This is a genomic window from Roseomonas sp. WA12, assembly GCF_054165765.1.
This window is the reverse complement of sequence record NZ_CM135108.1, coordinates 1,216,723-1,273,715: the sequence shown is the minus strand read 5'-3', so window position 1 is coordinate 1,273,715 and position 56,993 is coordinate 1,216,723. Positions and strand designations below refer to the sequence as shown.

Here is a 56,993-nt window from a genome sequence, read left to right as displayed (position 1 = left end):
TGCTGGCCGCGCTGGACGAGGACGGCGAGGCCGTGACCGAGGACGATGACGGTGGCCAGGAAAACCTCGCCTCGCGAATCGAAATCCAGCCCGGCGACGGCGCGCGTCTGGTCCGCGCCGGAACGCTGAGCGATGCCGGTGGCCGGTTCCAGGTGGTGCTCACCCGCCAGCAGCCGCTGCCCCCGCCCGATTTCGCCACCACCCCGGCCGAGGCCGCGGGACGCCCCCCTCTCGCCCTCGGGCAGCCCGTGCAGATCCGGCTGCGTCGCAGCCAGCAGGCCTTCTTCAACCTGCCGGAAGATCGTGCAGACATGATCGCGGTCACACGCGACCTGTCGCGCGGCACCGACACGGTCCTTGCGCTGATCGACTCCACTGGTCGTGTCCTGATGGAAAACGACGATGGTGGCGATGGCCTGGCCTCCGAACTGTCCATCGCTCAGGCGGCGCCCGGGCCGTTGCTGCTCCGCGCCGGCCTAGTGAGCGACAGCGCCGGCACCTTCACGGTGGTGGTCGAACGCGAAGCGCCCATGCCGCCGCCCAACTACCCCACAAGCCTGGAGCAGGCCCGCGTCCGCGACCCGCTGACGCCGGGACAGACCATCCGGGTCGAGTTGGGCCGCGGCAGCCAAGCCTTCTTCGCCCTGCCCGAGGGCCAGCCCCTGATGGTCACAACCCGCAACCTCGGCCGCAATGTCGACACGGTGCTGGCATTGCTGGACGCGCAGGGCGAGCAGGTTCTCGAGGATGATGACGGCGGTGAGGGCCTTGCCTCGCGCGTGATCACCACCAACGCGCCGTCACCGGCGGCCTTCGTCCGGGCATCATTGCTGAACGGCGCGCGTGGGGGCTTCGACATGGTCGTCCAAGCCGCGGTGCCCCCCGCCGCCCCAAGCGCGGGTGCGGTGGCTGCTGCGGCCGATAGCCTAGAAGCCGCAAAGACCCGCCCGACGCTTTCTCTCGGCGAGGCGGTGCGCGTGCGGGTCACGGCCGGCGGGGAGGCCTTCATTGCCCTTCCGCATGACGGCCGGGCGGCCATGGCCATGACCTTCGACCTCGGCTCGGAGGTGGACACGGTGTTGGCCTTGCTGGACGAGAGCGGGGCGGTGATCGAGGAGAATGACGACGCCGAGGGGCTGGCATCGCGCCTCGCGATCCCGCCCTCCCCGCGCCCTGCCTTCTTGCGGGTGAAGCTGCTGGAGGACAGGGCGGGCGAGTTCAGCCTCGTGCTGGTGCGGCCGGCTTCCTGAAACTGGTTGCTTGAGGCCGGCGACAAGGCCGGCCTAGACCCAAGGTCAGGCCGGGCCGTTGCCGACGGTGCTGTTCGGCGGTTCCGCCGGGTCAACGCCGGCCAGATTGGCAATGCGGTCGGCCAGCGCGTGGCGCGCCGCAGGAAGCGGACGGTGGCGCGCGCCGAAGGCGTCGCGCGCCAGAAAATGCCCGGTCAGGCGCAATCCATCCACCCAGTCCTTTGGGGTGCTGGGCAGTGTCGCGTTCCGCAGGAAGGCGGGAAGCGCCAGCATCCGATCGCCGTACGGGGCAGCAATATCGGCGCGGACTGCTCGGCCGGATTTCGGGGAGACATGGGTGAGGTCCACCGTGTCGCCCGTCATCGCGCAGCGGGCGAGGTCAAGTCCGTAGCCCAGCTCGGCTAGCAGCAGCGCCTCCCACAGGATGTAATCCGGAGTCACGTCCTCTGCGCCGCGCTGAAGATGGGCAAGGATGGGCAGCAAGGCGCGGAAGGCAGTGGGATGTGCCTCGCGCTCCGGCAAGGCCTCGGCCGCGACGGCGCATGCGGACGAAAGAAGCGCCAGCGCCACCGCATCCTCCATCGCAAGGGCTGCCGTGGGATGAACCAACTCGCCGCTGAGATGGCCGAGTTGATCCGACAGGCGGGCGACCCAGCGCGCCTCCACGAGGTTGCCGGGCAGCCAGGTGGCCGCCTGCCCGCGCGAGCCACCGCCCTTCACAAGCCCGGCGTGGCGCCCTTGCCGTTCGGTCAGCAGCGTGACGACGGCGCCGCCCTCGCCGAGGGGGCGCGACTCCAGCACGATTCCAGGGGCGGTCCATTCCATCGGAAGGAGATGGCCCTTTGGCGCTCGCGGCGCCAGTTGGAAGCGGCTAGTCCAGGTCCTCGAGGCCGAGGGCCCGCAACCGGCCGCGCTCCTCGTCCCAGCCCGGCCGGTCCTTCACGTTGAGGAACAGATGGACGGGCCGCTCCAGCAGCTTCGTCAGCTCCACCCGGGCCCGCTGACCGATTTCGCGGATGCGGGAACCCTTGTCGCCGATCAGGATCGCCTTTTGCGAGGCGCGGCCGACATAGATGGTGCAGTCGATCCGCACCGAGCCGTCCTTCCTCTCCTGCCAGGCCTCGGTCTCCACCGTCGCGTGGTGGGGAACCTCCTCATGGGTCTGTCGCAGGATCTGCTCGCGCACGATCTCGGCGGCCAGCATACGGTCCGTCACGTCGGACAGCTCGTCTTCCGGGAACAGCCAAGGGCCTGGTGGCATCGCCTCGCAGAGCCGGGTGCGGAGCGTGTCCACCCCATCCCCCGTCTCGGCCGAGATCATGAAGGTCTCGGCAAATTGCAGCAGCCCGTTCAGCTCGGCCGTCAGCGGCAGAAGGCGCTTGGTGTTGAACAGGTCGGTCTTGTTGAGCACCAGCCAGAGCGGCGGCGAGCCCTTGGCGAGCTTGCGGATGATGGCGCGCAGCGGCTCGGTCAGCCCGGCGCGGGCATCGACCACCAGCATCGCCAGGTCGGCATCCTGCGCCCCGCCCCAGGCGGCGGCGACCATCGCACGGTCCAGCCGTCGGCGGGGGGAGAAGATTCCCGGCGTATCCGTCAGCACCACCTGCGACCGGCCCTCGGAGAGGATGGCGCGGATGCGGAAGCGCGTGGTCTGCGGCTTGTTGGAAACGATGGAGACCTTGGCGCCCGCAAGCCGATTCACCAGCGTCGACTTGCCGGCGTTCGGTGCGCCGAGCACGGCAGCAAGGCCGGCGCGGGTCGGACCCTCAGGACCCGTTTCCTCCGGCGGGCCGTCGGGCGCCACGTTCTCGGGCATGTCGTCCTCAGCCACGGGCGAGCTCCGTCAGCAGGGCTTCCGCAGCTAGTTGTTCGGCGGCCCGCTTGCTGTCGCCGCAGGCCTCCGCCGCCTTGCCACCGGCGCGGACGGAAACGGTGAAGATGGGCGCGTGGGACGGGCCCTCAGTGCCCAGCAGCGTGTATTCCGGAAGGCCGAGGCCGCGGCCAAGGGACCATTCCTGCAGGCGGCTCTTGGCGGACATCGGCGGGGTGAGGTCCGCCTCCATCGAAACGGTCCACTCCCGCCGGATGAAGCCGCGCGCGGCCTCGATTCCCGCATCGAGATAGACGGCGCCGATCAGGGCTTCGGTCGCGTCCGCCACGACATTGGCGCGCTGACGCAGGCCGGTCCGGCCCTCGGCGGGCGGAATGCGCAGAGCGGCGGGCAGGCCGATCGCGTCGCCCACCTTGGCCAGCGTGTCGGCAGCCACGAGCACGGCCAGGCGCTTGCCCAACTCACCCTCCCTCTCGGTCGGGAAACGCTCGGCCAACCATTCGGCCATGCAGAGCGCCAGCACGCGGTCGCCGAGGAACTCCAGCCGCTCGTTCGAGTCGAGCTGGTTCCGCTTGGGGTCGGCGGCGGAGCGATGGGTGAGCGCCTGTTCAAGCAAGGCCGGGTTGCGGAAGTCATGGCCCAGCCGCCTGGACAAAGCCGCGACGGGCGGCTTCACCGCTGCCCTGCCCCGCGCCTGCCGGCGGTCCTCAACGCACACCCGAGAAGATGCGCGACCAGCGTACGGCGAAGGGCCAGGCCCAGACCTCCCACCAGTTCGCCGAACCGTCCCAGGAGAAGAAGAGGAACTCGGCCCGGCCAACGAGATTCTCCACCGGCACGAAGCCGACATAGTTGGTAGCGCGGCTGTCGAGCGAGTTGTCGCGGTTGTCGCCCATGGCGAAGACATGGTCGGCCGGGACCACGAATTCCTGGGTGTTGTCATAGGGGCCGTCATCCGAGGCCTCCAGGATCTCGTGCGTGCGCCCCGGCGCGTTGGCGCTGGGCGGCAGGGTCTCGCGGTAGAGGCGGACGGTGATGCTCTCGCCCTCCACGCGATAGGGGCCGACGGCTGTGCGGGTCACGGGCTGGCCGTTCACCCGCAGGATGCCCTGGCGCACCTGGATGCGGTCGCCGGGAAGGCCGACGATACGCTTGATATAGTCGGTGGTGCCGTCGCGCGGCAGCTTGAACACGGCCACGTCGCCGCGCGCCGGCAGGCTGCCGAAAATGCGGCCGCTGAACAAATTCGGGCTGAAGGGCAATGAGGCCCGAGAGTAGCCGTAGGAATATTTCGAGACGAACAGGTAGTCGCCCACCAGCAGGGTGGGGATCATGCTGCCCGAGGGGATGTTGAAGGGCTCGAAGGCGATGGTGCGGATGCCGATGGCGATCAGGCCCGCGTAGAGGATCGTCTTCAGGCTCTCCAGCCAGCCGCCGGAGGACTTCTTGCTCATCGTGTGATTCTTCGCGGCCTCAACCGGCCGGCCGAACGCCCCCGCAAGCCCGACAGGGGGGCACGGGTCGGGCCGCCGCCCGGGCGTGGGTGCGCCAGAAGGCGCGGGCTGTCAAGGAAGCGGAACCGCGGAGATGATCACCACCGCCTCTGCATAGGGGTACTCGTCGGTCATGGTGAGGGCCACCTGGGCCGCATGCCCGGGCGGGGTGAGTGCCGCCAGTCGCTCGCCCGCGCCGCCCGTCATCCGCAGGGTCGGCTGGCCGGAGGGCAGGTTCACCACACCAAGGTCCCGCCAGAACACGCCCGCCCGGAAGCCAGTGCCGAGAGCCTTGGAGGCCGCCTCCTTCGCTGCAAAGCGCTTGGCATAGGTCGCGATCCGGGTCCGCTCTCCGCGTCGCTCAGCCTTGGCGCGCTCCGCCTCGGTAAAGATGCGCTCGAGGAAGCGGTCGCCGTGGCGGGCGACCGTCCGCTCAATTCGGCGGATGTCCACCATGTCATTGCCGAGGCCGATGATCACGCCTTCGCTCGCTCCACCTGCTCGATTCCCGGCAGCGCCCGGAGCGCCGCGATAACGCTGGAGAGGTGCCGCAGGTCCTTCACCTCGATATCCACGTTCAGCTCCGCGAAGTCCGCCCCACGATGCATGAAGCGCAGCGACTGGATCTTGGCGTCCTGCTTCGCGATCGCCGTTGTCATGCCGGCGATCGCCGTTCCCTCGTTCGAGGTGACGAGAGAGAGGCGGGCGACATGCTCGCCCGCGGCGCCGGGTCCGGTATCCCAGTCTACGTCGATGAAGCGCTCGGGGCTGGCCGAGAAGGCTTCCAAGGTGTGGCAGCCCTGCTTGTGCACGGTCACGCCGCGGCCGGTGGACACGATGCCGAGGATGCGATCGCCCGGCACGGGATGGCAGCAGCCCGCGAAGTTCACCTCCATGCCGGAGACGAGGCCGGTGATGCCATGCGCCACCTCCCGCCCCTTGGTGCGGCTGGGCACGGTGGTGGCGCCGGGCTTGCCGCGGGCGCGGGTCAGGGCCAGCGCCTCGATGCCGGTCACGCCCGGGCGGGGCGGGCCGCGCAGTTCCGGCACGGCGGCGTGCAGCACGTCCCGTGCGGAGATGTGGCCGCCGCCGACTGCGATGCACAGTTCCTCGAAGCCCGGCTGCTTCAGCGCCTTCACCGCGGGTTCCGCGATCTTCTCCGAGAAATCCAGCCCTTCCTGGCGGAAGGCGCGGGCGATGGCCTGGCGGCCGTTCTCGCGGCTCTCCTCGCGCTGGCGGGCGAGCACGGTGCGGCGGATGCGCGCGCGCGCCTTGCCGGTGACAACGAAGCGTTCCCAGGCCGGGTTAGGCGTACCGCCGCGGGCGGTGATGATCTCGACCTGGTCGCCGTTCTCGAGGTGATGGCGCAGTGGCACGATGCGGCCGTTGATCTTCGCGCCGACGCAGCTGTCACCGATCTGGGAATGGACGTGATAGGCGAAATCGACGGGTGTCGCGCCACGCGGCATGGCGATCAGGTCGCCCTTCGGCGTGAAGCAGAAGACCTGGTCCTGGTGAAGGGCGAGCTTCGTGTTCTCCAGGAAGTCCTGCGCCTCGCCGGCGTTCTCCAGGATTTCCAGCAGGTCCTTCACCCACGGGTAGCGTTTGCGGTCCCGCGCGGCGTTCACGACGCCGTCCGGACCCTGCTTGTAGATCCAGTGGGCGGCGACGCCGAATTCGGCAACCTCGTGCATCTCCGGCGTGCGGATCTGCACCTCGATCTTGGCGTTGCGCCGCTCCGGCACCGTCACGCCCGTGTGGAGCGACTGGTAGCCGTTGGGCTTGGGGGTGGAGATGTAGTCCTTGAAGCGGCCGGGAACGACGCGATAGGCCGAGTGGACCGCGCCGAGTGCTGCGTAGCAGTTCGCCTTGTCGTCGGTGACGATGCGGAAGGCCATAATGTCCGAGAGCTGCTCGAACTCCACCTTCTTCGAATGCATCTTCAGCCAGATGCCATAGGCCGACTTCTCGCGCCCCTGGATCTCAATGACCGGCACGTCGGAATCGCGGAGCCGGCGGCGGAGATCAGTGGCGATGTCGGCGATCAGGTCTGCACCCTGTCCACGCAGGAAGGCCAGCCGGGCATTGATGGTCTGCGACGCGTCGGGCTGAAGCTCGCGGAACGCCCGATCCTCCAGCTCGTCCTTCACGGCCTGCATGCCGATGCGCTCGGCGAGCGGGGCGTAGATCTCCATCGTCTCGCGCGCGGTGCGCTGGCGGCGATGCTCCTGCGGGACGAAGTGCAGGGTCCGCATGTTGTGCGTGCGATCGGCCAGCTTGACGAGGAGGACGCGGATGTCCTCGCTCATCGCCAGGACGAGCTTGCGGATGTTCTCGGCCTGCTTGGTGCGCTCGGATTGCAGTTCCAGGCGGGTCAGCTTTGTCACGCCATCGACCAGCCGTGCGACATCCGGCCCGAACTCGCGGGACAGGTCGGCCAGGCTGATCCCGGTGTCCTCCACCGTGTCGTGCAGCAGGGCAGTCGCGATGGTGGCAGCGTCCAGCCGGTAGCCGGCCAGGATCTGGGCGACGGCGACGGGGTGGCCGATATAGGGGTCACCGTTGTCGCGCTTCTGGTCGCGATGGGCCCGCTCGGCGGTCCGGTAGGCCCGTTCGATCATCGCGCCATCGGCGCGCGGGTCATAGCCGGTGACCAGGGCGGCCAGGGCAGCGCCGGGATCAACGCCCAGCCCGGCATCGCCGCGCGCGTCGTTGGAAAGTTCCCCAGAGGGGTCTCCGGGTACGCCGGAAGTTGCCGCCCCAAGACGGTCGGGCGCGCCCGTGGCCACGCCCTCGTGCGCCCGGAGGGGCCCCGAGACGGCACCGGGGGATCTGGGTGTCCCGGCGCCGTCGCTCATCGGATGGCGGGTTTCGCGGTCAGCGGCGGCCGCCAAGCTCGGCCGCGATAGCTGCCTCGAGGTCGTCGCCGGACATGTCCTCGACCTGCATGCCGGCCTCGGCCGCCTGCTCCTCGCTGACATCCATCACGCCGAAGATGTTCTCGTCGGTGGCGATCAGGTCGATCACCTCCTCCTCCACGGGCTCCGGCTCCGGGGCGCGCAGGAGGGACTTCACGATGTCCTCGTTCAGGCTCTCGAGATCCAACGTTTGCTCGGCGATCTCACGCAGCGCGATGACGGGGTTCTTGTCGTTGTCGCGATCGATCGTCAGCTCTTCACCGCGCGAGATGGCGCGGGCGCGCTGGGCAGCGAGCAGGACGAGGTCGAAGCGGTTGGGAACCTGGAGGATGCAGTCCTCGACCGTGACGCGGGCCATGGCGGACTCCGGAATTGTGTGCTGGCGAAGGGTTGAGATAGACAGCCGGGCCGCCCAAGGCAACCCCGGAGCAACAGCTATCCCACCGGCCGCATGGCGGCAGCCGGGAGGCCGGAGAGCAGGGAGGTGACGCTAAGGCCGCTCGCGGGATGCGTCCAGCCCGGGCAAACCTCCCGCAGCGGCTCCAGCACGAAGCGGCGCAAATGGGCACGGGGATGCGGCAGCACCGGGTCCGGCGCGACGCGGATGAGCTGGCCGATGGCAACGATGTCGAGGTCCAGCGTTCGGGGCGCATTTGGATAGGGCCGCGCCCGCCCCGCTGCGTCCTCGATCGCCTGCAGCGCGGTGAGCAGCGCCGCCGGATCGGCCGGCCCGCGCAGCCGCACCACCCCGTTCACGTACCAGGGGCTGCGCTCATCGGGCGGGTCAGGCTCTGTCTCCCACCAGCCGGAGGTGGCCACGAGGTGAAGGCCGAGCAGCCCGTCCAGGGCGCGGGCCGCACGCCGGCAGGTCTCAAGCGGCGCCGCGCTGTCCGGCCCGGGCAGGTTGGCGCCGATGGCGACGAACGTGTCGTCGCCGGCGTCACCGTCCAGGGGCCTCTCAGGAATAGCGCTCCTCCATCCAGGGATCGCCGCGCTCGTGGTAGCCGCGCACCTCCCAGAAGCCGAGGCAGTCCTCCGGGATCAGCGTGATCCGCCGGATCCACTTCGGGCTTTTCCAGAAATAAAGGTGCGGCACGACGAGGCGCATCGGGCCGCCGTGCTGGCGGGTCAGCGGCTGGCCGTCCCAATGCGTGGCCAGCAGGTTCTCGGGGCGGTCCAGGTCGGCCAGCGGCAGGTTCGTCGTGTAGCCGTCATGGGATTCCATGCTGACGTACCGGGCTTCCGGCTTCGGCTGCGCGCTGGCCAGCAGGCCGGAAATGGCAATTCCCTGCCAGTCATTGTCGTAACGGGACCACTGGGTGACGCAGTGGATGTCGTTGTGCCGGGTCTCCTGTGGCAGGGCCATCAGCTCCGCCCAGGAGAGGGAGATCGGGGTCTCCACCAGCCCGTCGATGTCCAGCCGCGCCGCAGCTTCGGCGACCGCCGGCTGAATGCCCAGGTCGAGCACGGGCCAGTCGGTCACCAGCCGCTGGCCGGGCGGAAGCCGGTCGCGGGTCGGGTCGGCATGGGTACCGGTCAGCAGCCGGCCTTCCTCGGCCCAGCGCTGCTTGGTGCGGACGAGCTTGTCCTTGATCCCCTCGAGGAGGCCGGGCCTGGCGTCGCCGGAGGTGTTGGGGGGCGTGTCGGTCATCCCCCAGAGGTGCGCGAGAGGCGCGCAGGATGCAACGCCTGTTTGCTCACCGATGCGCATCGAGCCAAGCATCGACCGCCGCACCCCAGCGGGCCGCCCTGTTAGGCGGCAAGATCAGGTCGTGCCCCTCCCGCTGCCCGGGGAGCACCTCGGTCAGAATCGCCCGATTCCGAGGCGCCTGGCATCCTCCGCCAGCCGACCCGGGCGGCAGGTACCGTTCGGGAGGCCACCAGGGCGCCCATCGCGATCCAGAGCCCTCGCGATCAGCGCCGGGACACCGGTCGGCGGATCGGGCAAGGCCGAGCCCCCCACCAGCGGATTGCCCGATCACAGCGTTTTTGGCCCCAGGTCCTACCCGCTTACGCAGGCAGCTCGCAGCCCCGCAGCCGCCGAGAGAAGCAGTCGGCGCATCCAGTGGCGGTGGCGCAAGGCCCAGGAAGGGCCATCTTCTCGCCGCGCCAGGGAGCTATGGCTGTTCCCGACGGTGGATGGCGAAGGGTAACGGGGCATGGGGCGCAGGGACTATCGGCCCTACAATGATGCGGTGCCAGATGCGATTTCGATGATCCCGCCCCCTGCGACCACGCGGCGGGGCGCCAGCAAGCTCATGTTCGGCGCCCTGCTCGGGGCGATCCCGGCTGGCTGCGCGCTGCGCCCCGACGACGTCCCTCTCGTCCCGATCGGCCCGGACCGCCTGCGGGAGGCATCCGGCGCCCGGGCCTCCTGGCCGGACCCGCAGTGGTGGCGAGGCTTCGGTTCGCGGGAGCTCGATCTGCTGATGTCGCGCATGGCCTCAGGCAACCTCGACCTTGCGGCCGCGGCGGCGCGTGTGCGGCAGGCGGACGCGTCGGCACGCATCTCCGGCTCTGCCCTTCTTCCCCTGGTAACGGCCGGCGGTAGCGCGCAGCGGAACCAGACCGGGGCGGGCAACCGGGCGGTGACCCGCTACTCGGCCGACCTGGCTGCATCCTACGAGGTGGATTTCTGGGGCCTCAACCGAAACACCTACGAAGCGGCCCGGCTCTCCGCCCTCTCCAGCCGCTATGATCTCGGCACCGTGCTGCTCACCAGCGAGGCTTCGGTCGCCAATACCTATTTCACTATTCTCCAAGCCCGGGACGCGCTGCGTATCCAAGAGGCGAACCTGCAGGCCGCTCGGCGCGTGCTTGGCGTCATCCGGCAGCAGGTTGCGGCCGGGACTGCGACGGGGCTGGACCTTGCCCAGCAGGAGACGGTGGTGGCCCAGCAGGAGGCCGCGGTGCCGCCGCTACGCCAGTCGGTGGCCGAGAACGCCGCGGCGCTTGCGGTGCTGGTCGGCCTTGCCCCGGTCGAGCTCGACCTGCGCGGCGAGGGGTTCGAGGGGCTTGCCGTCCCCTCCCCCGCCGCCGGCCTGCCTTCAGAGCTGATGGGGCGCCGTCCGGACGTGCTCGCGGCAGAAGCGGCGCTGGCCTCGGCAAGCGCGAATGTCGCGGCGGCGCGGGCGGCACTGTTCCCGTCCCTCAACCTTTCGGCGCAGGGCGGCTTCCAGTCGCTCCTCCTCGGCACGCTGCTGCGGCCGGAGGCGCAGTTCTACTCCATCGCCGCGAGTCTGGCGCAGACGGTTTTCGACGGCGGCGCCCTGCGCGGCCGGGTGCAGTTGGCCCGCGCCCAGCAGGAGGAACTGCTCGTCAACTACCGCCAGGCGATCCTCAACGCCTTGCAGGATGTCGAGAGCGCCCTCGCGGCCCTCCGTGAAACGACCGAGCAGGAGGCGCTGCTGCGGGAGGCGGAGAGCCGTGCCGCGCGGGCCTACAACATCGCCGAGGGGCAGCTCCGCGGAGGAATTATCAACCTGATCACGCTGATCAATACCCAATCCGCGCTATTCAGCGCGCGCCGCAGCCTCTCGAATGGGCGACTGCAGCGTTTTCAGGCAGCGGTGGGGTTGTTCCGGGCCCTAGGAGGCGGATGGGGCCCCGGCGTTCCCGTGGGCATCGTCGGCAACGGGGGTCCGTCCCGGGAAGGCGTGATGGAGATCAGCCGATGAGGCGGGCGACCGGTTGGATCCTGGCCCTTGCGCTCCTCCTCGGCACGGGCGGCGCGGGCTGGTGGTGGTGGCAGGGCCGGCAAGGGGCGCAGGACCCCTCGGCCGCGCGCGACCAGATGCAGGCCCAGGGGCCGCAGGGCACCAGCGACGGCCAGGGACCGGGAGCGCGGCGCCAGGGCGGAGGTGCGGGCGCGGCGGGCGGCGCGGGCCGGCAGCGCCGCGCCGGGGCTGCTGGTGGCATCGCGGTGCCCGTGACGGCAGCTGAAGCCACGCGGCGCGACGTGGCGCTGACGGTGGACGCGCTCGGCACCGTGGTGCCGCTCGAGAGCGTCGTGGTCCGCACCCAGCTCGACGGTCAGTTGATGGAGATCAACTTCCGCGAGGGCCAGGAGGTGCAGAAGGGCGAGGTTCTGGCGCGCGTCGACGAGCGCACCGTTCAGGCAGCGCTGCAGCAGGCGGAAGGCAAGAAGGCTTTCGACCAGGCGCAGCTCGCCAATGCGCGCGTCGACCTGCAGCGCTATCAGGCCCTGGTGCGCGGCGCCGGCGCGACCCAGCAGCAGCTCGACACGCAGCGCGCTCAGGTGGCGATGCTGGAGGCGCAGGTGCGGCAGGACGAGGCCGCGATCGAGCAGGCGCGTGCCCAGCTGGCCTTCGCCACCATCCGCGCGCCGCTCGCCGGGCGCGTCGGCATTCGCCAGGTGGACCCGGGCAACATCGTGCGCGGATCGGATACCAATGGCATAGTCACAGTGACGCAGATGTCGCCCATCGCCGTCACCTTCACCCTGCCGCAGCAGGAGCTTCCGCGCCTGATGCGGGCGCTGGCCGCGGGGGCGGTGCCGGTAGAGACGCTGCCCGGTCCCGGCGCCTCCGGCGGCAATGCGCCGGTCGCACGCGGGACGCTGCTGACGGTCGACAACGCGGTGGACCCCACCACTGGCACGATCCGGGCGAAGGCGACCTTCGCCAACGAGGACCGCGCCCTCTGGCCCGGCGCCTTCGTCAATCTCCGCCTGCGGATCGAGGTGGTGCCGCAGGCCACCGTGGTCCCGCTCGTCTCCATTCAGCGCGGACCGGAGGGCACCTACGCCTTCGTCGTGCGCGAGGATCGCACGGTGGAGCAGCGGCCCGTGACAGTCGGACAGATGACCCAGGCGGATGCTGTGGTGCAATCGGGCCTCCAGCCCGGCGAACGCGTTGTCACCTCCGGCGGGCTGCGGCTGAGCGCGGGCACAACTGTCGCCATCGCCGATGAGACCGCGCCGGCGCGCCCGGCCGGCAACCGCCCGCGGAGAACGGCGGACGCGCGGGAGACGCCGAATTGAACATCTCCGCCCCCTTCATCGCGCGGCCGGTGGCGACCACGCTGCTCTCCATCGCCGTGCTGCTGGTGGGGCTGTGGGGCTACTGGAAGCTGCCCGTCTCCTCCCTGCCGGAGGTCGAGTTCCCGACCATCGAGGTCTCCACCCAGCTTCCCGGCGCGTCGCCGGACACGGTGGCGCTGCTCGTGACGGCGCCGCTGGAACGGCAGCTTGGCCAGATTGCCGGGGTGGCTGTCATGACATCCTCCTCCGGCCCGGGCACCAGCCGCATCGCGTTGCAATTCGCGCTGGACAAGGACATCGACGAGGCCGCGCAGGACGTGCAGTCGGCGCTCGATGCTGCGCGCGGCACCCTGCCGACCACCCTCCCCTACCCGCCGACCTATGCAAAGGTGAATCCGGCGGACCCGCCGATCATCACCCTGGCCCTGACCAGCGAGACGCTGCCCATCGCGCGGCTGTCCGACACGGCCGACACGCTGCTGGCACAGAAGCTGGCGCAATCCGCGGGCGTGGGCCGCGTGACCGTGCAGGGCAACATGCGCCCGGCCGTGCGGCTGCGGATCGACCCCTCGCGCCTGGCCGCCTATGGCCTTTCCATGGCCGACATCCGCACGGCGGTGACGGCGGCGAACGCCAACACGCCCAAGGGATCGCTGGACGGGGCGCGCCAGGCCTCGACCATCATGTCGAACGACCAGATCAGCGCGCCCTCCGAATTCGCAGACATCATCATCGCCTATCGCAGCGAGGCGCCGATCCGCCTGCGCGACCTCGGCCAGGCGGTGGAAGGGCTGGAGAACGACCGCAACGCCGCCTGGTTCGACGGCCGCCCGGCCGTCATCCTGGACGTGCAGCGCCAGCCCGGCGCCAACATCGTGGACACGGTCTCGCGCGTGCGCGCCCAGCTTCCCGTGCTGGAGCGCGGCCTGCCGGCCGGCATTCGCATGTCCATCGTCTCGGACCGCACGGAGACGATCCGCGCCTCGGTGCGGGAGGTGGAGCTGACGCTGGTGCTGTCCACCGTGCTGGTGGTGGCGGTGATCTGGCTGTTCCTGCATTCCGGCCGCGCCACCATCGTGCCCGCCGTGTCCCTGCCACTCTCGATCATCGGCACCTTTGCCGTGATGGATTGGATGGGATTCTCGCTCGACAACCTGTCCCTCATGGCGCTGGTGATCGCTACCGGCTTCGTGGTGGACGACGCGATCGTCATGATCGAGAACATCGTCCGCCATATCGAGGACGGGATGGAGCCGCTCGCAGCCGCCTATGAGGGCGCGCGGGGCATTGCCTTCACTATTATATCGCTCACCGTTTCCCTCATCGCCGTCTTCATTCCCCTCCTGTTCATGGAGGGCGTGGTCGGGCGGCTGTTCCGCGAGTTCGCGCAGACGCTGACGGCGACCGTGCTCGTCTCCATGGTCGTTTCCCTCACCCTCACCCCCATGATGTGCGCTCTGCTTCTCCGGCCCGCCAAGGCCGAGAAGGGTCGGGTCGCCCGCGCGACGGACCGGGTCTTCGATGCCCTGCTGCGCGGGTACCGACGCGCGCTGGAGGTGACGCTCCGGGCCCAGGCGCTGACGCTGCTTGTGGCGCTGGGCACCCTGATCGTGACCGCCTGGCTTTACATCATCATTCCCAAGGGCTTCCTGCCGCCCCAGGACACCGGCCTAATTCAGGTAGCGACCGAGGCACCGGGCGATGTCTCCTTCGCGCGAATGTCTGAGCTGCAGCGCCAGGTGGCCGAGGCCGTACGGGCCGATCCCGCTGTGGAGGCCGTCAGCTCCGTCGTTGGCGCCGGCACGGTGAACGCGACGCTGAATGGCGGCCGGGTCACGGCGGTGCTGCGGCCGAGAGAGGAGCGCTCGGAGACGGCGCAGGAGGTCATCGCGCGTCTCGCGCCGCGGCTGGCGGGGATCGCGGGTATCGTCAGCTATCCCCAGGCGGTGCAGGACATCCAGATCGGCGCCCGCGCCAGCACCACCCAGTACCAGTTCACTATCGTGGATGCCGACGCCGCGGAGCTGGCCGAGTGGTCGCCGCGCATTCTCGGCGCGCTGCGGAATATCCCCGGCCTGCTTGACCTCTCCTCCGACCAGCAGCAGGAGGGGCTGCGCGTCACGGTGGATGTGGATCGGGCACGCGCCGGGCGACTAGGCGTGACCATGCAGGCGATCGACGACGCGCTGTACGACGCCTTCGGCCAACGTCAGATCTCGACCATCTATGCCCAGAACAACCAGTATCGCGTGATCTTGGAGGCCAGCGAGGATTTCCTGGCCGATCCCACCCGCCTTGGCCTCTTGCGGGTTGCCGGCAGCACAGATGGCACCGCGTCGGTGGTGCCGCTCTCCGAGATCGCGCGGCTGGGTCGCGCCAGCGGCCCGCTGCAGGTAACGCGCGAGAACCAGTTCCCCGCCGTCACCTACTCCTTCAACCTCGCCGAGGATGTCTCGCTCGGCCAGGGCGTCACCGCGATCGAAGGCGCGATGCGGCAGCTGGGCGTCCCCTCCACCATCGCCGGCCGCTTCGCCGGCGACGCGGCGGAGTTCAACGCCTCGCTGCAGAGTCAGCCCTGGCTGATCCTCGCGGCGGTGGTGGTGATCTACATCACCCTGGGCGTCCTGTATGAGAGCCTGGTCCACCCGCTGACCATTCTCTCCACCCTGCCCTCCGCCGGCATCGGCGCGCTGCTGGCGCTCGAGCTGTTCGGGCTCGATCTCTCGGTGGTGGGGATCATCGGCATCCTTCTGCTGATGGGCATCGTGAAGAAGAACGCGATCATGATGATCGACTTCGCGCTCGAAGCGCAGCGGGACCATGGCATGGCACCGCGCGAAGCGATCATGGAGGCTGCGATGCTGCGCTTCCGCCCGATCACCATGACCACCCTTGCGGCTCTCCTCGGTGCGCTGCCCCTGGTTCTCGGCCATGGCGCGGGTTCGGAGCTGCGCCTGCCGCTTGGTGTGTCGATCGTGGGCGGGCTGATCCTCTCTCAGTTTGTCACGCTCTTCACCACGCCCTCGGTCTATCTCGCCCTGGAATGGGTGCGGATGCGGGTGGAGCGCTGGCGCCACCCGGCACCCGTGGCGGCCCCTGCGGAATGAACATCTCGGCCCCGTTCATCGCGCGGCCCATCGCCACATCCCTACTGGCGATCGGCCTGGCGCTGGTCGGGCTGGTGGCCCTGTTCCGCCTGCCGGTGGCCTCCATGCCGCGGGTGGACATCCCCACCATCGTCGTCTCCACCAGCCAGCCCGGCGCCAGCCCGGAAACCATGGCGAGCACCGTCGCCGCGCCGCTGGAACGCCGCCTTGGCACCATCCCCGGGGTGACGGAGATGACCTCCTTCTCCTCCCTCGGCAGCGCGACGATCATCCTGCAGTTCGACCTCGCCCGCACCCAGCGCGAAGCCGCACAGGACGTCCAGGCGGCGGTGAATGGCGCGCGGCAGGACCTGCCTTCGGGCCTGCCCAACCCGCCCAACATCCGCAAGATCAACCCGGCGGATGCGCCGATCATGATCCTGGCGATGTCGTCGGACACGATTTCCGGACCCGCTGTCTATGACGCCGCCGATAGTCTGGTCGCACAGCGCCTCGCGCAGGTGCCCGGTGTCGCGCAGGTGGAGGTGAGCGGCGGTGACCAGCCGGCCGTGCGCGTGGCGGTGGACCCGGCAGCTGCCGCCGCCGCGGCTATCTCGATGGAGCAGGTTCGGCTCGCCATTACCCGCGCGAATGTCACCCAGGCCACCGGCTTCATCGAGGGCCCCACCCAGTCCGCCGCCGTTCGCACCAATGACCGCATCGACAATGCGGACGCCTATCGCGACATCGTCGTGAAGGCGCAGGGTGGCGCCATCGTGCGGCTCGGCGACATCGCGCGGGTGGAGGACGGCGTGCGCAGCCGCCGCCAGGCCGGCTGGTTCAACGGCCGCCCGGCCATCCTGCTGATGGTCCGCAAGCAGGCCGAGGCCAACATCATCGACGTCCTGAACGGCGTGCAGGCCATGATCCCGCAGGTGGAATCCTGGGTGCCCGCCGGCGTGCGGCTGGAGGTGGTGAGCGATCGCTCCGTCACCATCCGCGCCTCGGTCGATGAGGTGAGGACCACGCTGGTGATCACCATCGCGCTCGTCGTGGCCGTTGTGGCGGTGTTCCTCCGCCGCTGGGCGCCGATCCTGGCCGCCAGCGCCGCCGTGCCGCTCTCCCTCCTCGGCACCGTCGCGGTGATGTGGTGGCTCGGCTACTCGCTGAACAACCTGTCCCTGATGGCGCTGACCATCTGCGTCGGCTTCGTCGTGGACGACGCTATCGTTATGATCGAGAACATGGCCCGCCACCGCGAGCGCGGGATGGCGCCCATTAAGGCGGCGCTGGCGGGCGCGCGGGAGATCGGCTTCACCGTCCTCTCCATCACCATCTCCCTCATCGCCGTCTTCATCCCGTTGCTCGCCATGGGCGGGATCATCGGGCGCATCTTCCGGGAATTCTCCGTCACCCTTGCCGTGGCGGTCGGCATCTCCGGCATCGTCTCGCTCACTCTCACCCCGATGATGGCGGCCTGGATGGAGCGCGGCGGGCCGGAAAAGCCGCCGGGCCGCCTTGCCCGTGCCTTCGAGGGCTCGCTGGGCGCGATCGCAGGTGGCTACATTCGGAGCCTCGCCTTCCTGCTACGGTTCCGCTGGCTGATGCTGCTGGCGACCATAGGGCTGATGGCGCTGACGGTGTGGCTCTACATCATCGTGCCCAAGGGCTTCCTGCCCACCCAGGACACCGGGCTGATCCAGGGCAGCACCCAGGCGGCCGCCGATACCTCCTTCGCCACGATGGAGCGGCTTCAGCGCCAGGCCGTGGAGATCATCGCGGCCGATCCGGCGGTGGAATCGGTCGGTGCCACGGTTGGCAGCGGCGGCGGCCAGGGCGCGTCCAACCGCGGCAGCATCTTCGTCACTCTCAAGCCACGCGAGGAGCGTGACCTGACGGCGGAGGGCGTGATTGCCCGCCTCCGCGTGCCGCTCGGCCGCATCGCGGGTGCCGGTGTTTTCCTTCGCGCCAACGAGGATATCCGCATTGGCGGTCGCTCCGACGCCGGCCGCTTCTCCTATGTCCTGCTCGGCAACAGCATCGAGGAGCTGCGGGAATGGACGCAGACCATGGTGCAGGCGCTGCGTGGGGTGCCGGGGATCAACGATGTCACCAGCGACCAGGATCGCGCCGGCCTTGTCACCCGGGTGGAGGTGGATCGAGCCGCGGCCGCCCGGCTCGGCGTGCAACAGACCGAGATCAACGCGACGCTGAACAACGCCTTCTCCCAGCGCCAGGTCTCGACCATCTACCGCTCCCGCAACCAGTACCGCGTGGTGCTGGAGATCGACCCCGCCCTGCAGCAGGGCCCCACGGACCTCTCGCGTATCTTCCTACCGGGCCAGGGGGATACGCAGGTGCCGCTCTCGGCAGTTGCGAGCGTGGTGCCCGCCGCGGCGCCGCTCTCGGTCACCCACCAGGGCGGCTTTCCCGCTGCGGCGATCTCATTCAACCCCGACGAAGGACTGCCGGTCGCGGAGATCCAGGCGCGCATCGAGGAGGTGCAGCGCCAGGTTCGGTTGCCCTCCAGTATCCGCCCCCAGTTTGGCGGCAACGCGGCCGCCGAGCAGTCCTTCGCGCGGGACATGCCGCTGCTGATCCTCGGCGCCTTCCTGGCCATCTACGTCGTGCTGGGCGTGCTCTACGAGAGCTTCATCCACCCCATCACCATTATCTCCACCCTGCCCACCGCCGGGCTTGGTGCGCTGCTGGCGATGCTGGCGACAAAGACGCCGTTGACGGTGATCGCGCTCGTCGGTGTCATCCTGCTGCTGGGCATTGTGAAGAAGAACGCCATCATGATGGTGGATTTCGCCCTCGAGCATGAGCGGAACGAGGGTGGCACGAGCGAGGAGGCCATCCTCGCCGCATGCCGCGAGCGCTTCCGGCCCATTCTGATGACGACGCTGGCCGCGCTGCTCGGTGCGGTGCCGCTCGCGCTCGGCGGCGGTACGGGATCGGAGCTGCGGGCGCCTCTTGGCATCACCATCATCGGCGGGCTGATCGTCTCGCAGGTGCTGACCCTCTACACCACGCCCGTCGTCTATCTCGCGCTGGACCGGCTACGCCGGCGTGACCGGCCTCTCGCCGCACCTCTTCCAGCCGAGTAGGGGCTTGCGGCCGCGGCGCTTCGCGGGCCTCCTCGCGCCAGACCATCTAGGGAGAATAGCGTGGACCCCATCCAGGAAGCGGGCACCCTCCTCGCTCGCGCGCGGACCGGAGACGCCATTGCCGGCCTGCCGGACACCTTGCGCCCGAAAACAATGGATGCGGCCGAGGCGATCCAGCACGCGACCCTCACCGCGCTCGGCGACCGCCCCGGCGGCTGGAAGGTTGGGCGGTTGGAGGGGCAGGTATTCACCGCGCCCATTCCCGCCGCTCACATCGTCGCCCAACCAGAGGGCAAGGAGGGCGTCTCCTTCCGACCCGAGCGGTTCATCGAGTTGGAACTGGCGCTTGTGTTCCGGCGAGGCTGCACCGCAGCCGACATGGCGAGCCTCGTCCTCGGGGACCTGCCGGATCTCGCGACGCCGGCGACCCTGCTCGAATTCGTCCGCCCGCGCTTCCTTCCCGACGCCCGGGTCACCGCCCTGGAGCGGATCGCGGACTGCATGGCCAATCAGGGCGCGATGCTGACGCCGACGCTGATGCCCTGGCGGCTCGAGGATCTGGACCTTATGGGTACCGCCATTCTGTCGCAGGACGGCGAGGTGATCTCCCGCCGGGACGGCGCCCATGTGGCCGCCCCCGTGGTGCCGCTGATCGACGCCCTCCTCGACCGCCTGCGGCGGGGGAACCGAGGAATCGCGGCGGGCGAGGTGTTCACCCTCGGCAGCCTGTCCGGCATGCCGCCCATCCCGGCTGCAGGTGCCGAATACCTGGGCGAGGTCGGCCAGCTCACGCCGCTGACCTGCCGCGTCGCGCCTGTCTGATCGAGAGTGACGGCCGGGGCCTCAGCCCCGGTCGCGCATAACCCGGGCCTTGTCGCGCTTCCAGTCGCGCTCGGCGATCGCCTGGCGCTTGTCGGCCTTGGTCTTGCCTTCTGCCAGGCCAAGGGTGAGCTTGGCGACACCGCGGTCGTTGAAGTGGATGTCGAGCGGCACGAGCGTGTGCCCTTCGCGCGTCACCGCGCCCGCCAGCGTCTCGGCCTGCTTGCGGTGCAGCAGCAGCTTGCGCGGCCGGCGCGGCTCGAAATGGGCGACAACGCTGCCGGCCTGCCATTCCGGGATGTAGAGATTGAAGATCCACATCTCACCGTCGCGCTCGCCTGCCCAGGCCTCGGTCAGCGTCGCGCGGCCCGCACGCAAGCTCTTCACCTCGGGCCCGACTAGGACGATGCCGGCCTCATAGGTATCGAGGATTTTGAAGTCGAAGCGCGCCTTCCGGTTCTGCGCCGCGATGCCGTGGCTGATGAGGGTCTTTTTCTTCTTCGCTTCGGCCATGATCCTAGTTCAGCAGCCCGGCGCCGCTCATGGCGGCGCGCACGCGCTCCCTTGTCGTGTCGGCAACGGGTGCCATCGGCAGGCGGCAGAATGCGCCGCCATAGCCGAGCAGGCTGGCGGCATACTTTACGGGGCCCGGCGAGGTTTCGCAGAACATGGCGTCATGCACGGGCAGCAGCCGGTTCTGGATGGCCATGGCCTCCTTCACCCGGCCCTCGGCCCAGGCGTCCTGCATCTCGCGGCACAGGCGGGGCGCGATGTTCGCGGTCACGCTGATGCAGCCCACCCCACCGGCGGCGTTGAAGGACAACGCCGTGTGGTCCTCGCCCGAGAGCTGGCAGAAATCCTCGCCGCAGGCGGCACGCGTGTGCAGCGGGCGAGCCAGATTCGCGGTCGCATCTTTCACGCCAACGATGTTCGGGTGGCGCGCCAGCCGGGCCATCGTCTCCACGCTCATGTCGATCACGCTGCGCGGAGGAATGTTGTAGATGATGACGGGGATGTCAGCCGCATCCGCGACCGCCATGAAGTGCAGGTACATCCCCTCCTGCGTCGGCTTGTTGTAGTACGGCGTCACGACGAGCACGGCATCCGCCCCGGCCCGCTTGGCATGCTGCGTCAGCGCCACCGCCTCGGCCGTGCTGTTGGATCCCGCGCCCGCGATCACCGGCACCCGCCCGCCCGCGGCCTCGATGCAAAGTTCAACAACCCGCTCGTGCTCGTCATGGGAGAGCGTCGGGCTCTCGCCGGTGGTGCCGACAGGAATGAGCCCCTGCGTACCCTCGGCCACCTGCCAAGAGACGAAGTCCTGGAAGGCGCGCTCGTCCAGCGCACCGTCCGCGGTCATGGGCGTGATAAGGGCGGTGAGCGAACCCTTGAACATCGGGGCGTTTCCTGGTGGCGCGAAGGCGGGGGGCAGAAGATGGGGTGCCGGCGCCGCTGGCGCCAGACGCGGCCCGGTCGCGCCCGGGCCAGTCGCTCCGATTACGCGCCCGGCCGCGCGTGAACAAGGCCTATGGCCCAGGCGAGTGGGACAGCCGCGGCAGGACAGGCTAGAAGCGCGGGTGATGCGAATCCCGGCCCGGCCGGCGGCAGCCGTCCTCTTCGCCGCATTTTTCATCCCTGCCGCCCCACCCGGGGAGGCGCAGCCCGCCGTCGCGCGTCCGCAACCTGCCCGGCCCGCGCCGGCCGGAGACAGCACTGTTCAGCCCATCCCAGTCCAGTACTGGGCCGGTCCGGCACAGCGGGGCGCCGGGCGCGCCGCGCTGGGCCTGGCCAATGGCGGCCGGCACACGGAGGCGGCCGCTGCGGCGGCCCAGGCCGACCCGCTGGTCCGCAAGATTCTGCTCTGGCTGCGTCTCCAGACCCGGGGCCAGGGCACGGCGGCGGAGCTCGCCGCCTGGGTCGCCGAGAACCCCGACTGGCCTCTGCCCCAGACGCTGAACCGCCGTACGGAGGAGGCGCTGGCCACCGATCCGGACGACGCGCGCGCCCTCGCCCATTTCGCCCGTAACCCCGCAATGACGCTGGACGGCGCCCAGCGCCACGCCGATGGCCTTTTGCGGAGCGGCGACACGGCACGGGCCACCACTATCCTGCGCGCGGCCTGGACCGAGGGTCTCGGGGATGCCGGGGCCGAATCGGGCTTTGCCGAGCGCAATGCCGCACTTCTCACGGCCGAGGACCGCTGGCGCCGCTTCGACCGCCTCTTCCTCTCCCGCGACCTCGGCGATGCCGCCCGCGCGGCCGCCTGGGTCGATCCCACGCAGCGGGCCCTGGCCGACCAGCGCCTCGCCATCGCCGGTGAGCGGGCTGGCGCAGTCACGGAGAGCAACGACCTCGGCACGCTAGCCGCCAGCGCGCGCCTCCTGCGCCGGGGCGAGCGCGACGCCGAAGCCGCGGCCGCTTGGGCGGCCGCCGCGCCGCTGCAGCGGGATCTCACGCCGGAGGCGGCCAAGGCGATCTGGGCGGAGCGACAGGTTCTCGCCCGCAAGCTGCTGCGCGTCGGCCAGGACCGGCTGGCCTATCAAGTTGCGTCCCAGCACGGGCAGACGAGCGGCGAGCCCCGGCAGGAAGCGGAGTTCCTCGCCGGCTGGGTCGCACTTCGGCGCCTGAACGATCCAAGCACGGCCGCACGCCACTTCGCCTTGCTCGGCGACAACAGCGCCAGCATCATTACCCGCGCCCGCGCGGCCTTTTGGGAAGGTCGCGCACTCGAAGGCAGTGACGCCGCCCGCGCCAAGGTGAAGTTCCACGAGGCCGCTCTGCTCGGCACCGCCTATTACGGCCAGCTCGGCGCGCTGGCCCTTGGTGAGGACGAGGCGCGCCTTTCCGCCCGCATCCGCGCCATCGCTCCGCCCCAACCCGATGCCGAGATGCAGCGCCTGTTCATGGGGCGCGAACTGGCCGCTGCCGCCACTGCGCTCGCCGATCTCGGTGATGCCCGACGCGCGCGCATATTCCTGCTGCGGATGGAGGAGCTCTCCCCGGATGCGGCGGATCGCGTACTGATCGCCCGCCTTGGGGTGCAGCTCGGCCGGCCGGACTTCGCAGTGTGGATCGCCCGCCGGGCCGGCGCCGACGGGGTGATGCTGCTGCCAGAGGGCTGGCCCACGCCCTACCCCGCACCGCAAGGCGTGCTGGAGCCGGCGGTGGTGAACGCCATTGCCAGGCAGGAAAGCAATTTCGACCCTGAAGCCGTCTCCCCCGCCAACGCGCGCGGCCTTATGCAGCTTCTGCCTGCGACGGCCGCAGGCGTGGCCCGGAAGCTCGGCCTGCCGCACCAGCCGGGCTGGCTGACCAGCGACCCCGCGCATAACATGCGGCTGGGGTCGCAGTACCTGTCGGACCAGATGGCGCGCTTCGGCGGCAACCTGGCACTGGCCGCCGCCGCCTATAACGCCGGGCCGGGCCGTGTTCAGGAGTGGCTGGGTACCTATGGCGTCCCCGGCGAGGGGGGGCTGGACGTGATCGACTGGATCGAGCTGATCCCCTTTACGGAAACCCGGAACTACGTGCAGCGCGTGGTGGAGAACGTGATGGTGTATCGCGCGCGCGACGCAGCGGCGGCCGGGCTGGCCCATCCGCTCAAGCCCTGGATGGCCGCGCCTTGAGCCCGTTGGAGGCGAAGATGCTGGACGTCCCGTTGCCCGTTGAGTGGCGCGTCGCGGCGCGCGATGGTCTGTCCCTTGCCGCGCTGGACTGGGCGGGGGACGAGGCGCGCACGCCCCTGCTGCTCCTGCCCGGCATCTGCCGTACGACGCGCGACTTCACCCTGCTGGCGGGCCGCCACCAGGGGCGCCGGCGCGTCGTCGCGATCGACTATATGGGCCATGGCGACAGCGCCCGTGCCGCTGACATTGCCCGATACCGGCCGGAGCGTGCGGTGGGCGACATCCTGGATGCCTGCGCGGCGCTGCACCTGCCGCGGGTGGTGCTCGTGGGCACCTCCTTCGGCGGGTTGATGGCGATGGTGCTCTCGGTGCTGCGCCCCACGCTGCTGCGTGGCGTCGTGCTGAACGATATCGGCCCGCGCATCGACCCGCGCGGCCTGGAACTCGTCGGTGGCTTCGCCGGCTACGATCCCGGCTTCGCCGATATCGACGAGGCGGTCGCCTACCTTCGCACCATCATGCCGCTCATCCCCCTGCCAGATGATGCGGCCTGGCGGCACTTCGCGGCCCTCACCTACAAGCCGGGCGAGGACGGCAAGCTGCACCCGCGCTGGGACACGCGCATCCAGCAGGCCATGGAGGCGGGCGGCGGCGCGCTCGATCTCGGCCCGGCCTTCCGTGGCCTGCGCCCGATCCCGACCATGCTCGTCTGGGGCGAGTCGAGCGAGTTCCTGGCCGCCGACACCGTCCGCGCCATGGTGCGCGACAAGCCGGACCTGGAACTGCTCACTCTTCCCGGCGCCGGCCACGCGCCCACGCTGGAGGAGCCGGAACTGGTCGGCCCGCTGGACGAGTTCCTGGACCGCATTCCCTGATGCGTCCTGCCATGGCGGCGGCCAGCCTGTTCGGCATCGGCTTCCTGCGTCCGGCTCCCGGGACCTGGGCCTCCGCGCTCGTGCTGCCCGCGGTGCTGCTCGGCCCTTGGGGGTGCCTCGTCCTTGGCATCGGCTTCTCGTTGCTCGGCATCCTGGCCGTATCCCGTCTTCCAGAGGCGCGGGAAGATCCGGGCTGGGTAGTCGTGGATGAGGCGGCCGGCCAATGTCTTGCCCTCGCCGCGCTGCCTGCCGATGCCGGCGCGTGGTGGGTTCTGGCGGCCTTCGCACTGTTCCGCGCGGCCGATATCTTGAAGCCTGGCCCGATCGGGTGGGCCGACCGGATGGAGGGGAGCACGGGCGTGATGCTGGACGATATCCTGGCCGGGCTGCTCGCCGGCGCGGTGCTGCTGGCCGCCCGCGCGGGGGGACTGGCGTGACGCCCCCCCTCACTCGGGCCCTGGCGATTGAGCTTTTGTACCTGTTGCGCTCCACGGGGCTGACCGTGGTGACTGCTGAATCCTGCACGGGCGGCCTCGTCTCCGCCGCGCTCACCGGCGTGCCCGGCTCCTCCGAATCCGTTCTCGGCGGACTCATCACCTATTCCAACAAGATGAAGACGGCACTGCTCGGAGTGCCGGAGGAGGTGCTGGCCCGTGTCGGCGCCGTGTCCGAGGACTGTGCGCGGGCAATGGCGGTGGGGGCGCTGCGTGCATCCGGCGCGGATCTCGCCCTTTCTCTTACCGGGATCGCGGGACCGGGCGGCGGAAGCGCGGAGAAGCCGGTAGGCCTTGTGTATATTGGCGGCGCCTTGCGTGGCGGCGCGCCCGTCGTGCAGCGGCACGTCTTCCCGGGCGACCGCGATGCAGTGAGAGAGGCGAGCGTCGAGGCCGCCCTCCGGCTCGGCGCCACCCTGTCGCGCGGCGGCAACTAGTCCGGACCAACGCCCCTGACACGGGCCTGTCGCGCCGTTGTATCCCGCCCCACCCTGGTCCGCTCCGGTCGTCTTCCGCTACGATCCTGCGCGCCGGACGCGAGTGGCGCAGCACGACTTGGCGGGAGTTTTCGTGATGAACAGTCTGACGCGGGCAGATGAAGGGGACGGCGGGCTGTCCAGTTCCGCCGATTTCGCGCCCGTCGTCCGCGCTGCCGGCGTCTCGGATGTGGAGGGGCTGGCCGTGCTCCTGTCCGAGATGCAGGCTCATTACGGCGCACCGGTTTCCGAGCCGCAGGCGCTGGAAGCGGCGCAGCTCCTCTGCAGCCTGCCCCCCGAAGGGTTCAACCCGCGCACACTGCTGGCTTTCGAGAACAATGTCGCCATCGGGTCCTGCGTGCTGAACGTGATGCTTCCCGCCGCCGAGCTGCGACGCTCCCTCTATGTCCGGGATCTCTACGTCTCGGCCCGGGCACGCCGGCGCGGCACGGGCCGAGCCCTGGTGGTGGGCGCTGCCCGGGTCGCACGAGAGGGCGGCTTCTGCGCGCTCGACTGGACGACGGACTCGCTCAACCTGCCCGCTCGCCGACTCTATGACGGCGCGGGCGGGCGGGTACTGGGACGCACCTACTACCGGATCGAGGCGGGAGCGCTCGCCACCCTGCTGGGAGAAGTCGGGCCCGGCCCCGCCTGATCCGAATCAGTTCCGAAGCAGGCGGCGGATCGCCTCCAGCGTCTCGCCGATCATAGGTGCCTGCACGTCCAGATGCGTGCAGGCGCGCAGCCGCCCGCCCAGGGCGCTGACCGCGATACCCTCGGCCCGCAGCGCCGCCTGGAGGGCGACCGGCGCCATCCCTGCTCCGGTCGGGTCGAAATAAACAAGGTTGGTGTCCGGCTCCTCCACCGCGATACCTGCAATCTGACGCAGCCCGGCGGCAAGGGCCTTCGCGTTGGCATGGTCCTCCGCGAGCCGGTCGACGTTGTGGTCGAGCGCGTAGAGGCAGGCGGCGGCGACGATGCCGGCCTGGCGCATGGCCCCACCCAACCGCTGCTTCCAGCGCCAGGCTTGGCCGATGAATTCCTCGCTTCCGGCCAGCACGGCGCCGAGCGGGGCGCCCAGGCCCTTGGTAAAGTCCAGCCACACCGTGTCGAAGCCCGAACACATCTCGGCGGCGGGCACGCCGGCCGCGACGCAGGCATTCATCAGCCGCGCGCCGTCCATATGCGTCGCCCAGCCCTGCTCATGGGCGATGTTCGTCAGCTCGTGCAGCGTGTTGACCGGCCAGACAGCGCCGCCGCCAGTATTGGCAGTCTGCTCGATCTCGAGGAGGGTTTGCGGCGGCGAGTGGCGGTTGCGGGGGCGGATGGCGGCGCGCAGCGTCTCGGCGTCGAACATGCCGCGCGGCCCGGGAAGCGGGTTGATCTGCACGCCGGCAATCGCGGCATGGCTGCCGCCCTCGCTCGTCAGAATATGCGCGGTCTCATGCGCCAGGACCTCGTCGCCGTTGCGGCAGTGCACGTTCAGCGCGACGACGTTGGCCATGGTGCCGGAAGGCAGGAACATCGCCGCCTCTTTCCCCAGCAATGCCGCCATGCGGTCGCAGAGGAGGTGCACGGTCGGATCGTCGCCATGCTGCTCGTCACCGACTTCGGCCGCCATCATCGCGGCCTTCATGGCCGGCGTGGGCTTGGTCTGGGTGTCGGAATAGAGGTTGATATGGACGGGCGGTGCGCCCGGGGCGGGGCGTTCGGGGGCATGAACCATGCCCCGACCTTGCCACCCCACGCCGCGCATGACCAGAACGCGCCGGCCGCACTGTAGGCGCCAGCAGGGAGGCTGCAGATCGAATACGTGGCAAGGCCCGGCCGGTCGGTCGTCTGCCAGCCCGGCTGGACTACGTGCTTACGCTTAAGTCGGAGATGCAGAGCGACGCTGTGGTCATCCGCGAGCACGAGGCAAGACTGGCCGGCCGCCGAACCTCATTGTCCTGACACGGGCTCAGGACGTGGCGCTGGCCGGCCGTGCACCCGGGCGCTCGCGCCCGTAAAGAGCCATCGCGCGCCGCTCGAAGGCGCGAACCATGAGGCGCACCGCCTCGTTGAACACGGTGCCGATCACCGCCTGCAGCAAGCGCGACTTAAACTCGAAATCAACGAAGAAATTGACCTCCACGCCGCCCTCGACCGGGGAGAAGCGCCAGTGGTTGTTCAGGTAGCGGAAGGGGCCTGTGAGATATTCCACATGGACGTGGTGCGGGCGCTCGAGGGTGACCCGGCTTCGGAAGGTCTCGCGGAACATCTTGAAGCCGATGGTCAGGTCCGCGATCAGCTCTCCCTCGTTGCGAGAAACCACCTGCGCGCCGACACACCACGGCAGAAACTCCGGGTAGCGCCGGACATCGGCCACCAGGTCAAACATCTGCTCGGGCGTGTAGGGAAGCCGCTTCTTCTCGGCATGGGTGGGCATCCGGCGCGGCTCTAAGCGGCCGTCGCGGGCGTGCGGCCGAGCGAGGCTTCGCGCGAGGCGCGCAGGGCCTCGAAGTCCTTGTCCGCATGGTAGGAAGAGCGCGTCAGCGGCGTCGCCGAGACAAGCAGGAACCCCTTCGCGCGCGCCATGCGGGCATAGTCCTCGAACTCGGCCGGCTCGACAAAGCGATCCACCGCAGCGTGCTTCACGGTCGGCTGCAGGTACTGGCCGATCGTCAGGAAATCGATCTCGGCCGAGCGCATGTCGTCCATCACCTGAAGCACCTCGGAGCGCGTCTCGCCAAGCCCGACCATCACGCCGGACTTGGTGAAGATGCCGGGATCCAGCCGCTTCACCTCGTCGAGCAGACGCAGGGAATGGAAGTAACGCGCGCCGGGGCGGATCGTCGGGTAGAGACGCGGCACGGTTTCCAGATTGTGGTTGAACACGTCCGGCCGGGCGGCCACGACCACCTCCAGGGCGCCGGGCTTGCGCAGGAAGTCCGGCGTGAGGATCTCGATCGTCGTGCCCGGGGCCGCGGCCCGGATCGCGGCGATGGTGCGGGCGAAGTGCTCAGCGCCGCCATCCTTCAGGTCATCACGGTCCACCGAAGTGATGACGACGTGACGCAGGCCCAGCGCCGCTACCGCATCGCCGACACGGCGCGGCTCGTCGGTGTCGAGGGCGTTCGGCATGCCTGTCGTGATGTTGCAGAAGGAACAGGCACGCGTGCAGATACCGCCCATGATCATCATGGTCGCGTGGCGCTGGGACCAGCACTCCCCGATATTCGGGCAGGCCGCCTCCTCGCAGACGGTGACGAGCTTGTTCTCCCGCATCAGGTTGCGGGTCTCGTGATAGATCGGGTGGGTCGGGGCTTTCACCCGGATCCAATCCGGCTTGCGCTTGATGGGGTTGTCCGGCCGGTTCGCCTTCTCGGGATGGCGGAGCGGCGCCGGGGCGGCACTGGGCACGATCCGGGCGATATGGGCCGGCAGCGCCGGGGCAGCACCGTCCTGAACGGCAATGAGAGCGGCCTCAGGCGCGCCGAGGCTCTCGGGCACAGGGCCGGAGGCCTGGGCGCCGCCGGCGCGGTGATCCACCAGGATACGGGTGGCCATGGAATACTTCCTTCGGCCGCCCCCCGAGAAACCGGGGCGCGGCGATGGGGGTGGGCGGGGTTCGCCTCTAGATGTGGATGACCCGGCCATATGCATCAAGCACGGCCTCATGCATGGCTTCCGAGACCGTGGGGTGGGGGAAGACCGTGTGCATCAGCTCCACCTCGGTCGTCTCCAAGGTCCGGGCGACGGTGTAGCCCTGGATCATTTCCGTCACCTCGGGCCCGACCATATGGGCGCCCAGAAGCTCGCCGGTCTTCGCATCGAACACCGTCTTGATCAGGCCCTCCGGCTCGCCCATCGCGATGGCCTTGCCGTTGCCGATGAAGGGGAAGCGCCCGACACGGACCTCATGGCCCGCCTCCTTCGCCTTCGCCTCGGTCAGGCCGACGCTGGCCACCTGCGGGCGGCAATAGGTGCAGCCCGGGATGTTCAGCGGGTCCATCGCATGCGGGTGCAGGCCGGCGATGCCCTCCACGCAGATGATTGCCTCGTGGGACGCCTTGTGCGCCAGCCAGGGCGGGCCGGCGACGTCGCCGATGGCATAGAGGCCAGGCTCCCCCGTCCGGCACAGCTCGTCGATGACGATGTGGCTGCGCTCCACCTTCGCCTTGGTGCCCTCCAGGCCGAGATCTTCGACATTACCGACAATGCCGACGGCCGAGATCATCCGGTCCGCCGTGATTGTCTGCGTCTTGCCGCCCGCCTCGACCGTGACGGTGACCGAATCGCCCGACTTGGTGATCTGGCCAATCTTCGCGCCGGTCAGCACGTTCATCTTCTGCTTCACGAAGGACTTCTGTACGAAGGCGCTGATCTCCGCGTCCTCCACCGGCAGGATGCGGTCCATCACTTCGATGAGCGTCACCTGGGCGCCCATGTTGAGGAAGAAGCTGGCGAACTCGCTGCCGATCGCGCCAGAGCCGATCACGATCAGCGACTTCGGCATGGTGTCTGGCACCAGCGCCTCGCGATAGGACCAGACGAGCTTCCCGTCAGGCTCCATCCCCGGCAGCACGCGCGCACGGGCGCCGGTGGCGAGGATGATGTTCTTCGCCTCCAGATCCGCGACCGGCTTGCCGTCCTTTGTGACGGAGAGCTTGCCGGGACCGGCCAGCTTCGCGGTGCCGTCATAGACGGTCACCTTGTTCTTCTTCATCAGCCCCTTCACGCCGGAGGAGAGCTGACCCGCCACCGCGCGGGAGCGCTTGATCACCTTCTGGAAGTCGAAGCGAATGTTGTCCGCCGCGAAGCCATAGGCATCGAGCGTGTGCAGGAGATGGTTGATCTCGCTCGCCCGCAGCAGCGCCTTAGTGGGGATGCAGCCCCAGTTCAGGCAGATACCACCCAGGTTCTCGCGCTCCACCAGCGCGACCTTCATCTTCAGCTGCGCGGCGCGGATTGCGGCCACGTAGCCACCGGGCCCACCGCCCACCACCACCAGATCGAATGCATCGGCCATGGGTGGCCTCCTCCGTGGCGACGCTCAGGGCGCCGCGTGATGTGTCAGGCGGCCAATCGCCGCAAGGCCTCGCCACTCAGCCGCTGGCCCAGCCACTCCTTCTTCGTTTCGGCGCCAAGGCCGCGATAGAAGGCGATGGAGGGCTCGTTCCAGTCCAGCACCTGCCAATCCAGCCGCGTCCACCCCTCCGCCACCGCGCGCTGGGCGAGGTAGCGGAAGAAGGCGCGTCCGATGCCCAGGCCCCGATACGCCGGCTCCACGAAGATGTCTTCCAGGTAGATTCCCGGGCGGCCCGTGAAGGTGCTGACATTGTTGAACCACAACGCTTGCCCGACGACCCGGCCATCCACCTCCGCCAGCACGGCGTGCAGCAATGGCCTTTCACCGAACAGCAAGGCGCGGAAGTCCTCCTCCGTGCCCACCGCCTCGTGCAGCAGCTTCTCGTATTCCGCGAGGTCACGGACGAGGCGAACCACCTCGGCCAGGTCGGCCGGGGTGGCATCGCGCAGCGTGAACGGGGCGGCGGTCTCGCTCACAGCATCAGGCTCAGGGGGTCCTCGACGATCGACTTGAAGGTCGAGACCCACTCCGCCGCCAGCGCGCCGTCGATCGCACGGTGATCGACCGAGAGCGTCACGGTCATCACCGTCGCGACCGCCAACTGCCCGTCCTTCACCACCGGCCGCTTCTCGCCCGCGGACACGGCCAGGATTCCGGCCTGGGGCGGGTTGATGATGGCCGAAAAGGTGGAGACGCCGAACATGCCCATGTTCGAGATGGAGAAGCCGCCGCCCTGGAACTCCTCGGGCTTCAGCTTGCCGGCCTTCGCGCGCGAAGCCAGGTCCTTCATCTCGGTGGAGATGGTGGCCAGCCCCTTCTGATCGGCCTTGCGGATGATCGGGGTGATCAGCCCGTCCGGGATGGAGACGGCGATGCTGATGTCCACGTCGTCGTAGATCACCAGCCCTTCGTCGGTCCAGGACGCGTTGGTGTTAGGCAGCTTCCGCAGGGTCGCGGCAGTCGCCTTGATCACCAGGTCGTTCACCGAAAGCTTGTAGGCCCCAGCGCCCTCCTTCGGCGAACGCGCGTTCAGATCCGCGCGCAGCTTCATCAGCGCATCCAGCTCCACGTCGATCGAGACGTAGAAATGCGGGATGGTCTGCTTCGCCTCGGTGAGGCGGCGCGCGATGACCTTCCGCATCGAGGAGTGCGGCACGAGCTTGTGCGGCGCCGTGATAACCGGGGCCGGCGCCTTGGGCGCGGGCCCCGGGGCAGCGGCAGGTGCCGGCTGCGCGGCGGCGGGCTGGGCCTGGGGCGTCGCAGCAGGCTTCGGTGAGGCCTGGGCAGCCTCGATATCCGACTTCACGATCCGCCCGTTCGGGCCGGATCCCTTCACGGAACCCAGCTCGATCCCGGCCTGCTCCGCCATGCGACGAGCAAGCGGCGAGGCGAAGACGCGCCCCCCCTGCCCGCCCGAAGCGGTTGCCGCGGGCGGTGCCTGGCCGGACGACTTCGGCATGTCCGGCATCACCGGCTGCTCGGCGGCGCCGGCCACCTTGCCGCCGGCGGCCTGCACGGCCTCCATGGCCGGGCCGGCGGAGGCGGACTGCGCCGGCTCCTCGGCCTTCTTCGTGCTGCTGCCGGCCGAAGTCGCATTGCCGGACGGCACGGCCTCGCCCTCATCGACCATGATGCCGATAGGCTGGTTGACCTTCACCCCTTCCGTGCCATCCGGCACGAGGATCTTGCCGAGGATGCCCTCGTCCACGGCCTCGAATTCCATCGTGGCCTTGTCAGTCTCAATCTCGGCGATCACGTCGCCGGACTTCACCTGCTCGCCCTCCTTCTTGAGCCAGCGGGCAAGCGTCCCCTCCGTCATGGTCGGGGACAGGGCGGGCATCAGGATGTTCGTGGCCATGGCGCGCGCCCCTTACTTGTAGGTGACTTTGCGCACCGCCTCGATCACCTGCGCCACCGTTGGCAGCGCGAGCTTCTCGAGGTTGGCCGCATAGGGCATCGGCACGTCGGCACCGGCCACGCGGACCGGCGGGGCATCGAGATAGTCGAAGGCGCCCTCAACCACCTGCATGCCGATTTCGCCGCCAATATTGGCGAAGGCCCAACCCTCTTCGAGCGTGACGAGGCGGTTGGTCTTTCGGACGGAGGCCAACACCGTCTCAATGTCGAGCGGGCGGATGGTGCGGAGATTGATCACCTCGGCGGAGATCCCCGCCTTTTCCAGCTCCTCGGCCGCCTGCATCGCCATTCCCACCATGATGGAATAGGAGACGATGGTGACGTCCGTGCCCTGCCGCTCCACCTTCGCCTTGCCGATCGGCAGGATGAAGTCATCGGAGGTCGGGCAATCGAAGGTCTGCCCGTAGAGAATCTCGTTCTCGAGGAAGACGATCGGGTTCGGGTCGCGGATGGCCGCCCGCAGCAGCCCCTTCGCATCCGCTGCCGACCAGGGGGCGATCACCTTCAGCCCCGGCACATGCGCGTACCAGGAGGTGAAGTCCTGAGAGTGCTGCGCGGCCACACGGGCCGCAGCACCGTTCGGCCCGCGGAAGACGATCGGGCAGCCCAGCTGGCCGCCCGACATGTAGAGCGTCTTCGCCGCCGAGTTGATGATGTGGTCGATGGCCTGCATCGAGAAATTGAAGGTCATGAACTCGACAATGGGCTTCAGCCCCGTCAGCGCCGCGCCCACGGCCATGCCAGTGAAGCCGTACTCCGTGATCGGCGTGTCGATGACCCGCTTCGGCCCGAACTCATCCAGCAACCCCTGCGAGATCTTGTAGGCGCCCTGGTATTGGGCGACCTCCTCACCCATCAGGAACACGTCCTTGTCGGCGCGCATCTCCAGCGCCATCGCGTCCCGCAGCGCCTCGCGCACCGTGGTGGGCCTGGTCTCGCCCCAGTCCTTCTCGGCCTCGAGTGCCGGCGCCTTCGGCTTGGCCGAGACGCCCTCGCGCTCATCGGCGCCCTTGGCAGCAACCTGCGCGTGATCCTCGGCAGCCTTCGCCACCTTCCCGACCTCGCCGCCATGCTGGGTGGCGTTGCTCTCGGGCTGCTGCGGCGTAGCCGGCTTGCTACCCTGCTGGTCGGAAGGGGTCGAGGTGTCGCCGGCCGATGCGGCCTTTCCGTCGCCACCATCCAGCTCGGCGATGGCGGCATTCACTTGCACACCCTCGGTCCCCTCGGGGATGAGAAGCTTGGTGATGGTGCCCTCATCGACGGCTTCCACCTCCATGGTGGCCTTGTCGGTCTCGATCTCGGCGAGCACGTCGCCGGACTTCACCGCATCGCCCTCCTTCTTCAGCCACCGGCTGAGCTTGCCCTCCGTCATCGTGGGGGAGAGGGCGGGCATCAGAATGGTCGCGCCCATATCAGCGGGTCTCCACCAGAATATCGGTCCAGAGCTCGGACTCGTCGGGCTCGGGGCTGGACTGCGCGAATTCGGCGGCGTCCTGCACGATGGCCTTCACGTCGTCGTCCACCGCCTTCAGATCGGCCTCGGGCGTGCCGCTCTCGAGCAGCAGCTTCCGGACCTGCTCGATGCAGTCGCTCTGCTCGCGCATCTTCTGCACCTCCTCCCGAGTCCGGTACTTCGCCGGGTCGGACATGGAGTGGCCGCGATAGCGGTAAGTCTGCATCTCCAGCAGGTACGGACCCTTGCCCTCCCGGCAATGCGCCACGGCGCGCTCACCGGCGGCCTTCACCGCCAGCACGTCCATGCCGTTCACCTGCTCCCCCGGGATGCCCCAGGGCGCGCCGTTCTTGGACAGGTCCTTTGAGGCCGAGGCACGCTCGACGCTCGTGCCCATGCCGTAGCGGTTGTTCTCAATGATGAAGACGCAGGGGAGCTTCAGCAGGGCGGCCAGATTGAAGCTCTCATAGACCTGGCCCTGGTTGGACGCGCCCTCGCCGAAATAGGCGAGCGCCACCTTGCCGTCCTCGCGGTACCAATTGGCGAATGCCAGCCCGATTCCGAGCGACACCTGGGCACCCACGATGCCGTGGCCGCCATAGAAGCCCTTCTCGCGGGAGAACATGTGCATGCTCCCGCCCTTGCCCTTGGAGTAGCCGCCGATCCGGCCGGTCAGCTCCGCCATCACACCGCGGGCCTCCATGCCGGTCGCCAGCATATGGCCGTGGTCGCGGTAGGAGGTGATGACCTCGTCACCCTCCTCCAGCGTCATCTGCATGCCGACCACCACGGCTTCTTGGCCGATATAGAGGTGGCAGAAGCCGCCGATGAGACCCATGCCATAAAGCTGGCCGGCCTTCTCTTCGAACCGACGGATCAGGAGCATCTCCCGGTAGGCCTTGCCCAGGATGTCCTGGTTGTGGTCCGTGCCGGGAGGGGAGTCCTTACCACGTCCGCCGCGGCGCTTCGCCGCAATCTCCGTCCCGAGGGCCATGGGGCTGCTCCTGCGTTCAAGCCGGCCAGAGAGATGGCCTCGCTTGGGCAGATACGGATGCCGCACCCGTTCAGCAAGCTACAAGACTCGGCTAAGTCTTTGATGTTGCACTGCAACAATACGATTAACCTGTTTTCAGTTAATCGGCGTTTCTCTCGCGGCTTTCTATTCCAAACACTCTGTGTTGTTCCGCAGCTAGAAAGTCTCCCTGCGGATACGCTCGCTGCAATGCAGGAAAGCGCGCCGGTTGCCCGCCGCGCTCTCGGTCCTGTCCAGCCGGCCTCACCTCAGAAGAGGCGACGATTCGGCGCGTACGGGATGATGATTTCTTCCTTCGCCACAACATTCAAAAGGGCGCGGGCGCGTTCCTCCAGCATGTCGCGGTCCAGGTGCTCGGCGCGCAGACCCGCCACCTTGCGCTCCATTGCATCCCGCTCCGACTCAGCCTCCGCTAGCACGAGCCGTGCGGCGACGATTTCGGCGTTGCGGGCATCGCGGGCCATCAAGCCGCGCGTGCCATGGATCGCGTGATGTGCAAAGTAGCCGCACAGCGCGAAGAAAATTGTCGGAAGCACCAAGGCTTGCGCCCGACGCTTCACCCCCTTGAAAAAAGCCAGCTGCCCCTCCCCCGAAGAGCTTAGGCCGATCGGAATGATCCCCTGCGCCGGAGTAGAATGGTCAAAGCCCTGTAGCGCAAGGCGTTTCGGAGCAACGCCGAAGAAAACCTGTCCGACGTAGCGCGCGCGCCGCGATGACGGCGCGCGCAGTGATGAATCAGATCTTTCAGCGGCTGCGCGGAAGCACGGTACGACCCGCATAGCGTGCGGCAGGGCCCAGATTCTGCTCAATGCGAATCAGCTGGTTGTACTTCGCCAGTCGGTCGGAGCGCGACAGCGAGCCCGTCTTGATCTGGCCGCAATTGGTCGCCACCGCGAGATCCGCGATCGTCGCGTCCTCCGTCTCGCCGGAGCGGTGCGACATTACCGCCTTGTAGCCGGCACGGTGCGCGGTCTCCACGGCATCCAGTGTCTCGGTCAGCGTGCCGATCTGATTCACCTTCACCAGGATCGCATTGCCGACGCCGCGCTCGATGCCCTGGCGCAGGCGCTCGGGGTTGGTCACGAAGAGGTCGTCGCCAACCAAGTTCACGGTCTTGCCCAGCCGGTCGGTAAGGAGCTTCCACCCCTCCCAGTCATCCTCGGAGCAGCCATCCTCGATGGAGACGATGGGATAGCGCGCGCAGAGATCGGCGAGGTAGCCGACCATTCCCTGCGCATCGAGCTTCTTGCCCTCGCCTTCCATGTCGTAGGTGCCGTCCTTGAAGAACTCGGTCGCGGCGCAGTCGAGCGCGAAGACCACGTCCTCGCCCACGCGATGGCCGGCCGCCTCGCAGGCCTTGGCGATGAAGCCCAGCGCCTCGTCCGCGCTCTTCAGGTTCGGCGCGAAGCCGCCCTCGTCGCCGACATTCGTCGCGTGGCCGGCATCATGAAGCGCCTTCTTCAGCGAGTGGAAGATCTCAGCACCGATCCTCACCGCATCGGCCATCGTGCCGGCGGCGACCGGCATCACCATGAATTCCTGGATGTCGATCGGGTTGTCCGCGTGCTGGCCGCCGTTGATGATGTTCATCATCGGCACCGGCAGGGTGCGCGCGAAGCTGCCGCCGACATAGCGGTACAGCGGGAGCCCGTAATGCTCGGCCGCGGCCTTGGAGTTCGCCAGCGAGACGGCGAGCATGGCATTCGCGCCAAGCCGGCCCTTGTTGGACGTGCCGTCGAGCTCGATCATCACCTCGTCAATCTTCACCTGCTCGGTGGCATCGAGGCCAGAGAGCGCGTCGAAGATCTCGCCCTCGACATTGGCGCAGGCCTTGAGCACGCCCTTGCCGCCGTAGCGGGACTTGTCGCCGTCCCGCAGCTCCACCGCCTCATGCGCGCCGGTCGAGGCGCCGGAGGGGACAATGGCGCGGCCGGTGGCGCCGCTGTCCAGCACCACCTCCACCTCCACCGTCGGGTTGCCGCGGCTGTCCAGAACCTCGCGGGCGATGATGTCGGCAATGGCGCTCATGAAACGGTCTCTCCCGGCCCTGCCCCGCGATTCCCGGGACGGGAAGCGGATAGGGCCGTGCGGGGGTCGCAGGCAAGGGAGGAGGCGGAACGATCCCCTTCCCTCCCCGCCGATTCAGGCCGCGAGCTTGGCCGCGATCCGCGCCACATGGGCGCCCTGGAACCGCGCCGCACCCAGATCGTCCTCGGTCGGCTGCAGCCTGCCGTCGCCCCCGGCAATGGTGCTGGCCCCGTAGGGGGTGCCGCCCTGCACCTTCGTCACATCCGTCAGCGGAGCATAGCTGTAGGGCAGGCCCACGATGACCATGCCGAGGTGGTACAGAACGTTGTTGGTGGCCAGGATCGTGCTTTCCTGCCCGCCGTGGATGCTCGCAGTGGAGGTGAAGGAGGACCCCACCTTCCCGTTGAACACCCCTTTGGCCCAAAGCCCACCGGTCTGGTCCAGGAAGTTCTTCATCTGAGCCGCCATGTTCCCGTAGCGGGTCGGCGTACCGATGATGATGGCGTCATACTCAGCCAGTTCCGCAACCGTCGCCTCTGGCGCTGCCTGGTCCACCTTATAGTGGGAGGCCCGGGCGATTTCCTCGGGCACCAGCTCCGGCACGCGCTTCACATCAGCAGTGACGCCGGGCACCGAGCGGGCACCCTCGGCCACCGCATGGGCCATCGTCTCGATATGACCGTAGCTCGAGTAGTAGAGCACCAGGACCTTCGCCATCGCCGTTTATCCCTTATGCAGGAGCCGCCAGGCGGCGGCTGTCGCCCCCGGGTTAGAGGACGACCGCGCCGGCGGACAACGCTTGGAGGAAATGACGATCATTCACGGCGGGATGCTGACAATCCCGTCAACATCCCGGCCCGATAAGTGGGCGTCAGGTCAGGCCGCGGCCTTGGCCAGGGCGTCGAAGGCCATCAGCCGGGCGATGAGCGCCGGCATCTCGCGGATCTGGATCATGTTCGGCCCGTCGCTGGGGGCATGGTCCGGGTCTGGATGCGTCTCGATGAATACCATCGCCACACCCACCGCGACGGCGGCGCGGGCCAGCACGGGTGCGAACTCTCGCTGGCCGCCGCTGCTGCCTCCCAATCCGCCGGGCTGCTGCACGGAATGCGTGGCGTCGAACACCACGGGGTAGCCGGTGCGGGCCATGATCGGCAGGCCCCGCAGATCGCTCACGAGGGTGTTGTAGCCGAAGGAGGTCCCGCGGTCGCAGAGCAAGATTTTTTCATTGCCCGTGGAAGCCACCTTGGCGGCGACATTCACCATGTCCCAGGGCGCGAGGAACTGGCCCTTCTTCACGTTGATTGCCTTACCCGTCGCCCCGGCCGCGAGCAGCAGGTCAGTCTGGCGAGAAAGGAAGGCGGGGATTTGCAGGCAGTCCACCACCTCCCCCACCGGGGCGCACTGGGCGGCGTCGTGCACATCGGTCAGGACAGGGAGCCCTGTGCGCTCGCGTATCTCGGCGAGGATGGACAGCCCCTCGCTCATGCCAACGCCGCGCGCCGCACCGGCGCTGGTGCGGTTGGCCTTATCGTAGGAGGACTTGAAGACGATCCCCACGCCCGCGGCCCGGCCCATTTCGGCCAGGGCCTCCGCGCATTCCAGCGCATGAGCACGGGATTCAATCTGGCAGGGGCCGGAGATGAAGGTGAGCGGAAGGTCGTTCCCGACCTCCACGCTGCCGATCGAGACACGCTTCATACCAGGAACCTCAGACAAGACGGGCCTGGCGCACGGCCGCGCCGATGAAGCCCGCGAAAACCGGGTGCGGCTCGAAGGGCTTGGACTTCAGCTCCGGGTGGTACTGCACGCCCAGGAACCACGGATGGTCCGGCCGCTCCACGATCTCGGGTAGCACCCCATCGGGTGACATCCCGGAGAAGCGCAGACCAGTGGCCTCCAGCTTCTCGCGGTAGTTCACATTCACCTCGTAGCGGTGGCGGTGCCGCTCCATGATCTCGGCCCTGCCGTCATAGATGGCGCGAACCAGGGAGTCCTCGGCCAGGAGCGAGGGGTAGGAACCCAACCGCATGGTTCCGCCGAGATCGCCGCCCTCCTCGCGCTTCTCCACCTGGTTGCCGCGCTTCCATTCCGTCAGCAGACCGACCACCGGGTCCTCGCAGGGCCCGAACTCGGTCGAGGAGGCGCCGGGCAGACCCGCCTGGTTCCGCGCGGCCTCGACCACCGCCATCTGCATACCGAAGCAGATGCCGAGGAAGGGCACGCTTCGCTCCCGCGCGAACTGTACCGCGCGGATCTTGCCCTCGCTCCCGCGCTCGCCGAAGCCGCCGGGAACGAGAATGCCATGCACCCCTTCCAGCCGCTTGGTCGCGCCCTCGCCCTCGAAGATGGAACTGTCCACCCAGTCGAGCCGGACCTTCACGTTGTGAGCGATGCCACCATGGGTCAGCGCCTCACCGAGCGACTTGTAGGCGTCGAGAAGGGACATGTACTTGCCGACGACGGCGACGGTGACCTCGCCCTCCGGCTGCTCCAGGGACTGCACGATCTTCTGCCAGCGGGACAGGTCGGGCTCGCCGTAAACCGACATGTCGAAGTGCCGGAGCACCTCCCGGTCCAGCCCCTCGGCATGGTATTGCAGCGGCACGGCGTAGATGGAGCTGGCGTCCAGCGCCGGAATCACGCTCTCCGGCCGCACGTTGCAGAAGCTGGCGATCTTGCGCCGTTCATTCTCCGGGATCGGCCGGTCGCAGCGGCAGAGCAGGATCTGCGGCTGGATGCCCAGCCCCAGCAGTTCCTTCACCGAGTGCTGCGTCGGCTTCGTTTTCAGCTCGCCGGCCGAGGCGATCCAGGGCACCAGTGTCAGATGGACGAAAAGCGCGTTGCGCGGCCCCAGCTCGTTGGCGAGCTGCCGGAGCGCCTCCAGGAAGGGCAGGCTCTCGATGTCGCCGACGGTGCCGCCGACCTCGACGAGGCAGAAGTCGTAATCCTCGACCCCCGTGGTCACCCCGGCCTTGATCGCGTCCGTGACGTGCGGAATCACCTGCACGGTGCCGCCCAGATACTCCCCGCGCCGCTCCTTCGCGATCACGTCGGAATAGATGCGCCCGGAGGTCCAGGCATCGGCCTGATTGGCGTGCACGCCGGTGAAGCGCTCGTAGTGCCCGAGATCGAGGTCGGTCTCCGCCCCGTCATCGGTCACGAAGACCTCGCCGTGCTGATACGGGCTCATCGTGCCCGGATCGACGTTCAAATAGGGGTCCAGCTTTCGCATGCGGACCTTGTGGCCGCGCGCCTGCAGGAGCGCCGCAAGGGATGCAGCGGCAATGCCTTTTCCAAGGGAAGAGACCACGCCGCCGGTGATGAATACGTACCGCGTCATGGGTGACCCTTATAGCGAACGAGGACGCGCCGCGGCCAGGGGCACGAAGCCCCGCCGACGCAGGAGAGCCATGCGCGACGCCGGCTTGAACGGCGCCGCTGCCCGATTACCGGGCGGGAACAGAGAATTAGTTGGTGGGGACGCTCGGCGTGGCCGGAAGCGCCGGCAGAGCCGGGGCAGCCGGAGCCGCGCCACCGGCGGCGGGCGGCGGCGAATCGAAAAGGGAGCGCTGCCGCCCTGTCCCCTGGTTCAGCAACCCGAGCGCCAGGGCCAGCGCCATGAACAGCGCCGCCAGCACTCCGGTCGCCCGCGTCAGCAAGTTCGCGGTGCCGCGGCCGGACATGAGGTTGCCCATTCCCTGGGAGGAGCCGATGCCCAGCCCCCCGCCCTCGCTGCGCTGAAGCAGCACCACCCCGATCAGGGCGGCGGCGACGAAGAAGTGCAGGACGAGAAGGACGGTGGTCATGGTGGCCCGCTCTTAAACCCGTAACGGGCTCTGGGAAAGGGTTTCAGGCCGGAACGGCCGCCCCGATCGCCAGGAAGTCCTCCGGCTTCAGGCTCGCGCCCCCCACGAGCGCGCCATCCACATCCGCCAGCGCCAGGATCGCGGCGGCGTTGGAGGGCTTCACCGACCCACCGTAGAGCAGGCGCGTGGTAGCGCCGGCGCCCGGAAACCGGGACAGGACCTCCGCCCGCATCCGTCCGTGCACGGCGGCGATGTCCCCCTCCGTCGGGGTCCGGCCGGTGCCGATGGCCCAGACCGGCTCATAGGCCACAACCCCCTTTGCCGCGGCGAAGCCGGCCGGCAGGGATCCCGCGATCTGGGCGGCAACCACCGACTCCGCCTCACCGGCATCCCGCTGCGCCTCGGTTTCGCCCACGCAGACAATCGGGATCAGCCCGGCCTCCATCGCGGCCTCTGCCTTGGCGCGCACCTGGGCGTCCGTCTCGCCATGATCCGCCCGGCGCTCGGAATGGCCGAGGATGACATAGCCGCAGCCCGCATCCGCCAGCATCGCGGCCGAGATGTCCCCGGTATGCGCACCATTGGCCTCCGCCGAGCAGTCCTGACCGCCGAGCGCCACCGGCTTCCAGCCCATCGAGGCCGCCGCGACATGCAGGTGCAGGAAGGGCGGGCAGATCAGCAGGTCCGCCCCGGCCACGCGATCCAGCCCGGCGCGCACGCCCTCGGCAAGGGCCGCGGCCTCGCGCAGCGTGCCGTTCATCTTCCAATTGCCGGCAATAAGGGGACGGACTCCGGGGGTCATGGGCTCTCCTGGCGTGGCGGCGGGTAGCTTACAGTCTCTCTGGGCCGCGTATCGGGCGCATGGAGGTTTGGCAACGGGGCCGGGCTGCGCTACGGGCTCACCCCTCTCGCCTTCCCTCAGGGTTCCGCCATGATCTCCGCGTTCCGCCGCCTCGCTGGCACCTGGTTCGCCAAGGGCCTTTTCATCCTGCTGGTGCTATCCTTCGCGATCTGGGGGATCGAGGACGTGATCCGCAACTTCGGGCGGGACGACGCGGTGGCGCGCGTGGGCGGCCAGCCCATCGAATTGACCGAGGCGCAGAATGCCGCCCGGCGCGAGACCCAGCGCCTGCAGCGCCAGCTCGGCCCGCGCTTCGAGCCGAATGAGGGCTTCCGCCAGGCCGTCGCCCGGCAGGCCGTGGAGAACCTGATCGCCGCTCGCGCGCAGAGCCAGGAGGCCCGGCGCATGGGCGTTGCCGCCTCGGTCGATGCCGTTCGCGCCTACACCTTCGCCATTCCTGCGTTCCAGGGTGCGGATGGCCGGTTCAACCCCCTGATCCTGCAGCAGTTCCTCCGCCAGAACGACCTCGCCGAGGGCGACTTCACCCGGCTCGTGATCGCAGATCTTGAGCGCCAGCAGCTCATCGGTGCCATCCGCGCCGGCGCCCGCGCTCCGGAGACGCTGACGACCCGCCTGCTCGCCTTTGCCGGCGAGCGGCGCGTGGCCGAGGTGGCCGAGTTCCCGCTCCTCAGCGCGCCCGAGCCGGAGGCGCCGACCGAGGCCCAGCTCACCCGCTTCCACGAGAACAACCCCGCCCAGTTCTCCTCCCCCGAGTACCGGGAGGCCGTCCTCGCCCTCCTCACCGCCGAGACGCTGATGGCCCGCGTGCAGGTGAGCGACGCGGAGATCGAGGCCGGTCTGGAGGCAACCCGGGAGCGCAGCGGCTCGCCCGAGCGCCGGACCGTGGAGCAGGCCCTGGTCACCACGAAGGAAGCCGCCGACGCCATCCGCGCCGCCTGGACCGGCGGCGCCGACCTCGCGACGATCCGCACCCAGGCGGAAGCGGCCGGCGGATCGGCCCTCGAGATGGGCCAGGTGACCCGGGGCGAGATGCCCGTGGAGAACATAGCCACCGCCGTCTTCGGCGTGCCTCAGGGCGGCGTGACCAAGCCCGTCCAGAGCCCGTTCGGCTGGCACGTCATGAAGGTCACGGCCGTGCAGGCCGCGGCCGAGCGCCCGATCGAGGCGTTGCGCGCCGAGACGCGGGAGTTCCTAGCTCGCGAGAGGGCGGCCGACATGACCTTCGAGGAGGCCAACCGGCTCGAGGACGCGATGGCCGGTGGCGCCACGGTTGAGGAGGCCGCCCAGCGCTTCGGCCTGACCGCCACCCGCGTGACCCTGGATCGGCAGGGTAACGGGCAGAACGGCCAGCGCGTGGAACTCCCCGGCGGCCCCGCAGCCCGCGCCGCGGTGATCGAGGCGGTCTTCGCCAGCCCGACCGGCCAGGGACCGCGTGTGGCCGAGGCCGCCGGCGGCTTCGTGGCGCTCGACGTGCCGAACGCCATTCCAGCCGCGCTGCGCCCCTTCGCCACCGTGGAGGCCGAGGTGCGCCGCGCCTGGACGCTGGAAGCCCGACGCCGCAGCCAGGAGGAGCGCGCCGCCGCCCTCCTCGCCGCAGCCCAGGGCGCGAACGGCCAGCCCGGCAAGGACTTCGCCGAGGCCACGCGCGAGGCCGGCGTTGAGGCGGTCCGCATGGGCCCCTCCACCCGCGATCCGCAGGCCGCCACCCCGGGCGGCATTCCCGCCGGCCTTCTGCCCGGCGTCTTCGCCGCCGGCCCGGGCGGCGTGACAATGGCCCAGACCGCCGACGGCTACGCGGTGGCCCGGCTTGTCGAGGTGGTGCCCGCCGATGTGGCCGCCGACACGGCCGGCCAAACCCGGGTGAAAACCGAGGTGGAGCAGGCCATGCAGGACGACCTCGAGGCCCAGTTTGCCGCCGCGCTCCGCGCGCGGGCGAGCGTGACCATCAACCCGTCCATGATGGAACAGGTGGCTGCCCGATGAGCGGGCCGGACAGCTACGCGGCCTTTGTCGCGGCCCATGCGTCCGGCCGCGGCCAAGTGGTGTTCCGCGAGCGCGTGGCCGACCTGGACACGCCCGTTGGCGCCTTCCTCAAGTTGGCGGAGGGGAAGCCTAATACCTTCCTGCTCGAGAGCGTAGAGGGTGGTCAAAGCCGTGGCCGCTACTCCGCGATCGGCATGGCGCCTGACCTGATCTGGCGTTGCCGGAACGGTGGGGCCGAGATCAACCGCCACGCGCTGTCCGCACCCCACGCCTTCGTCCCCGAGGCGCGCCCACCTCTGGAGAGCCTTCGCGCGCTGATCGAGGCCTGCCGCATGGAACTGCCGCCGGGCCTGCCGCCCTGCGCCGCCGGGCTGTTCGGCTATCTCGGCTACGACATGGTGCGCGAGATGGAGCGGCTGCCGGCAAAGAATCCGGATGTGCTGGCAATCCCCGACGCCATCCTCGGCCGACCCACTCTCATCGCTGTCTTCGACCATGTGCGGGACATCCTGACCCTTTGCGCCCCCGTCTATCCTGACCCGACTCAGGGCGGGGATGACGGGGCCCGCACGGCCTATGAGGCGGCCCAGGCCCGGCTGGACGAGGCAGAGACGGCGCTTGACCGCCCCGTGCCCCGCCCGGCACCGCCCGCCGCCCTGCCCGCCCCAGGTATCCCCTCATCCAACTTCACGCGCGAAGGCTTCATCGAGGCGGTGGGCCGCGGGAAGGAGTACATCGCCGCGGGCGACGCCTTTCAGATCGTGCTCAGCCAGCGCTTCCAGGCGCCCTTTGCCCTGCCCCCCTTCGCGCTGTACCGCGCGCTACGCCGACTGAACCCTGCGCCCTTCCTGTTCCATTTCGACTTCGGCGGCTTCGCGGCCGTTGGCGCCAGCCCCGAGATCCTGGTTCGCCTGCGCGACGGCATGGTGACCGTCCGCCCGCTCGCCGGCACCCGCCGCCGCGGCGCGACACCCGAAGAGGACCTAGCGCTGGAAAGGGAGCTGCTGGCCGATCCCAAGGAGCGGGCCGAGCACTTGATGCTGCTGGATCTTGGCCGCAACGATGTCGGCCGTGTCGCCGAGATCGGCAGCGTCCGCGTCACCTCCCAGTTCGGGATCGAGCGCTACTCCCAGGTCATGCATATCGGCAGCGAGGTGCAGGGCCGGTTGCGCGGCGGCCTCTCCGCACTCGATGCGCTCGTGGCCGGCTTTCCCGCCGGCACACTCTCTGGCGCGCCCAAGGTGCGGGCGATGGAAATCATCGAGGAAACCGAGCCCTCCCGCCGCGGCGTCTATGCCGGCTGCTTCGGCTATTTCGGCGCCGATGGCGGCATGGACACCTGCATCGGGCTTCGCATGGCGCTGGTGAAGGACGGGGTCATGTCCGTCCAGGCCGGGGCCGGCGTCGTGGCCGACAGCGACCCCGAGGCTGAGTACGAGGAGACCCGCCAGAAGGCCCGCGCCCTGTTCCGGGCCGCCGAGGAAGCGGTGCGCTTCGCCGCCGCCGCGCCGCGCCAGGGCGCGGGCTGAGCCGCGCACAGGGCGGGTCACCCGACCTTCACCGAAGGGGACCGGTGCCCGATCTTGGGGTAACCCCTAAGGGCGGGCCCGGCTTGACCGGATGCGCGCCCCGGGTGGAAGTGAGGGCGCCATGATCCTGCTCATCGACAACTACGACAGCTTCACCTTCAACCTCGTCCATGTCCTCGGAGAACTGGGCGCGGAGGTGAAGGTCTGGCGCAACGACGCGCTGACGGTGGAGCAGGCGCTTGAGATGGGTCCTCGCGCCATCATCCTCTCGCCCGGGCCTTGCACCCCTAACGAGGCTGGAATCTGCCTTGACCTGATCGGGGCCGCTTCCCGCAAGGGCGTTCCGCTGTTCGGCGTTTGCCTCGGCCATCAGGCCATCGGCCAGGCCTTCGGCGGCACGGTGGTGCGCGCGCCCGAGCCCGTGCACGGCAAGGTGCATGACATCCATCACGGTGCGAGCGACGTCTTCGCCGACCTTCCCTCCCCCTTCCGCGCCACGCGCTACCACTCCCTCGTCGTCCGGCGCGATGACCTGCCGGAGCAGCTGAAGGTCACCGCAGAGACCCCGGACGGGCTTGTGATGGGCATCGCCCACCGGGACCTGCCGGTCTGGGGCGTGCAGTTCCACCCCGAGAGCATCGCTTCCGACCATGGCCACGACATGTTGGCCAACGTGATGCGGATGGCCGGCATCAACCTGCCGCCCCGCGAGTGGACGGAGCCGAAAGCCAGCCAGCCCTCGCACCGGGCCGCCTGACCGTGTCGCTCAAACCTGTCCTGGCCCGGCTTGCCGCCGGGGAACGCCTTGCGGAGAGCGAGGCGGAGGCCGCCTTCGGCACCGTCATGGCCGGCGAGGCCACCCCGGCCCAGATCGCCGGCATGCTAATGGCCATGCGCGTTCGCGGGGAAACGGTGGCGGAGATGACCGGCGCAGTCCGTGCCATGCGCGCCCGGATGACCGCGGTGGAGGCACCGGACGGCGCCATCGACCTGGTCGGCACTGGCGGCGACGCGGCCGGCACCCTCAACATCTCGACCGCGGCGGCGCTGGTAGTAGCGGGATGCGGCGTGCCCGTGGCCAAGCACGGCAACCGCGCCCTCTCTTCCCGCGCTGGCGCGTCGGACGTGCTCTCGGCGCTTGGCGTGAACACGGATGTACCCTTCGAGCGCCTGCCCGCGGTGATCGCCGGCGCCGGCATCTGTTTCCTGATGGCCCCCCGGCACCACAGCGCGCTTCGCCACGCGGCCGGCCCGCGCATGGAGCTGGGTACGCGGACTATTTTCAACCTGCTCGGGCCCCTGACCAACCCGGCCCGGGTCCGCCGCCAGATGACCGGCGCCTTTGCGCCTCAATGGCTTCGGCCCATGGCCGAGACCCTTGCCCGCATCGGCACCGAACACGCCTGGCTCGTGCACGGCCAGGGGTTGGACGAGTTAACCGTCGCTGGTCCTTCCAACGTCGTAGAGCTGAAAAAAGGGGTGATTCGCGAGTTCGAGGTGACGCCCGAGGAGGCCGGCCTCGCCCGCCACCCCGCCGAGTCCCTTCGCGGCGGCGAACCCGCGGAGAATGCGGAAGCCCTTCTCGGCATCCTGCGTGGCGAGACCGGCGGCTACCGCGATTGCGTGCTGCTGAACGCTGCCGCTGCGCTGATCGTAGCAGGACGGGTGACAGACCTACGTGCCGGGGCCGCTTTGGCGGCCGATTCGATCGGCTCCGGCGCGGCAATGCGGTCCCTCGACCGGCTGCGGGCGCTTACGAAGCCCTGAGGCGCGGCGCCACTTTCCAGGCCTATGCCGGAGAACTTGAAGCTCACCGCACCAGCCTAACTCCTGTGTGTCGGGCTTCCTGGGAGAGTCCGGCATCCCCGGGGTGAACTGCCGTCCCGCGCTGGCGTAATGGGAGATGCGATCGCCTTCCTGGGCCGTTCTCCCACGTTAAAGGATTACGAAACCGGTCCGGTCCCCCCGTCGGCCGAACCCGAACCCGCTTGACGCGCCCGCCGGAAGGGCGCGAGGAACCGCACCATCATGGACCAGACCTTTCCGGTGACGGACGCTCCACTCTCGGACACGCTCCGCCGAATCCTCGACGACAAGCGGGCCGAGGTGCAGGCGCGCATGCAGGACACCCCGCTCGCCGAGATGGAGCGGCGGGCGCGGGACAGCGGCAGGCCGCGCCCCTTCACGGCCGCGCTTTGCGAGGCAGTGGCGGAGATGCGGGTGGGGCTGATCGCCGAGATCAAGCGCGCCTCGCCCTCCGGCGGTCTCATCTGCGAGCCTTTTGACCCGGCTGGCATCGCCCGCGCCTATGAAGCCGCAGGTGCCACCTGCCTCTCCGTGCTGACAGATGAGCCGTATTTCCAAGGCACGCCCGAGCACCTCCGCCTGGCTCGGGAGGCGACGAACCTGCCCGTCCTGCGCAAGGACTTCATGATCGACCCCTGGCAGGTCTTCGAGGCCCGGGCGATGGGTGCGGACGCCATCCTCATTATCATGGCCGCGGTCAGCGACGCCGAGGCCGAGGCGCTGGAGGACACTGCGCGCGGGCTCGACATGGGCGTGCTGGTCGAGGTGCATGACGAGGCCGAGTTACAGCGCGCGCTGGGGTTGGAGACGCGGCTGCTGGGCATCAACAACCGCGACCTACGCTCGCTGAAGACCGACATCGCGGTGACCGAGCGGCTGGCGCCCATGGTGCCCGCGGACCGTATCCCCGTTGCCGAGAGCGGCATCCGCACGCCCGAGGACGTCCGCCGCATGGCCCAAGCCGGCGCTCACTGCCTCCTGGTCGGCGAGCATCTGCTGCGTCAGCCCGATCCGGGTGAGGCTGCGCGCCTGCTGGTTCAAGCCGTTTGAGCGGCGCCCCGGGCGGGGGAGAGAACCGCGAAGGCGGCGCTCTGACCCATTTCGACGCTGCTGGCCGCGCGGCGATGGTGGATGTCTCAGCAAAAGCCGAGACCGTGCGCGAGGCGACAGCGCGAGGCCGCATCACGATGCAGCCCGAGACCCTCGCACTGATCGCCGAGGGTCGCGCCGGGAAGGGCGACGTGTTGGGCGTCGCGCGGCTGGCAGGGATCATGGCTGCCAAGCGCACCGCCGACCTCATCCCCCTCTGCCACCCCCTGCCGCTTTCCTCCGTCTCCATCGAGCTGGAAATGGCGGAGCCGGACGCTGTCGAGATCGCAGCGACGGTCCGCACAGCCGGGCGGACCGGGGTGGAGATGGAAGCAATGACTGCGGTGACCGTCGCCGCCCTGACCATCTACGACATGGTCAAGGCCGCGGATCGCGGCATGCGGATCGAAGCCGTTCGGCTGGTGCGGAAATCTGGAGGTAAGTCAGGCCTCTACGAGGCGCCGTGATGATCTCGGTCGAACAGGCCCTTGCCCGGATCCTGGAAGGTCTTTCGCCTTGCGCGGCCGAGACGGTGGCGCTTCCCGACGGATGGGGCCGCATCCTCGCCCGCCCGGTGGCGGCTCGGCTCACGCAACCGCCCGTCGATGTCTCGGCAATGGATGGCTACGCGCTGCGGGCTGTCGACGCCGGCATAGGTGCCCGGCTTCGCGTGGTCGGGGCCGCTCCGGCCGGGCATCCGCTCGCCCAGTCGGTCGGGCCGGGTGAGGCGGTGCGGATCTTCACCGGGGGTGCCGTGCCGCCCGGCGCGGACAGCGTTCTGCTGCAGGAGGATGCCGTGGCCGAGGACGGCCATGTCGTCCCGACCGAGGCACCGCGCCTCGGCCGCCATATCCGCCGTGCCGGGCTCGACTTCACGGCGGGCGACACGCTGCTTCCTGCCGGTCAGCGGCTGACCGCGCGCGACATCGGCTTGGCCGCGGCGGCCAACCATCCTTGGCTGCAGGTCCATCGCCGCCCACGTATCGGGATCCTCGCCACTGGGGACGAGATCGTTCTGCCGGGCGAGGCGATCCCGGCCGGCGGCATCGTTTCGTCCAACGCCCATGCGCTGGCCGCGCTCGTCCGTGCCTCGGGCGGCGATCCGCTGGTTCTCCCCATCGCGGGCGATGACCGCGACGCCATCGCTGCAGCCGCCAGCGACGCCCGGCGCTGTGACCTGCTGGTCACCACCGGCGGCGCGAGCGTGGGGGAGCACGATCTGGTCCAGGCGGCACTCGGCCCGCAGGGCTTCTCGCTCGACTTCTGGAAGATCGCGATGCGGCCGGGCAAGCCGCTGATCTGGGGCGACCTGCGCGGCACGCCGATGCTGGGCCTTCCGGGGAATCCCGTTTCGGCGCTGGTTTGTGCCGTCGTGTTCCTGATTCCGGCCCTGCGCCGTCTGAGTGGCCTCCCGGCAGGGCCGATGGAAACCGTGACGGCGCGGCTGGGGCAGGACATGCCGGAGAATGACCGCCGTCAGGACTATGTGCGTGCTGATCTTTCGATCGATTCGGACGGGGCGCACGTCGCGACGCCCTTCCCTGTTCAGGACAGCTCCATGCTCTCCACCCTGGCCCGCGCGTGCGGGTTGGTGGTGCGCCCCCCCCATGCGCCGGCGGCCCCGGCGGGCTCCGCGGTGCAGTTTGTATTGTTTTCCTCTCTAGGCGTGTGAAGCGCGGCATTGACCGACGCGGAAGAACTTTCATAGAACTTCCGCGTCGGTTGCCCGTTTGTTCGTGCAGAAGACCTGCCACTCGCGCCCAGGGAGACGCCCGGACCATGCTCACCCGGAAGCAGCACGAGCTGCTCACCTTCATCGACAAGCATCTGCGCGACACTGGCTTCTCTCCTTCTTTCGAGGAGATGAAGGAGGCGCTGAATCTTAGGTCGAAGTCGGGCATTCACCGCCTGATCACGGCATTGGAGGAGCGCGGCTTCCTCAAGCGCCGCGCACATCGCGCCCGGGCCCTGGAAGTGCTGCGCGTGCCGGAAGGCCTGGCGCCCCGTGCAGCGCTCGCGGCCTCCGGCGCGCAGCCGGCAATGGCTGCGCAGCCCGCCTCCCCGGCCTTCGCGCCCAACGTCATCCGCGGCAACTTTGCCCAGAACCTGCCCGGCGCCGTGCGCACGGCGAACGATGCAACTGCCGTGCAGCTGCCGCTCTATGGCCGGATCGCCGCTGGCCTCCCGATCGAGGCGCTCCGCGACAGCGGCGAGAGCGTCGAGGTTCCGGTCACGATGCTGGGCGGCGGCGAGCACTACGCGCTCGAGGTCTCCGGAGACTCGATGGAGGGCGCCGGCATCCTCGACGGCGACACCGTGATCATCCGGCGCGGCGACGTGGCTGATAACGGCGCGATCGTTGTCGCGCTGGTGGACGAGAATGAGGTGACGCTGAAGCGGCTCCGCCGCCGCGGTAACTCCATCGCGCTGGAGGCTGCCAATCCCCGCTACGAGACGCGCATCTTCGGCCCCGACCGGGTGAAAGTTCAGGGCCGCCTCATCGGTTTGGTCCGCCGCTACCATTAGTCTGCCGGGCGGGCCCGTTTAGGCTGTCAGCGGCGGACTCGGAGAAGGATGCGGGGCTGGAGGATTTCTTCCTCCAGCCCTTTTTCATTCCACCTCCGCGGGTGGCTCTGACTGCGCCTGGGCCCGCGGCGTCGGAACCGGCGGCACCCAAGGCCGGTCCCCCCGCGCCGCGCGGTCCGACAGGATGATGGCACCGTCGCGGGCGAGCCAGATCGCATGGGCCCCATCCCGCCAGACCGAGAAGCGGTCCACCCGCGGCGTCTCACGGCAGCGGCCGCGGATCGGTTCCAACGAGATCATCACCGCTGCCTGGCCGCAGCCCGTCTCGGCCAGCACCGGCGGAGGTGGCGGAGCCGGTCCGCGGCGCGGCCTCGGCGCCTCGCGCGGTGGCTGGCGCAGCAGGATGGCAGCCGGACCCGTGTCCCGCGGCCGAAGTAGGCAGGAGAGCGCGCCACAGGCCGCGCCCGGCACCTCGCCCTCGCGCGGCAGGACGGTTGCGTTGTCCTCCCCCCAACTTCGCAGCCACGATTCGCGAGTGATGCGATTAGCGCCGGATGTCCGCTCCGACAGCACGCCAGCCGGGCTCGCCATGGCAAGCATCCGCCCATCGGCTGCGACGAGGATGTCCGGCGGCGTGGTCACGAGGCCGGAAAGCAGGCCCGCCGCCATCACCGGCACTCCCGCCCAGCGCCATGGCAGCTTCCACAGACATAACCAGAGCAGCCCAAAGGTGAAGACTGCCAGTCCCCAGGCGGGGATCGGCGGCGCGGCCATGGCTGCGCCGGGCCAGGCCGCGACGATCCGGCCGGTCAGCAGCGTGCCGTCAACGCCCCAGCCCATCACGGCCAGGGCCGGCGCCTCAAGCCCGAGCGGCATGAGGAGGGCCGCAAGCAACCCCGCTGGCATCACCACGAACGAGGTGAGCGGCACGGCAATGGCGTTGGCCACCACGCCGTAGAGCTGCAGACGGCCGAAATGATGCAGGCCGAAGGGGGTCGTGGCCGCTCCGGCGACGAGAGAGGTGGCGGCCAGCCCGAGCACGACGATTGCCATCCGGCCCACCCATCCGCGCTCCCGCAACGCACGGGTGGGGCCGCGCATCGCCTCTGCGGCGGCGATGAGGGCCAGCACGGCCGCAAAGGACATTTGGAACGAGGCGCCGATCAGCGCCGCCGGGTTCGCCACCAGCACGAGCCCCGCCGCCAGCGCGAGCGCGCGGGGCGACAAGGCGCGGCGGCCGGTGAGCAGAGCCAGCGTGGCGAGCGCCGCCATCGCGAAGGAGCGCACCATCGGCACGCCTGAGCCGGTGAGGAGCGTGTAAGCCCCACCGAGCACGAGCCCCAACACCGCCGCCACAATCTTGGAATCGATACGCAGCGCCATCCAGGGGATCGCCGCGATGACCGCTCGTAAGGTGACGAAGCCGATCCCGATAACGATGGCGACGTGAAGACCAGAGACGGAAAGAAGATGTGCCAGGCCTGAGTCCCGCAGCGCCGTCAGATCCTCCGCGGGAATGGCGGATTGCGAGCCGGTGAGCAGGGCCGAGGCCACGGCCCCGGTTCCGCCAGGCAGGGCGGCGGTAACGCGGGCCTCGATGGCCGCTCGCAGCCCGGCGAAGACGGGCACTTCGCCGCCGGACTGCAGGATGGCTGGATTCAGCGCAAAGCCTGAGCCTGCCAGCCCTGAGAAATACGCGTTCCGCTGCAGATCGAAGGCGCCAGGGAAGGCCGGGGGCATCGGCGGGCGGACCAGGGCGCGGACAGTGATGGTGTCGCCCGGAACCGGCCGGGCTGGGTCATTCGCGCGTAGGCGGATGCGAAGCTGCCGTTCCAGCGGAGCGCGCTCATCCAGGCGCGCGGCGTCGAGAGTGACGCGCCGGCCTTCCGGAAGCAGGTCCACCGTCGCGACCGTCCCCGAGACGACGGTGGCAGTCCGTGGGAGGTCCGGGACAGGTGGCGCGGCGCGTGCGTGGAACAGGACGGTGGCGAAGCCCAGCACGGCGGCACCGGTCAGTGCCAGGGCGGCACCGGCGAAGGGGTTCCGGGCCCGCAACAGCAGAGCAAGGGCGAGTAAGGGCCAGGGAAGCGTCAGCCAGCCAGGGCCGGGTTCGGCATGAAGGCCGAAATAGGCCAGCACTCCCGCCCCCATCGCCACAGGCAACCAGAGCGGCCAACGGTCCCATTCGGCAGCGACCCAGCCCATCGCGCGGTCGGCGAGCGGGAGCGGTGGAGCGGCGGGTAAAACCGGGGCGGCGTGGGCTGACATGGCCGGACAACACCTTACCGCATCGGTCACGGGTGCGTGAGGGGTCAACAGCCTGTCCGGGCGGTGTTAAGGGGCGGGCATGACCGTCCGCACACGCTTCGCCCCCTCCCCCACCGGCTACCTGCATATTGGCGGGGCGCGGACGGCGCTCTTCAACTTCCTCTTTGCCCGACATCAAGGTGGGCAATACCTGCTGCGGATCGAAGACACGGATCGGGCGCGCAGCACGCCGGAAGCGGTGCAGCAGATCCTTGAGAGCTTGGATTGGCTCGGCCTGGCACCCGATGAGCCGGCGGTCATGCAGACCTCGCGCGAAGCGCGGCATGCCGAAGTGGCGCGCGCGCTTCTGGGAAAGGGCGCCGCCTATCTCGCCTATGACACCGCCGAAGAGCTGGTCGCAATGCGTGAGCGGGCCCAAGCGGAGGGCCGACCGCCACGCTATGACGGGGGCTGGCGCGACCGCGACCCCGCCGAGGCGCCGGCCGGCATCGCACCGGTGATCCGCATCAAGGCACCGCGCGAGGGCGAATCCGTGGTGCGGGACCTCGTCCAGGGCGAGGTGCGCGTTCAGAACAGCGAGCTGGACGACATGATCATCCTGCGCTCGGACGGCACGCCGACCTATCTGCACGCCGTCGTCGTGGACGACCATGACATGGAAATCACCCATGTCATCCGCGGCGACGACCACCTGACCAACACCTTCCGGCAGTGCATGGTCTATGACGCCATGGGCTGGGCGCGGCCCGAATTCGCGCATATCCCGCTAATCCACGGCGCCGACGGCGCGAAGCTGTCCAAGCGCCATGGCGCGGTGAGCGCACTGGAGTTCCGCGACCAGGGCTTCCTGCCCGAGGCGGTGTGCAACTACCTCCTGCGACTCGGCTGGGGCCATGGCGACGAGGAGTTCGTGCCGCGCGAGCGGGCGATCGAACTGTTCGAGCTGAAGGATGTCGGCCGTGCCGCGTCACGGATGGACTACGCAAAGCTTTCGCACCTGAACGGCCAGTACCTGCGCGCCGCCGAACCCGCGGCCCTGCTGCCGCATGTTCTGGCGCGTCTCGGCGAGGCTGGCCCCGTGCAGCAGGCCCGCGTCGCCGCGCTGATCCCGGACTTGCAGCCGCGCGCCCGCACCCTGGTCGATATGGCCGAGGGCGCCCGCTTCGCCCTGGCGGAACGCCCGCTGAAATACGAACCCAAGGCCTCCGAGGCGCTGGACCATCCGGATGTCCGCGACCGCCTCGCCCGCCTCTCACAGGCGCTATCCGAAACTGCATCGGCAGGCTGGGACCGTGGGGCGCTCGATGCCGCCCTGCGCAGCTTTGCCGAGACGGAAGGCGTCAAGCTGGGCCAGGTTGCCCAGCCGCTCCGCGCGGCACTGACCGGCAGCCTCCAGTCGCCGCCGATCGACGCCGTGCTGGTGGCGCTGGGCCGGGAGGAGAGCCTCGCCCGCATCGGCGACGCAGCCGAGGGCATCACCCTCGTGGGTGGCTGAGGCCTAGCCCGCTCGCACCTCCGCGACAAAGCTGGCGACGGTGCCGTTCAGCCGCTCGGCCTGCTGCGAGAGGTCCGAAGCGGCGGAGAGCACCTGCCCCGCCGCATCGCCGGTCTGGGCCGAGGCCTGACTGACATCGGCGATGTTAGCGGTCACTGCCTCGGTCGCGCGCGCTGTGTCCTGCACCGTGCGGGCGATCTCGCTGGTGGCCGCGCTCTGCTCCTCCACCGCGGCCGCGATCGCCACCGCGATGCCACTCACCTCCTCGATCCGGCGCCCGATTCCGCCGATGGCGACCACCGCCTGGTCGGTCGCTGACTGGATCTGGGTAATCTGCGCGCCGATTTCCTCGGTCGCCTTGGCGGTCTGAGATGCGAGCGACTTCACCTCGCTCGCCACCACGGCAAAGCCCCTGCCCGCCTCACCGGCGCGCGCCGCCTCGATCGTCGCGTTCAGCGCCAGAAGATTGGTCTGGCCGGCAATGTCACTGATCAGGCGCACCACATCGCCGATTCGCGCCGCGCCCTCGGCCAGCGTCTGCACCGTGGCGTCCGTGCGCCTAGCATCCTCCACCGCCTGTCCCGCTACGGTTGTTGCCTGGCTCACCTGCCGGCTGATCTCACCGATCGAGGCGCTGAGCTGCTCGGCGGCGGCGGCCACCGCCTGCATGCCGTTGCTCGCCTCGCCCGCAGCGGAGAACACCCGCCCGGCCTGGGCACTCGCACCTTCGGCGGTGCCGCTCATGCCGCGTGCCGTTGCTTCGAGTTCGGTGGAGGAGGCAGAGAGGGTCTTGACCATCTCCCCTGCCCGGCCCTGGAAGCCGCGCACCAGCCCGTCCAGCCGCGTGGCGCGTGCGTCTCGCGCTTCCCGTTCGGCCTGCGCCTCGGCCTCTAGCCGGCGCTGCGCCACCGAGTTGGTCCGGAGCACCTCAATCGCGCCGGCCATCTCGCCCACCTCGTCGGCACGGCCGCGATGCGGGACCGCAATATCCAGCTCGCCCGATGCAATCCGACCGACATTGCCGGTCAGTTCGCGAACCGGGGTGACGAGGCGCCGCAGTAGAAGGGCGATCCCGCCCGCGGCCATGAGCAGTGCAAGGGCCGCGAGGGTGAGGCTGCTGATCAGGCGCGTACGGGCCGTCACTGCGGCGGAGTCTCCCTGGGCCACCGCAGCGTCGAGCGCGGCGTCCCGCATTGGGAGAACGGTAAGTAGAGCCTGGACGGTCCAGCGCGCGTAATCCGGACCGCTGGTCGGCCAAGCCGGCGCACCCGGTTTGCCGAACCCTGCCAATGCCGCATCGACATAGCCTCGGTACCGCGGCTCCGTCGTCTGGATCAGCTCGGACCGGGCTGTTTCCACCACCCGCAGCACCCCGGCTTCCCCCTGCCCTTCCGCCATGCGGCGCGCATTCTCGAGCGACATTTCGATCCGCCCGTTCAGGCGCATGCCGGTGGACAGGCTAGCGGGCGTCACCGGCTGGCCGGCCAACCAAGCATTGATGATCAGGCTCCGAGCCCCGAGTTCGGACCGCAACGACATTGCCTGCCGTGCGATCTCCACTAGTTGGGCGACTGCCGGCGCAGAATGGCCGATGCGCTTTTCCGCCTCGTGCGCAACCGCTTCCAACCCCTCCAGCACCTCCGCGCGGCCGGTCATCATGTCGGAGACGAGCTTCAGGTCTCCCTCCCGAACGCCCCGCGCCAGCAACTCGGCCACACGTCGCCGCATGTCGTTGAGGCTCGCGGCCGACTGATCAATCCGGGAGGGGTCCAGCCCCTCGGAGACTACGTCGCGGCGCATTCGGTCCAGCAGCGCATCCGTCGTCTGTCGGCCAGCCTGCAGGTCAGCGGCATCGGCCGTGCCGTTACGCGCGGCGGCACTAAGCAACCCACTCTCGGCAGCCACCGCGGTCAGGCCGCGCATGGTGCCGCTCAGCACGCGGGTGGACAGGGTCGCGCGTTCTGCCCTCTCCCAGTTAGTCCAGGCCTGCCAGGAGCTCCATCCCGTGCCGATGAGGCCGGGGATGGCGACCGCGACTACGCTGGCGAGCAAAAGGGTGCGGACGCGCATGGGGTTCTCCGTAAGAGAGCCCCAGTGTCGCGCACCCGGATTACGCGCTCGTGAACGGCCGGACTAACCGCGCGGAAGGATGCGGCAGGCAGCCGCGGTCGCGCGGGCCAAGGTAATCAGGCGGCGGGCGGCCACCGCGCCAGTGGCGGCCTCGCCCACCACATGGCCAACCAGCGGGTTGCTGACGACGGCGCGCACGGCTGTGTCGGTGGCCACCTCCGTCGCCGCGACCGTCGCGGCATCGAAGGCGGCGCGGCGCAGCAGCGACGCGGTGGCGGCAATGCCAGGCCGCATCCCGTGCAGCGTGGCAACCTGCCGGACCAACCGCAGCCCGCGCCAACCCACCACCAGGGCATCGAGCGAGGGGGACGGGCTGATGGCGGTCGCAGCGAAGCCTTGCAGCGCCGCGAGCCGCCCAAGGCTGCGGGATTCGGCATCCAGCGCCGCCAACGGCCCGCTTTCCAGCAGGGCACGGAGGGCGTGCAGGTCGGGCGCCTCGCGCAGGGCCGGGAGAGCCGGCGCCGCCAACGGGATCGGCGCTGCCCAAGCCAGCACATGCGTCTTGGCCGCACGCAGGTCGCCACGGGCGAAGGCGGCGCGGGCGGCATCGACCTCGTGCAGGAGAAACAGCGCCCGGAACTCCCGCACGATCGCCCATGCGATGGTTCCGAACCCGGCCAGCGCGATGCAGAGGGTAAGCCAGCCGAGCGGGGCGGAGCGGTTGAACTGCTCGGCCACATAGTTGCCGGCCGCGAGCACGGCAAAGCCTGCCAGCAGGGTGGAAAGGCCGATCGCCAGCAGGGAGAGGGTGGAGAAGCCGCCTGAGGGCAAGATCACAGGCTCGGTTCCCTCCGCCCAGTCGAGGTCGACCCGCGCGGGGCCAGCCTCTTCTTCCAGCAGGATGCGGGGCGGGCGGGGGACGGTCTCGCTCATGGGCTGGCCATATGGCCCGCCGCCCGGCGGATTACAGCGCGCTCGGCGCTGTGGTCGCTAGAGAGCGTCGCCCAGGAGCGTGGAGAGAAGCGTATCGAGCTCCAGATGCGGGACGCCACCGGCCCCATTCGCGTCCAGCAC

The 56,993-nt window shown here is 69.4% G+C and carries 50 protein-coding genes (2 of these 50 only partly in view); 20 read left to right on the top strand and 30 right to left on the bottom strand.

The window, feature by feature from the left end; all coding sequences use genetic code 11:
* Positions 1–1,250: the 3' portion of a hypothetical protein gene (locus tag ACVBD7_RS06110; RefSeq protein WP_458096610.1), read on the top strand. It extends 382 nt beyond the left edge of the window; the window shows 1,250 of its 1,632 coding nt (coding positions 383–1,632); its start codon lies off the left edge, out of view; its stop codon occupies positions 1,248–1,250.
* A 45-nt stretch (positions 1,251–1,295) separates the two neighbouring features.
* Here the strand turns inward: ACVBD7_RS06110 and recO are convergent, their stop codons facing one another.
* The 9 genes from recO to ACVBD7_RS06065 all read right to left on the bottom strand — a co-directional run bounded on the left by recO (position 1,296) and on the right by ACVBD7_RS06065 (position 9,143).
* Positions 1,296–2,075 (bottom strand): DNA repair protein RecO, encoded by a 780-nt coding sequence (gene recO / locus ACVBD7_RS06105; RefSeq protein ID WP_458096609.1) that lies wholly within the window; start codon positions 2,073–2,075, stop codon positions 1,296–1,298.
* Between the two features lie 46 nt (positions 2,076–2,121).
* Entirely contained in the window at positions 2,122–3,066 is a 945-nt protein-coding gene (era, locus tag ACVBD7_RS06100) for a GTPase Era (protein WP_458097646.1), read from the bottom strand.
* Between the two features lie 7 nt (positions 3,067–3,073).
* A complete protein-coding gene (rnc, locus tag ACVBD7_RS06095; protein ID WP_458096608.1) occupies positions 3,074–3,757 on the bottom strand; it encodes a ribonuclease III in 684 nt (227 codons plus the stop codon).
* A 31-nt stretch (positions 3,758–3,788) separates the two neighbouring features.
* Entirely contained in the window at positions 3,789–4,535 is a 747-nt protein-coding gene (gene lepB / locus ACVBD7_RS06090) for a signal peptidase I (protein ID WP_458096607.1), read from the bottom strand.
* A 111-nt stretch (positions 4,536–4,646) separates the two neighbouring features.
* Positions 4,647–5,054 carry a holo-ACP synthase gene (gene acpS, locus ACVBD7_RS06085; RefSeq protein WP_458096606.1) on the bottom strand — a complete coding sequence of 136 codons (408 nt, stop codon included), beginning with the start codon at positions 5,052–5,054 and terminating at the stop codon, positions 4,647–4,649.
* A complete protein-coding gene (locus ACVBD7_RS06080; RefSeq protein WP_458096605.1) occupies positions 5,051–7,432 on the bottom strand; it encodes a RelA/SpoT family protein in 2,382 nt (793 codons plus the stop codon). The genes acpS and ACVBD7_RS06080 overlap by 4 nt, the downstream gene beginning before the upstream one ends.
* A 19-nt stretch (positions 7,433–7,451) precedes the next feature.
* A complete protein-coding gene (gene rpoZ / locus ACVBD7_RS06075) occupies positions 7,452–7,850 on the bottom strand; it encodes a DNA-directed RNA polymerase subunit omega (protein WP_458096604.1) in 399 nt (132 codons plus the stop codon).
* A 77-nt stretch (positions 7,851–7,927) separates the two neighbouring features.
* Positions 7,928–8,395, bottom strand: coding sequence for a 2-amino-4-hydroxy-6-hydroxymethyldihydropteridine diphosphokinase (gene folK / locus ACVBD7_RS06070; protein ID WP_458097645.1), 468 nt, complete (start codon positions 8,393–8,395; stop codon positions 7,928–7,930).
* A 55-nt stretch (positions 8,396–8,450) separates the two neighbouring features.
* Positions 8,451–9,143, bottom strand: coding sequence for a sulfite oxidase-like oxidoreductase (locus ACVBD7_RS06065; RefSeq protein ID WP_458096603.1), 693 nt, complete (start codon positions 9,141–9,143; stop codon positions 8,451–8,453).
* Positions 9,144–9,705: 562 nt separating this feature from the next.
* Here ACVBD7_RS06065 and ACVBD7_RS06060 point away from each other — a divergent pair.
* Genes ACVBD7_RS06060 through ACVBD7_RS06040 form a run of 5 tightly spaced genes read left to right on the top strand, consistent with a single transcriptional unit; the run spans position 9,706 to position 19,512 of the window.
* Positions 9,706–11,169 (top strand): efflux transporter outer membrane subunit, encoded by a 1,464-nt coding sequence (locus ACVBD7_RS06060; protein ID WP_458096602.1) that lies wholly within the window; start codon positions 9,706–9,708, stop codon positions 11,167–11,169.
* On the top strand, positions 11,166–12,494 hold the full coding sequence (locus ACVBD7_RS06055) for an efflux RND transporter periplasmic adaptor subunit (protein WP_458096601.1): 1,329 nt from the start codon (positions 11,166–11,168) through the stop codon (positions 12,492–12,494). Before ACVBD7_RS06060 ends, ACVBD7_RS06055 begins: the two co-directional genes overlap by 4 nt.
* Entirely contained in the window at positions 12,491–15,601 is a 3,111-nt protein-coding gene (locus ACVBD7_RS06050) for an efflux RND transporter permease subunit (RefSeq protein WP_458096600.1), read from the top strand. The genes ACVBD7_RS06055 and ACVBD7_RS06050 overlap by 4 nt, the downstream gene beginning before the upstream one ends.
* Positions 15,598–18,690 (top strand): efflux RND transporter permease subunit, encoded by a 3,093-nt coding sequence (locus ACVBD7_RS06045; protein WP_458096599.1) that lies wholly within the window; start codon positions 15,598–15,600, stop codon positions 18,688–18,690. Before ACVBD7_RS06050 ends, ACVBD7_RS06045 begins: the two co-directional genes overlap by 4 nt.
* Before the next feature lie 60 nt (positions 18,691–18,750).
* A complete protein-coding gene (locus ACVBD7_RS06040; protein WP_458096598.1) occupies positions 18,751–19,512 on the top strand; it encodes a hypothetical protein in 762 nt (253 codons plus the stop codon).
* A gap of 21 nt (positions 19,513–19,533) precedes the next feature.
* Here ACVBD7_RS06040 and smpB read toward each other — a convergent pair whose 3' ends face one another.
* Both smpB and dapA read right to left on the bottom strand, forming a co-directional pair.
* A complete protein-coding gene (gene smpB, locus ACVBD7_RS06035; RefSeq protein ID WP_458096597.1) occupies positions 19,534–20,022 on the bottom strand; it encodes an SsrA-binding protein SmpB in 489 nt (162 codons plus the stop codon).
* A 4-nt stretch (positions 20,023–20,026) separates the two neighbouring features.
* Positions 20,027–20,905: a 4-hydroxy-tetrahydrodipicolinate synthase gene (dapA, locus tag ACVBD7_RS06030; protein ID WP_458096596.1), complete on the bottom strand. Its 879-nt coding sequence runs from the start codon at positions 20,903–20,905 to the stop codon at positions 20,027–20,029.
* Positions 20,906–21,089: 184 nt separating this feature from the next.
* Here dapA and ACVBD7_RS06025 point away from each other — a divergent pair, with 184 nt between their 5' ends.
* The 5 genes from ACVBD7_RS06025 to ACVBD7_RS06005 all read left to right on the top strand — a co-directional run bounded on the left by ACVBD7_RS06025 (position 21,090) and on the right by ACVBD7_RS06005 (position 25,635).
* Positions 21,090–23,135: a transglycosylase SLT domain-containing protein gene (locus tag ACVBD7_RS06025; protein WP_458096595.1), complete on the top strand. Its 2,046-nt coding sequence runs from the start codon at positions 21,090–21,092 to the stop codon at positions 23,133–23,135.
* 17 nt (positions 23,136–23,152) lie between these two features.
* Positions 23,153–24,010 carry an alpha/beta fold hydrolase gene (locus ACVBD7_RS06020; protein WP_458096594.1) on the top strand — a complete coding sequence of 286 codons (858 nt, stop codon included), beginning with the start codon at positions 23,153–23,155 and terminating at the stop codon, positions 24,008–24,010.
* The gene (locus ACVBD7_RS06015; RefSeq protein ID WP_458096593.1) at positions 24,010–24,447 is read left to right on the top strand and encodes a phosphatidylglycerophosphatase A family protein; all 438 of its coding nucleotides are present in this window, start codon (positions 24,010–24,012) and stop codon (positions 24,445–24,447) included. Before ACVBD7_RS06020 ends, ACVBD7_RS06015 begins: the two co-directional genes overlap by 1 nt.
* Entirely contained in the window at positions 24,444–24,941 is a 498-nt protein-coding gene (locus tag ACVBD7_RS06010) for a CinA family protein (RefSeq protein WP_458096592.1), read from the top strand. The genes ACVBD7_RS06015 and ACVBD7_RS06010 overlap by 4 nt, the downstream gene beginning before the upstream one ends.
* Positions 24,942–25,077: 136 nt before the next feature.
* On the top strand, positions 25,078–25,635 hold the full coding sequence (locus tag ACVBD7_RS06005; RefSeq protein ID WP_458096591.1) for a GNAT family N-acetyltransferase: 558 nt from the start codon (positions 25,078–25,080) through the stop codon (positions 25,633–25,635).
* A gap of 6 nt (positions 25,636–25,641) precedes the next feature.
* Here ACVBD7_RS06005 and ACVBD7_RS06000 read toward each other — a convergent pair whose 3' ends face one another.
* The 15 genes from ACVBD7_RS06000 to tpiA all read right to left on the bottom strand — a co-directional run bounded on the left by ACVBD7_RS06000 (position 25,642) and on the right by tpiA (position 41,093).
* A complete protein-coding gene (locus ACVBD7_RS06000) occupies positions 25,642–26,706 on the bottom strand; it encodes a threonine aldolase family protein (RefSeq protein WP_458096590.1) in 1,065 nt (354 codons plus the stop codon).
* A 234-nt stretch (positions 26,707–26,940) separates the two neighbouring features.
* Entirely contained in the window at positions 26,941–27,408 is a 468-nt protein-coding gene (locus tag ACVBD7_RS05995) for a type II toxin-antitoxin system RatA family toxin (protein WP_458096589.1), read from the bottom strand.
* 11 nt (positions 27,409–27,419) lie between these two features.
* Positions 27,420–28,529: a lipoyl synthase gene (gene lipA, locus ACVBD7_RS05990; RefSeq protein ID WP_458096588.1), complete on the bottom strand. Its 1,110-nt coding sequence runs from the start codon at positions 28,527–28,529 to the stop codon at positions 27,420–27,422.
* A 67-nt stretch (positions 28,530–28,596) separates the two neighbouring features.
* A complete protein-coding gene (gene lpdA, locus ACVBD7_RS05985) occupies positions 28,597–29,991 on the bottom strand; it encodes a dihydrolipoyl dehydrogenase (protein ID WP_458096587.1) in 1,395 nt (464 codons plus the stop codon).
* A gap of 44 nt (positions 29,992–30,035) precedes the next feature.
* Entirely contained in the window at positions 30,036–30,527 is a 492-nt protein-coding gene (locus ACVBD7_RS05980; RefSeq protein WP_458096586.1) for an N-acetyltransferase family protein, read from the bottom strand.
* Positions 30,524–31,909 carry a pyruvate dehydrogenase complex dihydrolipoamide acetyltransferase gene (locus ACVBD7_RS05975; RefSeq protein WP_458096585.1) on the bottom strand — a complete coding sequence of 462 codons (1,386 nt, stop codon included), beginning with the start codon at positions 31,907–31,909 and terminating at the stop codon, positions 30,524–30,526. Before ACVBD7_RS05975 ends, ACVBD7_RS05980 begins: the two co-directional genes overlap by 4 nt.
* 12 nt (positions 31,910–31,921) lie before the next feature.
* Entirely contained in the window at positions 31,922–33,379 is a 1,458-nt protein-coding gene (locus tag ACVBD7_RS05970) for a pyruvate dehydrogenase complex E1 component subunit beta (RefSeq protein ID WP_458096584.1), read from the bottom strand.
* Between the two features lies 1 nt (position 33,380).
* Entirely contained in the window at positions 33,381–34,415 is a 1,035-nt protein-coding gene (gene pdhA, locus ACVBD7_RS05965; protein ID WP_458096583.1) for a pyruvate dehydrogenase (acetyl-transferring) E1 component subunit alpha, read from the bottom strand.
* Between the two features lie 287 nt (positions 34,416–34,702).
* Positions 34,703–35,233 (bottom strand): FtsB family cell division protein, encoded by a 531-nt coding sequence (locus ACVBD7_RS05960; RefSeq protein ID WP_458096582.1) that lies wholly within the window; start codon positions 35,231–35,233, stop codon positions 34,703–34,705.
* Positions 35,199–36,482 (bottom strand): phosphopyruvate hydratase, encoded by a 1,284-nt coding sequence (gene eno, locus ACVBD7_RS05955; protein WP_458096581.1) that lies wholly within the window; start codon positions 36,480–36,482, stop codon positions 35,199–35,201. Before eno ends, ACVBD7_RS05960 begins: the two co-directional genes overlap by 35 nt.
* A gap of 114 nt (positions 36,483–36,596) precedes the next feature.
* The gene (gene wrbA, locus ACVBD7_RS05950) at positions 36,597–37,199 is read right to left on the bottom strand and encodes an NAD(P)H:quinone oxidoreductase (RefSeq protein WP_458096580.1); all 603 of its coding nucleotides are present in this window, start codon (positions 37,197–37,199) and stop codon (positions 36,597–36,599) included.
* Positions 37,200–37,358: 159 nt separating this feature from the next.
* Positions 37,359–38,183 (bottom strand): 3-deoxy-8-phosphooctulonate synthase, encoded by an 825-nt coding sequence (gene kdsA / locus ACVBD7_RS05945; protein ID WP_458096579.1) that lies wholly within the window; start codon positions 38,181–38,183, stop codon positions 37,359–37,361.
* Between the two features lie 10 nt (positions 38,184–38,193).
* Positions 38,194–39,825 carry a CTP synthase gene (locus tag ACVBD7_RS05940; protein WP_458096578.1) on the bottom strand — a complete coding sequence of 544 codons (1,632 nt, stop codon included), beginning with the start codon at positions 39,823–39,825 and terminating at the stop codon, positions 38,194–38,196.
* A 127-nt stretch (positions 39,826–39,952) separates the two neighbouring features.
* Positions 39,953–40,291 (bottom strand): preprotein translocase subunit SecG, encoded by a 339-nt coding sequence (gene secG, locus ACVBD7_RS05935; RefSeq protein WP_458096577.1) that lies wholly within the window; start codon positions 40,289–40,291, stop codon positions 39,953–39,955.
* A gap of 43 nt (positions 40,292–40,334) precedes the next feature.
* The gene (gene tpiA / locus ACVBD7_RS05930; RefSeq protein ID WP_458096576.1) at positions 40,335–41,093 is read right to left on the bottom strand and encodes a triose-phosphate isomerase; all 759 of its coding nucleotides are present in this window, start codon (positions 41,091–41,093) and stop codon (positions 40,335–40,337) included.
* 129 nt (positions 41,094–41,222) lie between these two features.
* Here tpiA and ACVBD7_RS05925 point away from each other — a divergent pair, with 129 nt between their 5' ends.
* The 8 genes from ACVBD7_RS05925 (at position 41,223) to lexA (ending at position 50,086) form a co-directional block, all read left to right on the top strand.
* Positions 41,223–43,136, top strand: a complete 1,914-nt coding sequence (locus ACVBD7_RS05925; RefSeq protein ID WP_458096575.1) for a SurA N-terminal domain-containing protein — start codon at positions 41,223–41,225, stop codon at positions 43,134–43,136.
* On the top strand, positions 43,133–44,665 hold the full coding sequence (gene trpE, locus ACVBD7_RS05920) for an anthranilate synthase component I (RefSeq protein WP_458096574.1): 1,533 nt from the start codon (positions 43,133–43,135) through the stop codon (positions 44,663–44,665). The genes ACVBD7_RS05925 and trpE overlap by 4 nt, the downstream gene beginning before the upstream one ends.
* 121 nt (positions 44,666–44,786) lie before the next feature.
* A complete protein-coding gene (locus tag ACVBD7_RS05915; RefSeq protein WP_458096573.1) occupies positions 44,787–45,422 on the top strand; it encodes an anthranilate synthase component II in 636 nt (211 codons plus the stop codon).
* Between the two features lie 2 nt (positions 45,423–45,424).
* Positions 45,425–46,432 carry an anthranilate phosphoribosyltransferase gene (trpD, locus tag ACVBD7_RS05910; protein WP_458096572.1) on the top strand — a complete coding sequence of 336 codons (1,008 nt, stop codon included), beginning with the start codon at positions 45,425–45,427 and terminating at the stop codon, positions 46,430–46,432.
* Between the two features lie 261 nt (positions 46,433–46,693).
* A complete protein-coding gene (gene trpC, locus ACVBD7_RS05905) occupies positions 46,694–47,521 on the top strand; it encodes an indole-3-glycerol phosphate synthase TrpC (protein WP_458096571.1) in 828 nt (275 codons plus the stop codon).
* 74 nt (positions 47,522–47,595) lie between these two features.
* Entirely contained in the window at positions 47,596–48,027 is a 432-nt protein-coding gene (moaC, locus tag ACVBD7_RS05900) for a cyclic pyranopterin monophosphate synthase MoaC (protein WP_458097644.1), read from the top strand.
* Entirely contained in the window at positions 48,027–49,232 is a 1,206-nt protein-coding gene (locus tag ACVBD7_RS05895; RefSeq protein ID WP_458096570.1) for a molybdopterin molybdotransferase MoeA, read from the top strand. Before moaC ends, ACVBD7_RS05895 begins: the two co-directional genes overlap by 1 nt.
* 107 nt (positions 49,233–49,339) lie before the next feature.
* A complete protein-coding gene (gene lexA, locus ACVBD7_RS05890; RefSeq protein WP_458096569.1) occupies positions 49,340–50,086 on the top strand; it encodes a transcriptional repressor LexA in 747 nt (248 codons plus the stop codon).
* Between the two features lie 84 nt (positions 50,087–50,170).
* On the opposite strand, the gene ACVBD7_RS05885 is transcribed toward lexA, so the two are convergent.
* On the bottom strand, positions 50,171–52,354 hold the full coding sequence (locus ACVBD7_RS05885; protein WP_458096568.1) for a ComEC/Rec2 family competence protein: 2,184 nt from the start codon (positions 52,352–52,354) through the stop codon (positions 50,171–50,173).
* 79 nt (positions 52,355–52,433) lie between these two features.
* On the opposite strand from ACVBD7_RS05885, the gene gltX reads away from it, so the two are divergent.
* The gene (gene gltX / locus ACVBD7_RS05880; RefSeq protein ID WP_458096567.1) at positions 52,434–53,849 is read left to right on the top strand and encodes a glutamate--tRNA ligase; all 1,416 of its coding nucleotides are present in this window, start codon (positions 52,434–52,436) and stop codon (positions 53,847–53,849) included.
* A 3-nt stretch (positions 53,850–53,852) separates the two neighbouring features.
* Here the strand turns inward: gltX and ACVBD7_RS05875 are convergent, their stop codons facing one another.
* The 3 genes from ACVBD7_RS05875 to ACVBD7_RS05865 all read right to left on the bottom strand — a co-directional run.
* Complete coding sequence (locus ACVBD7_RS05875) at positions 53,853–55,919, bottom strand: methyl-accepting chemotaxis protein (protein ID WP_458096566.1); 2,067 nt, start codon at positions 55,917–55,919, stop codon at positions 53,853–53,855.
* 63 nt (positions 55,920–55,982) lie between these two features.
* Positions 55,983–56,852, bottom strand: coding sequence for a DUF697 domain-containing protein (locus ACVBD7_RS05870; RefSeq protein ID WP_458096565.1), 870 nt, complete (start codon positions 56,850–56,852; stop codon positions 55,983–55,985).
* A 57-nt stretch (positions 56,853–56,909) separates the two neighbouring features.
* Positions 56,910–56,993, bottom strand: partial view of a YcjX family protein gene (locus ACVBD7_RS05865; RefSeq protein ID WP_458096564.1) — the 3' end only. Its footprint extends 1,314 nt past the window's final position; 84 of the gene's 1,398 nt are visible here — the last part of the coding sequence; the start codon falls outside the window, past its right edge — the gene reads right to left on this strand; its stop codon occupies positions 56,910–56,912.

Excerpts from the sequence above, each read along its gene's own strand:
- recO (WP_458096609.1), bottom strand. The coding sequence starts at position 2,075 with ATGGAATGGACCGCCCCTGGAATCGTGCTGGAGTCGCGCCCCCTCGGC.
- era (WP_458097646.1), bottom strand. The coding sequence starts at position 3,066 with ATGCCCGAGAACGTGGCGCCCGACGGCCCGCCGGAGGAAACGGGTCCT.
- lepB (WP_458096607.1), bottom strand. The coding sequence starts at position 4,535 with ATGAGCAAGAAGTCCTCCGGCGGCTGGCTGGAGAGCCTGAAGACGATC.
- ACVBD7_RS06080 (WP_458096605.1), bottom strand. The coding sequence starts at position 7,432 with ATGAGCGACGGCGCCGGGACACCCAGATCCCCCGGTGCCGTCTCGGGG.
- rpoZ (WP_458096604.1), bottom strand. The coding sequence starts at position 7,850 with ATGGCCCGCGTCACGGTCGAGGACTGCATCCTCCAGGTTCCCAACCGC.
- ACVBD7_RS06065 (WP_458096603.1), bottom strand. The coding sequence starts at position 9,143 with ATGACCGACACGCCCCCCAACACCTCCGGCGACGCCAGGCCCGGCCTC.
- ACVBD7_RS06060 (WP_458096602.1), top strand. The coding sequence starts at position 9,706 with ATGATCCCGCCCCCTGCGACCACGCGGCGGGGCGCCAGCAAGCTCATG.
- ACVBD7_RS06055 (WP_458096601.1), top strand. The coding sequence starts at position 11,166 with ATGAGGCGGGCGACCGGTTGGATCCTGGCCCTTGCGCTCCTCCTCGGC.
- ACVBD7_RS06045 (WP_458096599.1), top strand. The coding sequence starts at position 15,598 with ATGAACATCTCGGCCCCGTTCATCGCGCGGCCCATCGCCACATCCCTA.
- smpB (WP_458096597.1), bottom strand. The coding sequence starts at position 20,022 with ATGGCCGAAGCGAAGAAGAAAAAGACCCTCATCAGCCACGGCATCGCG.
- dapA (WP_458096596.1), bottom strand. The coding sequence starts at position 20,905 with ATGTTCAAGGGTTCGCTCACCGCCCTTATCACGCCCATGACCGCGGAC.
- ACVBD7_RS06025 (WP_458096595.1), top strand. The coding sequence starts at position 21,090 with ATGCGAATCCCGGCCCGGCCGGCGGCAGCCGTCCTCTTCGCCGCATTT.
- ACVBD7_RS06020 (WP_458096594.1), top strand. The coding sequence starts at position 23,153 with ATGCTGGACGTCCCGTTGCCCGTTGAGTGGCGCGTCGCGGCGCGCGAT.
- ACVBD7_RS06015 (WP_458096593.1), top strand. The coding sequence starts at position 24,010 with ATGCGTCCTGCCATGGCGGCGGCCAGCCTGTTCGGCATCGGCTTCCTG.
- ACVBD7_RS06005 (WP_458096591.1), top strand. The coding sequence starts at position 25,078 with ATGAACAGTCTGACGCGGGCAGATGAAGGGGACGGCGGGCTGTCCAGT.
- ACVBD7_RS06000 (WP_458096590.1), bottom strand. The coding sequence starts at position 26,706 with ATGGTTCATGCCCCCGAACGCCCCGCCCCGGGCGCACCGCCCGTCCAT.
- ACVBD7_RS05995 (WP_458096589.1), bottom strand. The coding sequence starts at position 27,408 with ATGCCCACCCATGCCGAGAAGAAGCGGCTTCCCTACACGCCCGAGCAG.
- lipA (WP_458096588.1), bottom strand. The coding sequence starts at position 28,529 with ATGGCCACCCGTATCCTGGTGGATCACCGCGCCGGCGGCGCCCAGGCC.
- lpdA (WP_458096587.1), bottom strand. The coding sequence starts at position 29,991 with ATGGCCGATGCATTCGATCTGGTGGTGGTGGGCGGTGGGCCCGGTGGC.
- ACVBD7_RS05975 (WP_458096585.1), bottom strand. The coding sequence starts at position 31,909 with ATGGCCACGAACATCCTGATGCCCGCCCTGTCCCCGACCATGACGGAG.
- ACVBD7_RS05970 (WP_458096584.1), bottom strand. The coding sequence starts at position 33,379 with ATGGGCGCGACCATTCTGATGCCCGCCCTCTCCCCCACGATGACGGAG.
- pdhA (WP_458096583.1), bottom strand. The coding sequence starts at position 34,415 with ATGGCCCTCGGGACGGAGATTGCGGCGAAGCGCCGCGGCGGACGTGGT.
- ACVBD7_RS05960 (WP_458096582.1), bottom strand. The coding sequence starts at position 35,233 with ATGCGGGTCGTACCGTGCTTCCGCGCAGCCGCTGAAAGATCTGATTCA.
- eno (WP_458096581.1), bottom strand. The coding sequence starts at position 36,482 with ATGAGCGCCATTGCCGACATCATCGCCCGCGAGGTTCTGGACAGCCGC.
- wrbA (WP_458096580.1), bottom strand. The coding sequence starts at position 37,199 with ATGGCGAAGGTCCTGGTGCTCTACTACTCGAGCTACGGTCATATCGAG.
- kdsA (WP_458096579.1), bottom strand. The coding sequence starts at position 38,183 with ATGAAGCGTGTCTCGATCGGCAGCGTGGAGGTCGGGAACGACCTTCCG.
- ACVBD7_RS05940 (WP_458096578.1), bottom strand. The coding sequence starts at position 39,825 with ATGACGCGGTACGTATTCATCACCGGCGGCGTGGTCTCTTCCCTTGGA.
- secG (WP_458096577.1), bottom strand. The coding sequence starts at position 40,291 with ATGACCACCGTCCTTCTCGTCCTGCACTTCTTCGTCGCCGCCGCCCTG.
- tpiA (WP_458096576.1), bottom strand. The coding sequence starts at position 41,093 with ATGACCCCCGGAGTCCGTCCCCTTATTGCCGGCAATTGGAAGATGAAC.
- ACVBD7_RS05925 (WP_458096575.1), top strand. The coding sequence starts at position 41,223 with ATGATCTCCGCGTTCCGCCGCCTCGCTGGCACCTGGTTCGCCAAGGGC.
- trpE (WP_458096574.1), top strand. The coding sequence starts at position 43,133 with ATGAGCGGGCCGGACAGCTACGCGGCCTTTGTCGCGGCCCATGCGTCC.
- ACVBD7_RS05915 (WP_458096573.1), top strand. The coding sequence starts at position 44,787 with ATGATCCTGCTCATCGACAACTACGACAGCTTCACCTTCAACCTCGTC.
- trpC (WP_458096571.1), top strand. The coding sequence starts at position 46,694 with ATGGACCAGACCTTTCCGGTGACGGACGCTCCACTCTCGGACACGCTC.
- moaC (WP_458097644.1), top strand. The coding sequence starts at position 47,596 with ATGGTGGATGTCTCAGCAAAAGCCGAGACCGTGCGCGAGGCGACAGCG.
- ACVBD7_RS05895 (WP_458096570.1), top strand. The coding sequence starts at position 48,027 with ATGATCTCGGTCGAACAGGCCCTTGCCCGGATCCTGGAAGGTCTTTCG.
- lexA (WP_458096569.1), top strand. The coding sequence starts at position 49,340 with ATGCTCACCCGGAAGCAGCACGAGCTGCTCACCTTCATCGACAAGCAT.
- ACVBD7_RS05885 (WP_458096568.1), bottom strand. The coding sequence starts at position 52,354 with ATGTCAGCCCACGCCGCCCCGGTTTTACCCGCCGCTCCACCGCTCCCG.
- gltX (WP_458096567.1), top strand. The coding sequence starts at position 52,434 with ATGACCGTCCGCACACGCTTCGCCCCCTCCCCCACCGGCTACCTGCAT.
- ACVBD7_RS05875 (WP_458096566.1), bottom strand. The coding sequence starts at position 55,919 with ATGCGCGTCCGCACCCTTTTGCTCGCCAGCGTAGTCGCGGTCGCCATC.
- ACVBD7_RS05870 (WP_458096565.1), bottom strand. The coding sequence starts at position 56,852 with ATGAGCGAGACCGTCCCCCGCCCGCCCCGCATCCTGCTGGAAGAAGAG.